Raw genomic sequence first — 53,247 nt, forward strand, 5'->3', positions numbered from 1 at the left:
AAGAGATGGTGATGCCGGGCGACAACGTCTCGATCACCGTGAAGCTGATCAACCCGATCGCCATGCAGGAAGGCCTGCGCTTCGCTATTCGCGAAGGCGGCAAGACCGTGGGCTCGGGCGTCGTGGCCAAGATCCTGGAATAAGGAAAACATCATGGCTACGCAACAGAAGATCCGCATCCGCCTGAAGGCGTTCGATTACAAGTTGATCGATCAGTCTGCCGCTGAGATTGTTGACACGGCGAAGCGCACAGGCGCAATCGTCAAGGGTCCGGTACCGCTGCCGACGCGTATGAAGCGCTTCGACATCCTGCGGTCGCCGCACGTCAATAAATCGAGCCGTGACCAGTTTGAAATCCGCACGCATCAGCGGCTGATGGACATCGTGGATCCCACGGACAAGACAGTTGACGCTCTGATGAAGCTGGATTTGCCAGCTGGCGTTGATGTCGAGATCAAGCTGCAGTAACTAAGAGTCGGGGCAATCAAATGCCCCGGTCAACAAGAAAAACAAGAAGTCAGGGTCGTCTCTAGGCGCCAAGCCCAAGAGCGGGCTATAATTTGCGGCTCTGCCGAATTTGGCAGAGTTTTATCAACCTTCTTTCGACCGCCTGCTTTCAGGAGCCGGCGTTCAACGCAGAAGCCAATTGCAGCGGCTGCGGCGAAAGTTACGGAGCAACAAATGAGTCAAAGCACCTCCCTCGGGTTGCTGGGCCGCAAGGTGGGCATGATGCGCCTGTTCACTGATGATGGGGACGCAGTCCCTGTTACGGTGGTCGACGTGTCGAACAACCGCGTCACCCAGGTCAAATCCCCGGAAACGGACGGCTACGTGGCCTTGCAGGTCACGTTTGGTAAGCGCAAGTCATCGCGCGTCACCAAGCCGCAAGCTGGTCACCTCGCTAAGGCGGGAGTTGAAGCCGGTGAAATCATTCAAGAATTCCGCGTCACTGCCGATACCGCTGCCAAGTACGCAGCCGGTGCGATGGTGCCTGCGGCCGACGTATTCGCTGTGGGCCAGAAGGTCGACGTGCAAGGAACTACGATCGGTAAGGGTTACGCCGGAACCATCAAGCGTCACCACATGAGTTCCCAGCGCGCGTCGCACGGTAACAGCCGTTCGCACAACGTGCCTGGTTCGATTGGTATGGCGCAAGACCCGGGTCGCGTTTTCCCGGGCAAGCGCATGACGGGCCACCTCGGTGACGACACGGTCACCACTCAGAATCTCGATGTCTTCCGTATCGACGAAGCCCGTGGCTTGCTCCTCATCAGGGGTGCGGTGCCTGGCTCGCGAGGCGGTTTTGTCACCGTTCGCCCTGCTATCAAGGCCAAGCCGGCTACTGCCGCTGCAGCCGCTGTCGCCGCGAAGGGAGCGAAGTAATGCAACTCGAACTCCTGAACGAACAAGGTCAGTCGTCGTCCAAGTACGAGGCGCCTGAGACTGTGTTCGGCCGTGAATACAACGAGGATCTGGTTCACCAGATCGTCGTTGCCTTCCAGGCGAATGCCCGTCAAGGCACTCGCGCCCAGAAGGACCGCCAGCAGGTCAAGCACTCGACCAAGAAGCCGTTCAAGCAAAAGGGCACGGGCCGTGCCCGCGCCGGTATGACTTCCTCGCCGCTGTGGCGCGGGGGCGGCCGGATTTTCCCGAACAGCCCTGAAGAAAACTTCACCCAGAAGATCAACAAGAAGATGTATCGCGCCGGTATGGCCGCCATCTTCTCGCAACTCGCCCGTGAAGGCCGTCTGGCCGTTGTTGACTCAATGAAGGTTGACTCGCCGAAGACGAAGGCGCTCGCCGCCAAGTTCAAGGCGATGAACCTCGAGTCCGTGCTGGTGATCGCCGACGAAGTCGACGAGAACCTTTACCTGGCCTCGCGCAATCTGGTCAACGTGCTCGTCGTCGAGCCCCGTTACGCCGATCCGCTGTCGCTGGTGCACTACAAGAAGGTGCTCGTCACCAAGGGTGCCATTGACCAGCTCAAGGAGATGTTCGCATGAGCCGCGTTAACCCAACTCCCGCGCAACGCACGTTCGACGAAGGTCGTCTGATGCAGGTCCTGGTTGCACCGATCATTTCGGAAAAGGCAACTTTCGTGGCCGACAAGACGAACGCCATCACGTTCAAGGTGCTGCAGGACGCCACCAAGCCCGAAATCAAGGCCGCCGTTGAATTGATGTTCAAGGTCGAAGTCAAGGGCGTTTCCGTCGTCAATACCAAAGGCAAGACCAAGCGCTATGGGCGCTCGGTGGGCCGCCGCGACAACGTTCGCAAGGCCTACGTCATGCTCAAGGAAGGCCAAGAGCTGAACCTGAACGGGGAGGCCGCTTAACAGCGCGATACATCATGGCAGTCATCAAGATGAAACCCACTTCACCCGGCCAGCGCGGCACGGTGAAGATCTCACGGGACCACCTTTACAAGGGTGCCCCTTACGCTCCGTTGCTCGAGCCGCAAATGCAGAATGCGGGCCGCAATAACAACGGTCACATCACGACCCGTCACAAGGGTGGCGGTCACAAGCACCACTACCGTGTCGTCGATTTCGTTCGCGCAAAGGATGGCATTCCGGCAAAGGTCGAGCGTATTGAATACGACCCGAACCGTACGGCCCACATTGCCCTGGTGGTCTACGCCGACGGCGAGCGTCGCTACATCATCGCGCCGCGTGGTCTGGAAGTAGGTGCCTCGTTGCTGTCCGGCGCTGAAGCCCCGATTCGTGCAGGCAACACGTTGCCCGTGCGCAATATCCCGGTCGGCTCGACGATCCATTGCATCGAGCTCAAGCCTGGCAAGGGTGCGCAGATTGCGCGTTCCGCAGGTACTTCTGCTACGTTGCTGGCTCGTGAAGGCACCTACGCTCAGGTTCGCATGCGCTCCGGTGAGGTTCGCAAGATCCACATCGAATGCCGTGCCACTATCGGTGAAGTCGCCAACGAAGAACACAGCCTGCGTCAACTCGGCAAGGCCGGCGTCAAGCGTCACATGGGCATTCGCCCGACAGTGCGCGGCGTTGTGATGAACCCGGTCGACCACCCGCACGGTGGCGGCGAAGGCAAGACCGGCGAAGGCCGCCATCCTGTCGATCCGTGGGGCAACCTGACCAAGGGTTACCGTACCCGCAACAACAAGCGCACGCAGGTCATGGTCGTGTCGCGTCGCAAGAAATAAGGGGCCGGCACAATGACTCGCTCTCTCAAAAAAGGTCCTTTCGTCGACCATCACCTGGTGGCGAAGGCCGACAAGGCTGTGACGACCAAGGACAAGAAGCCGATCAAGACATGGTCGCGCCGCTCGATGATCCTGCCCGAGTTCATCGGTCTGACGATCGCTGTTCACAACGGCAAGCAGCACGTACCTGTCTATATCACCGACCAGATGGTGGGGCACAAGCTCGGCGAATTCGCCCTGACGCGCACCTTCAAGGGTCACCCGGCGGACAAAAAAGTCCAGAAGAAGTAAGGAAAGACCATGTCAGAAACACGTGCAGTCCTTAGGGGCGTCCGTCTGTCGGTCGACAAAGGCCGTCTGGTCGCCGATCTGATTCGCGGCAAGAAGGTTGATCAGGCGCTCAACACGCTTGAGTTCACCCAGAAGAAGGCCGCCGGCATCATCAAGAAGGTGCTCGAGTCCGCGATTGCGAACGCCGAGCACAACGACGGCGCCGACATCGACGAACTGAAGGTCAAGACCATCTACGTCGAGCAAGGCGCTTCGCTCAAGCGTTTCACCGCGCGCGCCAAAGGTCGCGGCAACCGCATCGTCAAGCCCACGTGCCACGTGTACTTGACCGTTGGCAACTAACGGGCTTTAGGAAAACATGGGACAAAAAATCCATCCTACCGGCTTCCGCCTGTCGGTGAGCCGCAACTGGGCCAGCCGCTGGTACGCCAACAACCGTGACTTCGCCGGCATGCTGGCCGAAGACATCAAGGTGCGCGAGTACCTCAAGGGCAAGCTGAAGAACGCAGCGGTGTCGCGCGTCCTGATCGAGCGTCCCGCCAAGAACGCGCGCATCACGATTTTCTCGGCACGTCCGGGCGTCGTGATCGGCAAGAAGGGCGAAGACATCGAAGCGCTCAAGAAAGAACTGGCTACGCGTTTGGGCGTGCCGGTCGCTGTGAACATTGAAGAAGTGCGTAAGCCCGAGATCGATGCCCAGCTGATCGCCGACTCGATCACCCAGCAGCTCGAAAAGCGGATCATGTTCCGCCGCGCCATGAAGCGCGCGATGCAGAACGCGATGCGCCTGGGCGCGCAGGGTATCAAGATCATGTCCGCCGGCCGCCTGAATGGCATCGAGATCGCGCGTACCGAGTGGTATCGCGAAGGTCGCGTGCCGCTTCATACGCTGCGTGCCGACATCGACTATGGTTTCTCTGAAGCCAAGACCACCTATGGCGTCATCGGCGTCAAGGTCTGGGTCTATAAGGGTGACACGCTCGGTCGCAACGACGCGCCTTCGCTGGACTCGACGCCGCGCCCTGAAGGCGAAGAGCGCCGTGGCCCGCGTGGTCCGCGCCGTGATGCCCGTCCGGGTGACCGTCCGGCTGGTGACCGCCGCCCGGCTGCTCGCCGTCCCGCAGCAGGTGCAGGCAATGTGGCGCCCGTTGACGGCGCTGACAAGCCGGCCGAAGCAACGACAGGTGCCGATGCACCGAAATCTACCGTTAAGCGCGTGCGTAAAGCAGCCGCGCCTGCAACCGGTAGCGGCACCGCTGCCGCACCGACAGACGGTAAAGGAGAGTAACTATGCTGCAACCCGCTCGCCGCAAATATCGCAAAGAGCAAAAGGGCCGTAACACTGGCATCGCTACCCGGGGCAACTCGGTGGCGTTCGGTGATTTCGGTCTGAAGTGTACGGACCGCGGCCGTTTGACGGCGCGCCAGATCGAAGCCGCGCGTCGCGCGATTTCCCGCCACGTCAAACGTGGTGGCCGCATCTGGATTCGCGTGTTTCCCGACAAGCCAATTTCCCAGAAGCCCGCTGAAGTGCGGATGGGTAACGGCAAGGGTAACCCGGAGTACTACGTTGCTGAAATCCAGCCTGGCAAGGTCGTGTTCGAGATCGTCGGTGTTCCCGAAGAACTCGCTCGCGAAGCTTTCCGCCTCGCTGCCGCCAAGCTGCCGCTGCGGACGACATTCGTCACCCGCATGATCGGCTCGTAATTCTGGAGTGCACAACATGAGTAAATCCGCTGACCTGCGCCAGAAAGACGTTGCCGGCATCAAAGCCGAAGTGAAAGACCTGCAAAAGGCACATTTCGGCCTGCGCATGCAAAAAGCCACGCAACAATTGACCAACACCGGTACGCTGCGCGTGACGCGCCGTGACATCGCCCGCGCCAAGACCATCCTTGCCCAAAAGCAGGCTGAGTCCAAGGCTGCCAAGTAAGGAGTGCCTCATATGACTGAAGCCAGAACTTCCCTCAAGCGCACCCTCATCGGCAAAGTCGTGAGCGACAAGCGCGCCAAGACCGTTACGGTCCTCGTCGAACGCCGTGTGAAGCACGAGCTGTACGGCAAGATCGTCGCGAAGTCGAGCAAGTACCACGCCCACGACGAAAAAGGCGAGTTCCACACAGGCGACGTGATCGAGATCACCGAAAGCCGTCCGATCTCGAAGACCAAGAACTGGGTCGCTACGCGCCTGGTTGAGAAGGCTGTGGAAGTTTGATTCCGCTGCCCTGCAGATGATTTCGAATCGGCCCACAATGTGGGCCGATTCTTTTTTTGGAGAAGCAAATTGATCAAAGTCGGCGACACGATTCCTAACGTCACACTTCAAGAGTTTTCAGAGGTCGAAGGCAATGGCTGCTCTATTGGGCCCAACCCGGTCCAGACTGGCGAAGCCGCAGCCGGTAAGACCATTGCCGTGTTTGCATTGCCGGGCGCCTTCACCCCTACTTGTTCGGCCAAGCATGTACCTGGATTCGTCGAAAGAGCGGACGAACTGAAGGCAGCTGGCGTTGATGAGATCTGGTGCCTGTCGGTCAACGACGCGTTCGTCATGGGCGCATGGGCGCGCGATCAAAAGACCGCTGGGAAAGTCCGCATGCTCGGCGACGGCAGCGCAGATTTCGCCAAGGCCGCAGGGCTCACGCTCGATTTGACTTCCAGGGGCATGGGGCTTCGCAGCGCACGCTATTCCATGCTGGTCAAGGATGGCAAGGTCGCAACCCTCAACGTCGAAGGACCCGGCAAATTCGAAGTCAGCGACGCTGGCACGATGCTGGCGCAAGCCAAGGGTTGAGCCGGCGGGGCTACAGCTCCGCTTTGAGGTAGTGCGCCCCGGCGATCGGGTTGTGATAGTACGGTGGGATCTCGGTAAAGCCGAGTTCGCCGTACAGCGCTCGCGCTGCCTCCATATCGTCCAGCGTGTCGAGCAGCACGCACGAATAACCCGCATTGCGAGCGCTGTCCAGCACTGCCTCGGCCAGCTGCCTCCCAAGACCGATGCCGCGATGCTGTTTGCGGACATACAGGCGCTTCATCTCTGCCGCGTTTGGATAGTCGCTTGAGTCGAGCGCGCGCAGCGCACAGCAGCCGGCCAGTTCACCGTTCACCCGCGCCAGGAACAAAGCTCCGCGCGGCGGCGCGTACTCGCCGGGTAGCGTCGCAAGCTCCCGATCGAAATCCTGGAAGCACAGGTCGATCCCCAAGCCCTTCGCGTATTCGCTGAAGATGGTGCGAACGTCTTGAAAGTCCGCATCGCTTGCGGGTGTGGCCAGGACGACTGCTGGTAAAGGGGTGCTCAAGCGGCTGGGCCTGAAATGGTGGGCCTGCCAGTTTAGCTGCAAGAGAGGTCCTCGTCCTGCCCGCAGCCGCAATGGTGGGTGCGCCTCAGCCGCTCGTGCCAACAAGCGCAACAACAACAGCGGCAATCACCCCAAATATCGCCAGTGCGAGCAGTCGCGTCGTCACGTCGTCACGCGAGCCCGGACCGCCGCCGCCGGCCGCAACTTTGTCGCCACCGACCATGGCGGCAGTCAGGCTCAGACCTTGACGCCACTTGTAAAACGCGACGGCTGCCACATGGATTGCCACCAGAGCGACTACGAGCCACTGCCCAAAATCCTTGTGATACGTCGTCAAGACTTTGGCCGTAGCGTTGGAAACGAAGCGATTCAAAGGACCGACGAAGTCGGCTGTATCGTCGCTGTACAGGCCCGAGCCGACCTGCAGTGCCAGTACGCAAAGGATAACCACTACCGACACACTGCCCGCTGGTGAGTGCCCGTGGCCGTTGAAAGGCTCGCCGCGCAAGTAGGCAACCACCTTTGATGGCTTGACAGTGAACGTCGAGAAGCGCGACCAATGACCTCCGACAAATCCCCAGACGACGCGAAAGGCGAGCAGGCTTGCCACGAGATAGCCTAGCCGCGCATGCCAGGGCATCCACTCACCACCGAGATGGCCGGTGACCACCAGCGCGGCGACGCTGCCTGCAAGAGCCCAATGGAAGATCCGGGTTGGCAGGTCCCAAATTCTGATGGGGCGAGTGTGCTGGTCGTTCACAGCTGATATTGTGGCTGGTCTGCTCGCTCGGTGTTTACCCGCGGTCATTGAACTTTGTCGCAGTTGCCATGATCAGCCAGCAATTTTGAAAGGTCTTTTCCCATGTACGTCAGAAAGTTGCTTGTGCTGTCATTGACGGCCGTGCTTGCCCTTCCGGCGTTTGCGCAGTTCCGCAAGCCAGAGGACGCCGTCAAATATCGCCAGAGTGTGATGTACACAATGGGCACACACTTCTACAGCCGTGTCGGAGGAATGGCCAATGGGCGCGTGCCATTCGATGCAAAGGCCGCTGCAGAGAACGTCGAAATCGTCGCTACCCTCAGCCGCTTGCCTTGGGCCGCATTTCCCGCCGACAGCAATGGCGTTGGAAAGACCGATGCAAAGCCTGCCGTCTGGACAGAGCAAGCCAAGTTCAAAGACCTTGCCGACAAGATGCAGGCTGAAGTCGTCAAGCTGCAAGCGGCGGCCAAGACTGGTGACTTTGAGGCACTGAAGGTGGCGTATCGCGCCACGTCGAGCTCGTGCAAGGCTTGCCACGACGCCTTCACGAACCAGTAGGACTTGTTTGCCGCCAACCCTGCGCGCAACCTGCGCGTAGGGTCAGCTGACCTTTGCCAGCTCCATGACGAGGAACGACGGCAGCTGGCCGCGCAGCGACTCACGGCTGATGCGGCTGACGCTGTCGCCCATCCAGTTCGACATTTCGAGAACGTTGGGCGCGCGCACGACTTCCACCACCGGGAAGTTCATGTCCGTGCGGATCAGGTCCTGACGCAGTTCCTCGAATTCGTGGTCGCGCAGTCGCTCCTCGATGATGATCAGGTGCGGCTTGTCCAGTTCGCAGAATCGCACCGCGCTTGCGCTGTTGCTGCACGTGTCCATGATCAGACCCATGCTTTCGCACACGGCCCGTAGTTCACCAATGATGCCGGCGTCCATCACGACGGCCAGCACACGGTGCCCGGCCAGCGGTTTTCCCTCTGTGAGAAACGCGGTGGAATTGCCTTGGCTTGGCTCGTGCATGTCGGCCGCAGTCAATCCTTCCAGCTGGCGAACGGTGCGCGGGAATTCGATCGTGAGCATGGTGTGGTCCGCTGCAAGCGTGCGGTCCACAGTAACGCCCATCGTCGCGGCAATTTGCAGCAGCAGTTGCCAGTCGAGGTCGTCCGCGATGCGCTCTTCCGTGCTGACGCCTGCTCCGGCTACATGCGCACTTGCTTTCAGCGCCAGTTCGGCGTGCGCTGGCCAGTTCTTGATGTCCAACCGCACCTGAAGGCGCTGACCTTGCGTTGATGCCCAGTCCACGGCCGTTTGCACCAGACTGAGCAAAAGCCCGGGGTCCACGATCACGTCAACCGGCTTCAGCCGGTGGCTCACCTCGAAACCGCCCACCTTGAATTGCGTGCTCATGCCATTGAGTACGTCGTGAACGATCGTGTGCAGCGCCAGGCGCTCGTGTGATTGCCGCAGCCGCCCACCCGCCAGCCTGGAAATCTGTTGGCTGTGCATGGCGATGCGATTGGCAGCCTTCATCGCATTTTCAAGCGTCGCAACCTGGCTGCGCGTAATGCTCCGCGCACTGCGAATATCCAGCATGACCTGCTGCATGATCGCGACCTGGTCGGCCAGCTGCGCCCCAATGACGCCGGGTAACGCGATGATCGCGGCTGGCGACATGCCTTGCGGCGTCTCAGGCGCGCTTGTCGCGGCAGGCGACTTGCCCGGTGCGCGTTTTCGCTGCTCTTTGCTGCCAGTTGCGGATTTGCTCAATGCCATGTCGTCACGTCACCTTCGAGAATCGGTTGATTCCATTGTTACGCAGTACACAGAATTCCGGAGGATAAAAGTCTGCGGCTTGCCAATCAAGCGTGATTCGTGGCTGCGGCACCTCAGGCGATCAGACCGCTGCCAACTGCGCTCAGATCACGCCATCATTTCTGAGGCGCTCGACATCGCCACCGCCTAAGCCCAGTACGCCCTCGAGAACCTCGATCGTGTGTTGCCCCAGAAGTGGTGGTGGCCGCTCGCAGCGCACGGGTGTCGCGCTCATTTTGATCGGGCTGGCGACCAGGCGAAGGTCGCCGCGCAGTGGGTGCGCCCATTCGGTCACCATCGCCCGCTGGCTCACATGCGGATCGGCAAAGACCTCGGCCAGATTGTTGATGGCGCCGCAAGGCACTTTGGCGGCTTCAAGTGCGCCCAGCCAGTCCGCCTTGCGCCGGGTGCGAAAGATTGCTTCGAGCAGCGGGACAAGAACCGCGCGATGGCGCACACGCCCCTGGTTTTTCGCAAAGCGTTCGTCCTGTGCCAATTCGGGCCGGCCCGCCACATCGCAGAACTTGGCGAACTGCTTGTCATTGCCAACCGCGAGGATCATGTAGTCATGATTTCCATCGGCGGCCGGTGCAGTCTCGAACACCTGGTACGGCACGATGTTCTGGTGCGCATTGCCAGAGCGGCCCGGCGTCTTGCCGCTCACGAGATAGTTCGCGCCGAGATTGGCGAGCATGGCGACTTGCGTGTCGAGCAATGCCATGTCAACGTGCTGCCCCTCTCCTGTTTTTTCGGCGTGGCGCAGTGCCGCCAGGATCGCGACGCTTGCATACATGCCGGTGAACAGATCCGCGACGGCTACGCCGACTTTTTGCGGCCCGCCGCCCAGATCATCGCGCTCCCCTGTCACGCTCATCAATCCGCCCATGCCCTGGATCGCGTAGTCGTAGCCGGCTCGGTCGCTGTACGGACCTGTCTGGCCGAAACCTGTCACGCTGCAATAGACCAGCGACGGATTGATGGCGCGCAGAGATTCAAAGTCCAGGCCGTACCGGGCCATGTCGCCAACCTTGAAGTTCTCGACAAACACCTGGCAATGTGCGGCAAGCTCCCGGATCAGCGCCTGGCCGGCGGGCTTGGCGATGTCGCAGGTGATCGAGCGCTTGTTGCGGTTGGCCCCCAGGTAATAGGCTGATTCGGCGGTGTCGGCGCCGCTGTTGTCCTGCAGGAAGGGCGGGCCCCAGCTGCGCGTATCGTCACCCGCGCCGGGCCGCTCGACCTTGATCACGTCGGCGCCGAGGTCGGCCAGCGTCTGGGTGCACCAAGGTCCGGCAAGTACGCGGGACAAGTCAAGAACACGAATACCATCCAGCGAATTCATGCATGCATTGTGAATGGAATCCCGCTCACGCCGGCAAAACACATAATCGGGTCATGCGCCGTTTTCACCTTGTCGCCGCAGCTGTGTTCGCGGCTGTCGTTGCGAGTTTTGCCACCGCTTGCAGTCCTACCTTCAACTGGCGTGATGTCAACGTCGAGGGCACTTCACTGAAAGCGATGCTGCCCTGCAAACCCGACAAGGATTCACGAGAAGTGCCGATGGCAGGCAAGCCCGCCATGCTGGAGGTTCTGGCCTGCGACGCAGGCAGCGCCAAGTTCGCCTTGCTCCATGCAGACATCGGCGATGTGACACGGGTGGGTGATGCCTTGTGGCAATGGCGCCTGGCCACACTCGCCAACCTTCGGGGCGCGGCTGCCAGGGATGCGCCGTTCACGCCGCCCGGCGCGACGCCCGTGCCGCAGGCCGCGAAGGTCTCCGCGATCGGGCAGCGCGCCGACGGCAGCAAGGTCGAAAGCCAGGCCGCTTACTTCGCAAGCGGCTCGCACGTGTTCCAGGCGGTCATTTATGCGGACCGCATCACGCCCGAGATGACCGAATCCTTCTTCGCCGGCTTGCAGCTGCAATGACGCTGCTCGACAGGCGCAGTGCCATCGTCACCTTCCTGGCGTTCGCATTTGCGTACTTCTTCTCCGCGTTGATGCGCGCGATCACGGCCACACTGTCGCCAACGCTCACACACGACTTCTCTCTGAGCGCCCAGGAACTTGGCTTGCTGGCGGGCGGCTTTTTCATGGGATTCGCCGCCACGCAGTTGCCGTTGGGGAGCTGGCTGGATCGTCATGGGCCGAAGAAGGTCATCCTGAGCTTTCTTGCTTTTGCCGTGGCGGGCTCGATGGCGTTTTCCTGGGCCACCAGTTTTGCCGGGCTGTTTGCCGCGCGCGTGCTGTGTGGCATCGGCGTGAGTGCATGCCTGATGGCGCCGCTGACCGGCTTTCGCAGCTGGCTCGACGCGCCCGCGCAGCTGCGGGCCAACTCGTGGATGCTGATGACCGGATCGTTCGGCATGGTCGCCTCGACGCTGCCCGTGCAGTGGCTCATGCCTGCGCTTGGCTGGCGGCCGCTGTTCTGGGGGCTCGCGCTGGCATTCGTGTTGTCCATGGCGGCCATCGCGTGGATCGTCCCGTCCACCAACGCAGGCCCCGGTCCTGATGGTCAGCCCGCAACCACACACGTGCCTCCCGCCACGTACACCGAGGTGTGGCGCCATCCGTATTTCCGGCGCATGGCACCGATCGGATTCTTCAGCTATGGCGGAATGATCGCCGTGCAGACGCTCTGGGCCGGTCCGTGGATGGTGCGGGTGGGAGGTTTGCCGCCGCTTGAAGCTGCTGCGGGCCTCTTCGTCATCAACCTTTGCATGTTGTGTGCGTTCTGGTGCTGGGGCATGTTCAACCCGACATTGGCCCGGCGTGGCGTCTCGACCGATCGCCTGATTGCGTGGGGTCTGCCGCTCAGTTTCGTGGTGCTGGCGGCCATCGTGGTCGCGGGTCCGATGGCTGGCGCGTGGTCATGGGCGGCCTTTTGCGTCACCTCCACCTTCGTGTCGCTCGCGCAGCCGTCGGTCGGTATGGCGTTCGCACCTGCCCTCGCGGGCCGGGCGCTGTCGGCCTTCAACCTGGTCATCTTCGCCGGCGTGTTCGTCATGCAGTGGGGCATCGGACTGCTGATCGACGGATTCCAGGCCGCAGGCCTGGCCGAAGTGTCTGCTTTTCGCGCCGCCATCGCCGTGTTTCTCGCGTGCAGCTGCGCAGCCTACGGCTACTTCCTTCTGGCAAAGGATAATTCCGCCAGATGAACGCGATCCTCATCATTGCCCACGCACCGCTTGCGCACGCCCTGCGCAGCTGCGCGCTGCACGTCTTTCCGGACTGCGGCGCGCATGTGTCGGCTATCGACGTTCAGCCCAACTTGCCGCCCGAAGAGACGCTGTCCATGGCGCGCATTGCGATGTCGCAGCTCGCCGGCGAGAACATCACGGGCATTCTCGTGCTCGCCGATATCTTTGGCGCGACGCCCAGCAACGTGGCACAGCGCCTCGTCGATGGCGTCAAGTCGCGCCTGATCACCGGCGTCAACCTTCCCATGTTGTTGCGCGCGGTCAGCTACCGTAATGAACCGCTCGATGCGCTCGTCTCGCGTGCCGTCATCGGCGGCACGCAGGGCGTGATGCAAGTTGCCATCACCGCACCCCAGAACCAGCCGCGAAGACATGATCCAGACCACCACGACCATCAGCAATAAGCTGGGCCTGCACGCCCGCGCGTCGGCCAAACTCACGAAGCTAGCGGGCAGCTTCCCGTGCGAAGTGAACATCTCGCGCGGTGAGCGGCGCGTCAACGCCAAGAGCATCATGGGCGTGATGATGCTCGCCGCAGGCATCGGCAGCGAAGTGACGATCGAGACCAGCGGTGAGCAGGAGCAGGAAGCGATGAGCGCGATCCTGGCCCTGATCGCTGACAAGTTTGGCGAAGGCGAGTAAATGGCCCCCACGGTCGCGCACTTCGTGTCGCTCCCTGCCCCCCGAGGGGGCCGTGTTCCGCCTTCGGGCGGCCGTGCGGCGGAACGGGTGACCGCATGACGTTCTCTGTCCACGGCCTGGCAGTTGCACGCGGCGTCGCGATTGGTCGCGCCGTGCTGATGGCGTCGAGCCGTGTCGATGTTGCGCACTACTTCATCGAGCCCGCACAGATCGAGTCGGAGATCGAGCGCATCCGCGCGGGGCGCAATGCGGTGGTGGACGAGATTCATCGCCTGCAGCAAACGATCCTGCAAATGGGCCCGAAAGAAGCGCCGCATGAACTCACTGCGTTGCTCGACGTGCACCTGATGCTGCTGCAGGACGAAGACCTCATCACCGGCGTGAAGCATTGGGTGGCCGAGCGGCTGTACAACGCCGAATGGGCGCTGACGACGCAGCTCGATGTGCTGGCGCGCCAGTTCGACGAGATGGAGGACGAGTACCTGCGCGGGCGCAAGGCCGACCTCGAGCAGGTCGCTGATCGCATCCTGCGGTACATGCAGGGCGTGGCGTCGCCCGTCGCGCCGCCGGCGTCCAATCGCCGCAAGACACAGCAGGATCTGCTGCTCGACGACAGCATCGACGTGCCGCTGGTGATGATTGCGCACGACCTCTCGCCGGCGGACATGCTGCAGTTCAAGCAAAGCGTGTTCGCCGGGTTCGTCACCGATGTGGGCGGGCGCAATTCGCACACGGCGATCGTGGCCCGGTCGATGGACATACCCGCCGTGGTCGGTGCGCGCAGCGCAAGCCAGCTGGTCCGCCAGGACGACTGGGTCATCATCGACGGCGATGCGGGCGTGATGATCGTCGACCCTTCGCCGATCATCCTGGCCGAGTATGGTTTCAAGCAGCGGCAAGGCGAGCTCGAACGCGGCCGGCTCTCCCGCTTGCGGCACACGCCCGCCATCACGATGGACGGCCAGAAAATCGAGCTGCTGGCCAACATCGAACTGCCCGACGACGCGGCGGCTGCCTTGAAAGCGGGCGCGGTGGGCGTGGGGCTCTTTCGCAGCGAATTCCTCTTCATGGGCCGCCGCGGCAAGCTGCCGGATGAAGAAGAGCAATACCAGGCTTACAAGCGAGCCGTGGAAGGCATGGAAGGCTTGCCCGTCACGATCCGCACGGTCGATGTGGGCGCGGACAAACCGCTCGACGACACGAAGCGCGATGAGGCGCACCTGAATCCGGCGCTGGGCTTGCGTGCCATTCGCTGGAGCCTGGCCGACCCCGCCATGTTCCTCACGCAGCTGCGCGCGATCTTGCGTGCGGCTGCGCACGGCCAGGTCAACCTGCTGATCCCGATGCTGGCGCATGCCAGCGAGATCCGGCATACGCTGTCGCTCATTGACTTCGCGCGCGCCGAACTTGATAACCGCGGCGTCGTGTACGGGCCCGTGAAGCTCGGCGCGATGATTGAAATACCTGCGGCGGCGCTCACCCTCAAGATCTTCCTGAAGTACTTCGACTTCCTGTCGGTCGGCACCAACGACCTGATCCAGTACACCTTGGCGATCGACCGCGCTGATGAGTCAGTTGCGCACCTGTACGACCCGTTGCACCCGGCGGTCTTGCGTCTTGTGGCAGACACCATCGCGGAATGCCATGCGCAGGGCAAGTCGGTCAGCGTGTGTGGCGAAATGGCCGGCGACATCACGCTCACGCGGCTGTTGCTTGGTATGGGCCTGCGCAGTTTCTCGATGCACCCGGCGCAGATTCTTGCGGTGAAGCAGGAGGTGCTGCGCTCGGACGTGTCGCGGCTCACGCCCTGGGCGCGCAAGGTGCTCGAATCGGAAGACCCGGCGGCGACGCTGGCGGCGTAGCCTTTGCGGGTTCGCTAACGCGTGCGCGTGCCGACAATGGCCGCGCCAATGATCAGCGCAGCAGCCGCCGCGATGGACAACGTCAAAGGCCGCCCGCTTACGAGCATCAACAGCACGGTGGATGCAAGCGGCGTGATGTAGCTCAGGATGCCGATCTGGCGCGGGTCGCCGAGCTTGAGCGCGCGGTCCCACAAAAAGAACGCTGCGCCTAGCGGCCCCAACCCCATCACCGCGATGAGCAGCCAGTCATGCCCGCCCAGCGCCACGCGCGGCTCGAGCATCACATGGCAGGCGAGCGACAACACGCCCGACACGAGCCCGAACAACCCGATCGCCGCTGTGGGGAAGGGCTTCACGCGCCGCGTGAGCAGCGAGTAGCTTGCCCAGATAAAGGCGGAGCCAATGGCCGGCAGGTAGCCCCACGCCCAGCCGCCACCCGTCGAGCCGCCACCGAGAATCGCGATGGCCGCACCCGCAAAACCTGCCATTGCCGCGGCAATGTGGGCCGCTTTCACGCGCATATCCGCCAGGAAAAGCGGCGCCATCACGACGATCAGCAGCGGCCAGAGATAGTTGACGAGATTGGCCTCTACGGGCGGTGCATGGCGCAGTGCAATGAACAGCAGGAAGTGAAAGCCGAACAGGCCATAGATGCCGACGGCCAGCGTGGAGGCAGGAATCTTCCATTGCTTGACCAGTGGCCATGCGGGAATGCTGCCGATGACGAGCGCCAAGCCCGTCAGCAGGAAGGGCGGCACATGCGAGAGCGATACGCCAAGAGACGCCAGCGTTGCCCACAAGCCAATCGCGCCCAGCGCGTAGAGGTTCGCGCTCAAGTCCCCGATACGCCTGCGGCGTGGGCCTGTTCGTCAGCGTGATACGAGCTGCGCACCATGGCGCCAACAGCCGCGTGGCTGAAGCCCATCTCGTACGCCTTTGCTTCGAACATCTTGAAAGTGTCCGGGTGCACATAACGGCGCACGGGTAAGTGAGACGTGGACGGCGCGAGGTACTGGCCGATCGTGAGCATGTCGATGTTGTGTGCGCGCATGTCGCGCATCACGTCGAGGATCTCGTCGTCGGTCTCGCCCAGGCCGACCATCAGGCCGCTCTTGGTCGGCACATCGGGATGCAGCGCCTTGAACTTCTTGAGCAGGTTCAGGCTGAACGCGTAGTCCGACCCGGGGCGCGCTTCCTTGTACAGGCGCGGGATCGTCTCGAGGTTGTGGTTCATCACATCGGGCGGCGCGGCCTTGAGGATTTCAAGCGCGCGGTCGTCGCGACCGCGGAAGTCGGGCACCAGCACTTCGATGGTCGTGCCTGGCGATAGCTCGCGTGTCTTGCGGATGCATTCCACGAAGTGGCCCGCGCCGCCATCGCGCAGGTCATCGCGATCGACCGAGGTGATCACGACGTACTTCAGCTTCAGCCGGGCGATGGTTTTTGCCATGTTCTCCGGCTCATTCACATCGAGCGGATCGGGCCGGCCGTGGCCGACATCGCAGAAGGGGCACCGGCGGGTGCACTTGTCGCCCATGATCATGAACGTGGCCGTGCCCTTGCCGAAACATTCACCGATGTTGGGGCACGACGCTTCTTCGCACACGGTGTGCAGGTTGCTCTCGCGCAGGATCTGCTTGATCTCGTAGAAACGGGTCGTCGGCGAGCCGGCGCGCACGCGGATCCAGTCGGGCTTTTTCAGCAGCTCACCCTGCTCGACTTTGACGGGGATGCGCGAGAGTTTGGCGCCGGCCTTCTGCTTGGCGAGCGGGTTGTAGTTCTCGACGCTTTGCGCTTGCCGGACGGTTTCGTTGGAGCTCATGAAGGCTTTCAGATCGCAAGCAGCGCGCGCAGCTTGCTGCCGAGCACGTCCGCCGCTTCATTCCAGGAGGTGGAGACGCCAATTGTAGAAAGGTCCACCGTTGTCAGCCCCGCGTAGCCGCAGGGGTTGATTCGCGAGAAGGGTTCAAGATCCATTGCCACGTTGAGCGCGAGGCCGTGATAGGTGCAGTGACGGCTGACCTTCACGCCCAGCGCCGCGATCTTGCCGAGGCCATCGAAGCTGATTTCGCCGCCTCCGCCGCCCTGGGAGGGCAGCGGTGCGGGCAGGCGCGCGTGCGAAAACGGATCGTCCAGCCTCACGTAAATGCCCGGCGCGCCTTTGACGCGGTGCCCCGTCACGCCGAACTCGGCCAACGTGCGGACCACGGCTTCTTCCAGGCGGTAAACATATTCCTTGACGAAGTAGCCGCGCGGGCGCAAGTCGAGCAGCGGATACGCCACCACCTGGCCCGGCCCGTGATAAGTGACCTGGCCACCGCGATTGGTGGCGATGACAGGTATGTCGCCCGGCTCAATGAGATGCTCTTGCTTGCCGGCAAGACCTTGCGTGAAAACCGGCGGGTGCTCGCAAAGCCACAGCTCGTCGGGCGTGCCCTCAACTCGCGCGGCAGTCAGCGCCTGCATTGCCTCGTAGGCAGGCAGGTAGTCCACCCGGCCGCGGACCGAAGTTTGCATTGCGAAGACCAGCCCTAAAGCACGACCTTGACCATCGGGTGCGACGACAGCGTGCGGTACAGCTCGTCGAGCTGCTCGCGGCTCGTGGCCGTCACGGTGATGGTGATGCCCAGGTAGTTGCCAGCCTTGCTGTTGCGCAGCTCAACGGTGGTTGCATCGAAAGCGGGATCGAACTGCTCGGCAATCTGTGTGATCGCATGCACCAGGCCGTCCGTCTTCATGCCCATCACCTTGATGGGAAATTGCGACGGGTATTCGATCAGGGATTCCTTGCGCGGGTCGGGGGCGGACGTGGTGATGGTGGTGTCGGTCATGTTCAGCTCGATTGCTTGGCCCGCTGGTAACCAGCGTACAGCTTGTCGTAGATGGGGCCGGGCCGGCCGTTTCCAATGGGTTTGCCGTCGAGCTGCGTGACGGCAAGCAATTCCTTCGACGCGTTCGACAGCAGCACCTCATCGGCTGCGAAAACTTCGTCGCGCGAAATGCGGCGCAGCTCGAACTGCAGCCCCGCATCTGCGCACAGCTGTTCGAGCAGGCCGTAGCGGATGCCTTCGAGCACCAGGTTGTCTTTCGGCGCGCCGAGCACGACACGGTCTTTGACGATCCACACGTTGGCCGAGGCACCCTCACTCAGGAAGCCATCGCGAAACATGATCGTCTCAGCGGCGCCCGCATCCACACTCATCTGGCGCGACATGACGGCGCCGAGCAGGCTCACGGCCTTGATATGCGCCTTCTTCCAGCGGAAGTCGTCGGCGGTGATGCACTTCACGCCGGCAGCGCGGTCTGCGGCCGGGGGCGGCGTGATCTTGTTGCTGGTTGCGAATACGGTGGGCTGAAGGCCCGGCACCATCGCGTGATCGCGCATGGCCACACCGCGCGTGACCTGGATGTACACCAGCTGGTCGGTGTCGGCTGCAGGTTTGTCCAGGGTCTTTGCGTAAGCCGTCACGAGATGGTCGACGACGTCGCGCCATTGCGTGGTGGTCATGGGGTTGGGAATGCGCAATTCAGTGAGGCTGCGCGCCAGCCGTGCCATGTGCTGCGCAAAACGAAATGGCTTGCCCGCATAAACCGGAACGACTTCGTAAACACCATCACCGAAGATGAACCCCCGGTCCATCACACTGATCTTGGCCTGGTCGAGCGTCGTGAAGGTCCCGTTCAGGTAGCAGGGCAGGGCAGGCAGTCCGTATTCGTTCATCGTCTTGAGAGGTGATCTGGAGGGGAGCCCCATTGTGCGGCGGGCATGGCCAGGCCCTGGCGAAAACCCATAGCCCGCCTCCAAGGTCGGGTACGCGTCAGGTTCAAAGGGGTTTCTACTTATAATCAATGGCTTTGTAGAAATGTCAGGCAGCGAGGGTGGCAGTGCAATGAAAACAATCGCCCCGCTTACCGATGAGGATGTTGATCGGGCGCCCCCGTTCAGGAAGTTAAGCGCCCAAGAGGCGAAGCTCCTGCGCGAACGCAATCCCCAGATCAAGCTCTGGAAGGTACTGGCAGGGCAGGTGGTGGTGGGAGCCCTTGTGGCGGTTGCTGCGTGGGGCTGGACGGGAAAACTGGAAGCGGGCGTTTCAGCTGCTTATGGCGCATTGGCCGTGGTCATTCCCGCGGCCATTTTTGCGCGGGGGCTGACTGGCCGGTTTGCTTCCTTGAATGCTGGAAGTGCGGCGGTCGCGTTCATGGTCTGGGAGATGGTCAAGTTGCTCTTGACTGTCGCAATGCTGGTCATGGCGCCGAAAGTGGTCGTAGGGTTGAGTTGGCCAGCTTTGCTTGCCGGCTTGATCCTCACAGTGAAAATTTATTGGGTGGTGATGCTGGCTCCGGCCAAGCGTGCCGCCCCGTCTGAAACAAGAGTCTCTTGAATAACGATGGCTGCTGAAGAACACGGACAAACCGCTGGTGAATACATCATTCACCACCTGACGCACTACCAGAACCACAAGCCAGCTTCGGTCGTGGATTTCTCGGTCTTCAATTACGACTCCATCTTCTGGTCGATCTCCCTGGGCGTTTTCGGCTGCTGGCTTCTGTGGCTGGCTGCGCGCAAGGCATCGTCCGGCGTGCCGGGGCGTTTCCAGGCCGCAGTCGAAATGCTGGTCGAAATGGTCGACTCGCAAGCCAAGGGCATCGTGCATAACGCTCAGAGCCGCAAATTCGTGGCTCCTCTTGCTCTGACCGTTTTCGTCTGGATCTTCCTGCTTAACGCAATGGATCTGTTGCCTGTCGATCTGATTCCTTCGATCTGGGCGCTGATCCACGGTGACCCGCACCATGCTTACCAGCGCAGCGTTCCGACGGCCGACTTGTCGGTGACGATGGGCCTGTCGCTGTCCGTGCTGGTGATCTGCCTGTTCTACAACATCAAGATCAAGGGTTTCGGCGGCTGGGTGCATGAACTCTTCACCGCGCCGTTTGGTGCCCATCCGCTGCTGTGGCCGTTCAACTTCGGCATGCAGATCATTGAATTCATCGCCAAGACCGTGTCGCATGGCATGCGACTGTTCGGCAACATGTACGCTGGCGAACTCATCTTCCTGCTCATCGCACTGATGGGTGGCGCAATCACTTCTGTTGGCCTGGGCACCGGCATTGCGCTGGGCATCGGCCACATCATCGCCGGCACGGCCTGGGCCATCTTCCACATCCTGATCATCACGCTGCAGGCGTTCGTGTTCATGATGCTGGCGCTGGTTTACCTCGGCCAGGCCCACGACGCGCACTGAGTTCTCCGTTTACTTTTTTTCTTCAACGCAATCCAATCCACTAGGAGCAATCATGGAAGTTATCAGCTTTGTCGCACTGGCCTCCGGCCTCATCATCGGCCTGGGCGCTATCGGCGCTTGCCTGGGCATCGGCATCATGGGTGCGAAGTACCTCGAGTCGGCTGCTCGCCAGCCTGAACTGATGGGCGAACTGCAGACCAAGATGTTCCTGCTGGCTGGCCTGATCGACGCCGCTTTCATTATCGGCACCGGTATTGCTCTCTGGTTCGCAACGGCGAACCCGTTCCTGGCGCAAATCGCCAACCTTCCGAAGTAATTGGCGCGGCCTGACCGTCCCCTCTTCGTTTTTCCCCGTGAGCCATCGCCCCCGGGGGCAAGGATGAAAAAGTGAGTATTACCGGTACCCTGATCGTCCAGATGATCGTGTTCATGATTCTGGTCGGATTCACGATGAAGTATGTCTGGCCGCCGATCGCCGCAGCGCTGGATGAGCGCGCGAAAAAGATCGCAGAAGGTCTTGCTGCCGCCGACAAGGCCAAGGCTGATCTTGCCGCAGCTGACAAGCGTGTCGAAGCAGAGCTTGCCAAGTCGCGCAACCAGGTGACGACACTGCTGGCGGATGCCGAGCGTCGCGCACAGACCATCATCGAAGAAGCCAAGGCGCGCGCAACCGAAGAAGGCAGCAAGATCGTCGCTGCCGCAAGAGTCGAGGCCGAGCAGCAGACCGTCAAGGCGCGTGAAGCGCTTCGCGAACAGGTCGCCGCACTCGCCGTAAAGGGCGCCGAGCAGATCCTGCGCAAGGAAGTGAATGCGGGCGTGCACGCCGATCTTCTGAACCGCCTGAAGACAGAGCTTTGAAGGACAACAGGTATGGCTGAACTTGCCACCATCGCTCGTCCTTATGCCGAGGCACTGTTCAAGTCGGTGCCGGATGCAGGTGCGGCCACCCAGTGGCTGGACGCGCTTGCTGCCGTTGCTGCGGACGCCCAGTTGCTTGCATTCGCTGCCAACCCGAAGGCGCAGGACCAGCAGGTGTTCGATGTCATGTCGGGCGCCATTGGAACGACGCTGCCGCCGGCGGGGCAGAACTTTCTGCGCGCCCTGATCGAGAATGGCCGCCTGCCCGCCTTGCCCGAAATCGCAGCCCAGTTCCGCGTGTTGAACAACTCGCGCAGCGGCACGTCGGATGCAGTGGTCTACAGCGCCTTCCCGATCGATGCGCAAGCGTTGAGCAGCGTGTCGGCTGCGCTCGAAAAGCGTTTTGGCCGCAAGCTGAACCTGACCGTGGAGCAGCAGCCTGAATTGATCGGCGGCGTTCGCGTCGTGGTCGGCGATGAGGTCCTGGACACGTCCGTCAAGGCCCGCCTGGAACAAATGAAAGTCGCGCTGACGGCCTGATGGCCGCACAGCCCTAACCCAAGAAAGAAGGAAAGAGTCATGCAACTCAATCCCGCAGAGATTTCCGAGCTGATCAAGAGCCGCATCGAGGGCTTGAGCGCCAGTGCCGATATTCGCAACCAGGGCACCGTGGTGTCCGTGGCGGACGGCATCTGCCGCGTTCACGGCCTGTCCGACGTGATGGCCGGTGAAATGCTGGAGTTCCCGCCCAATGCAAAGGGCGAAGCCACGTACGGCCTCGCGCTGAACCTCGAGCGCGACTCGGTCGGCTCGGTGATTCTGGGCGAATACGAACACATCTCCGAAGGCGATACCGTCAAGTGCACGGGCCGCATTCTGGAAGTGCCGGTCGGCCCCGAGCTGATTGGCCGCGTGGTCAACGCACTGGGCGCGCCGATCGACGGCAAGGGCCCGATCAACGCCAAGATGACCGACGTGATTGAAAAGGTTGCTCCTGGCGTGATTGCCCGCCAGTCGGTGTCGCAGCCGATGCAGACCGGCCTGAAGGCCATCGACTCGATGGTGCCGATCGGCCGTGGCCAGCGCGAACTGATCATCGGTGACCGCCAGACCGGCAAGACGGCCGTGGCCGTCGACGCGATCATCAACCAGAAGGGTCAGAACATGACCTGCGTGTACGTCGCCATCGGGCAGAAGGCGTCCACGATCAAGAACATCGTGCGTTCGCTCGAACAGGCCGGCGCGATGGAATTCACCATCGTTGTCGCAGCATCTGCTTCCGAGTCGGCGGCAATGCAGTATGTCAGCGCCTACTCCGGTTGCACGATGGCGGAATACTTCCGTGACCGCGGCCAGGACGCCCTGATTGTTTATGACGACCTGTCCAAGCAAGCCGTTGCGTACCGCCAGGTCTCGCTGCTGCTGCGCCGCCCGCCAGGCCGCGAAGCTTATCCCGGCGACGTGTTCTATCTCCACAGCCGCCTGCTCGAGCGCGCTGCTCGCGTGAACCCCGACTACGTCGAAGCCTTCACCAAGGGTGAAGTCAAGGGCAAGACGGGCTCGCTCACCGCGCTGCCAATCATCGAAACGCAAGCTGGCGACGTGTCCGCCTTCGTTCCGACCAACGTGATCTCGATCACCGACGGCCAGATCTTCCTGGAAACGTCGCTGTTCAATGCTGGTATTCGCCCCGCCATTAACGCCGGTATCTCGGTGTCGCGCGTCGGTAGCGCAGCGCAGACCAAGCTGATCAAGAACCTCTCCGGTGGTATCCGCACCGACTTGGCGCAGTACCGTGAACTCGCCGCTTTCGCGCAGTTCGCCTCTGACCTTGATGAAGCCACCCGCAAGCAGCTCGACCGCGGCGGCCGCGTGACGGAACTGCTCAAGCAGCCGCAATACAGCCCGCTGCCCATCTCGCTGATGGCCGCTTCGCTGTTCGCGGTGAACAAAGGTTACTTCGACGACATCGAAATCAAGCGCGTGCTCGCTTTCGAAACCGGCATGCACGCTTACCTGAAGGACAAGAAGGCCGCGTTGCTTGCCAAGCTCGAAGCCGACAAGGCCATCGACAAGGACGGCGAAGCCGAACTGGCCGCAGCGATCGGCGACTTCAAGAAGTCGTTCGCCTAAGCCCAACCGAAGGAACAGTCGTGGCTGCAGGAAAAGAGATTCGGGGCAAGATCAAATCGGTGGAAAACACCAAGAAGATCACCAAGGCCATGGAAATGGTGGCCGCCTCCAAGATGCGCAAGGCGCAGGAGCGCATGCGCCACGCCCGCCCGTACAGCGACAAGATCCGCAACATCGCGGCCAATCTTGGCAAGGCGAATCCGGAGTACGTGCACCCGTTCATGAAAGTGAACGACGCCAAAGCCACCGGTTTCATCGTCGTCACGACGGACAAGGGTCTGTGTGGCGGCATGAACACCAACGTGTTGCGCGCCGTGACCACCAAGCTGAAAGAGGCGCAAGCTGCCGGCATGACGGCGCAAGCCGTCGCCATCGGCAACAAGGGCCTTGGCTTTCTCAACCGCATCGGTGCGCAAGTCGTGTCGCATGCCACCCAGCTGGGTGACACGCCTCACCTCGACAAGCTCATTGGCCCGGTCAAGGTGTTGCTCGACGCGTACGCTGAAGGCAAGGTCAACGCGGTTTACCTGTCGTACACCCGCTTCATCAACACGATGAAGCAGGAGCCCGTGATCGAGCAGTTGCTGCCGCTCAAGCAGGAAAACATCAAGGCTGACGAAGGCGCGCGTTCGTGGGACTACATCTATGAGCCCGACGCACAAGTCGTGATCGACGATGTCCTGCTGCGCTACGTCGAAGCACTGATCTACCAGGCCGTGGCCGAGAACATGGCGTCCGAGCAGTCGGCGCGCATGGTGGCGATGAAGTCTGCCACCGACAACGCGGGCAACGTCATCGCCGAGCTGAAGCTGGTCTACAACAAGACCCGCCAGGCCGCCATCACCAAAGAGCTTTCCGAAATCGTGGCCGGGGCTGCAGCAGTCTGACCCACGAGTTCAACAGTTAAATTATTGGAGCACCAGAAAATGGCTCAAGCACAAGCAAGTTCCGCAAGCGTCCAGGGCAAGATCGTCCAATGTATCGGCGCCGTCGTTGACGTCGAATTCCCGCGCGACAAGATGCCCAAGGTCTACGACGCGCTGAAGATGGAAGGCACGGCCCTCACGCTGGAAGTGCAGCAGCAGCTCGGCGACGGCATCGTGCGCACCATTGCGCTGGGCTCGTCCGACGGCCTGCGCCGCGGCAACATGGTCTACAACACCAACGCGCCGATCACGGTGCCGGTGGGCAAGGGCACGCTCGGCCGCATCATGGACGTGCTGGGCAACCCGATCGACGAACGCGGCCCGGTTGACTCGACGCTGATGGCATCGATCCACCGCAAGGCTCCTGCCTACGACGAACTCTCGCCCTCGCAGGAACTGCTCGAAACCGGCATCAAGGTGATTGACCTGGTCTGCCCGTTCGCCAAGGGCGGCAAGGTGGGCCTGTTCGGTGGCGCCGGCGTGGGCAAGACCGTGAACATGATGGAGCTGATCAATAACATCGCCAAGGCCCACTCGGGTCTGTCGGTGTTCGCAGGCGTGGGTGAGCGCACTCGCGAAGGCAACGACTTCTATCACGAGATGGCCGATTCGGGCGTCGTGAAGCTCGACAACCTGGCTGAGTCCAAAGTGTCGATGGTGTACGGCCAGATGAACGAGCCCCCGGGCAACCGTCTGCGCGTGGCGTTGACCGGCCTGACGATTGCCGAGTCGTTCCGCGACGAAGGCCGTGACGTGCTGTTCTTCGTGGACAACATCTATCGCTTCACGCTGGCGGGTACCGAAGTGTCCGCCCTGCTGGGTCGTATGCCTTCCGCCGTGGGCTACCAGCCGACGCTGGCCGAAGAAATGGGCCGCCTGCAAGAGCGCATCACGTCGACCAAGGTTGGCTCGATCACGTCGATCCAGGCCGTGTACGTGCCTGCCGATGACTTGACCGACCCGTCGCCCGCAACGACCTTCGCCCACCTTGACTCCACCGTCGTGTTGTCGCGTGACATCGCCGCACTGGGCATCTACCCGGCTGTGGACCCGCTCGACTCGACGAGCCGCCAGCTCGACCCGCTGGTCGTCGGTGAAGACCACTACAACACCGCGCGCGCCGTTCAGAACACGCTGCAGCGCTACAAGGAACTGCGCGACATCATCGCGATTCTGGGCATGGACGAACTCGCGCCGGAAGACAAGCTGGCCGTGGCCCGTGCCCGCAAGATCCAGCGCTTTCTGTCGCAGCCGTTCCACGTTGCCGAAGTGTTCACTGGCTCGCCCGGCAAGTACGTGTCGCTGTCGGAAACGATTCGCGGCTTCAAGATGATCACCGCTGGCGAATGCGACCACCTGCCCGAGCAGGCGTTCTACATGGTCGGCACCATCGACGAAGCGTTCGAAAAGGCCAAGAAGGTTTGAAGAGGTTTTGCGTTGGGCGTGAAGCGTTCAGCGTGAACACCCGCTCAACGCCCAACGCTTAACGAAGACACCGAGGAAATCCATGGTTGATTCCACCCACACCATCCACGTTGACGTGGTCAGCGCCGAGGAGTCGATCTTCTCCGGCGAGGCTCGCTTCGTGGCGTTGCCCGGCGAGACCGGCGAGCTGGGTATTTATCCCCGCCACACGCCGCTGATCACGCGCATCAGGCCCGGCTCGGTGCGCATTGAAAAGGCTGATGGCACCGAAGAGTTCGTTTTCGTCGCTGGCGGCATTCTTGAAGTGCAGCCGACGAGCGTCACCGTACTCTCCGACACCGCCATTCGCGGCAAGGACCTCGACGAAGAAAAGGCCAACAGCGCCAAGGCTGCCGCCGAAGAGGCGCTGCGCAACGCCAAGGGCGAGCTCGATATTGCCAAGGCGCAATCTGAACTCGCCGTCATGGCTGCACAGATCGCAGCACTGCGCAAATACCGCCAGAAGCGATAACGCATAACGATGGGGCGCTGTACCGGCCCCTCACCTGTGGCTGCGTGCCTCGGCCCCGTCCCATGACGGGGCTTTTTCATTTCAGGCGGCCGGTTCCCAGTACGCGTAGGACCAGGCCACCGTGAACCCGCAACGCGCGTACAACTTCTGCGCTGTCTCGTTGTTGCGCTCGACCTGCAGCATCATTCGCTCATAGCCACGCTCCAGTGCGATACCCGCAAGCGTTGCAATGATTCGCGATGCGAGGCCGCGCCCCCGGTACGACTTGGCCGTGCGCATGCCGTGAATGCTCGCCCAGCCGTTCGACAGCGAAAGCACACCGCCCGCCACCACGCGGTTCGCGCCACCAGGCTCATCGTCCCGGACACTGGCGTAGAGCGAATCTTTCGCCCGCCGCAACACCTGTACGCGGCTCGCACCATCGACCGGATCGAAGCCTTCGCCGAGGAAGACGCCGGCCCACTCGTCGTCCGCCGTCGTGCTCACCAGCGCATCACGGCGGCCGGAAATTCGCAGCACATCACGCGTCGCCGCCACCTGCATTTGCGTCGGTTTGCACTCGCGCAAACCGCGCGAATCGAGCACGCGTCGGGCGCTGTCGAATGAATCAATCGACGGGATGCGAAAAATCGCAGGCATGCTGCGCGCAACGTAGCGAGCCGCAATTGCATCGATCGCGACTTCATCTGGAGCATCGTGGGAAATGGGCACAGCGCTCTTGGCTCGACCCACCGTGCTGCTGTCAAATCCGATCAACCAGCCGGGCATCTCTTCGATCTCGGGCGGCGCAACAGCTGCAAGCACAGCGCGTTCGAGCGACTCGATCTCGGTCTGCGTCATCATTGGCTCAGCCCAGGATGGGCTCGTCGGGCAATTCGTTCGGGTTCACATCACGGGACGCCGCCGGGAAGTGCTGCACGAGCAGCGCACTCACTTCCTCCAGCGCCTGCGTCAGCCCGTCTTCATAGCGCGCCTGGCGAAAGGCAGCCGGCATGCGACCAATGATCGCTTCCCACTGCGCATGCGGCACGCGCTCACTCAAGCCGCGGTCGGCCACGATTTCGATCGCGCGCTCGACCAGCAGCAGGTAAATCAATACGCCGTTGTTCTGCGCTGTGTCCCAGACGCGCAGCTTGCCGAACATCATCACGGCGCGCTCGCGCGGCGTCGCATCGCGCAATACATAGCTCGTGGGCAAGCTGCTTTCGACGTAGATGCGAATCTCGCCCGTGTGCCGCCTTTCGCTTGCAGCCACACGCTGGCCGAGCCGCTGCACCAGGTCAGCCGGAATGGCGCTGCGCGTGTTCGACTCATCGCGAAGCCGATGCCGCAACAAGCGCGCGATGCGGGAAGTGAACGTTGCCATCACCAGTCCCCGGAGGCGCCGCCGCCCCCAAAATTGCCGCCGCCGCCCGAGCCGCCCCAACTGCTGCCGCCACCACCGCCGAAGCCGCCACCGCCGCTGCCACCACCGAAGACGATCGGCACACCGCCCAGCCTGCTGCGGCCACGGCCGCCACCCGAGAAGATCGAGATCAGCAGCGCGATGAACGCCACACCGCACGCAATCAAGAGACTCGACGTTACGAACAGCGCAATGGCACCAATGCCAGTTCCGGTCGCAAGCGAGCCGAGCGTGCGGCCGAAAATGCTCTTGAGCACCCCCGCGACCACTGGCACGAGCACAAAACCGAAGATCGCCAGCTCCATCCAGTCGAAGCCACCGCCACCACCGGAAGTACGCGCGCTGGACGACTGCTTGGGTTCAGGCAATTTCTCGCCGTCGATGCGTGCGATCAGCTGGTCCACCCCATCGCGCAGGCCCGCCGCGTAGTCGTCCTTCTTGAAGCTGGGCGTGATCGCCTCGTCGATGATGTTCTTCGCGGCGAGGTCGGGCACGGCGCCCTCCAGCGACTTGGCCACCTCGATGCGAATCTTGCGGTCGTTCTTTGCGACCACGATGAGCACGCCGTCACCAATCGCCTTGCGCCCGATCTTCCATGTGTTCGCAACACGATTCGAATAACTGGTGATGTCTTCCGGCTGCGTGGTCGCAACCATCAACACGGCGATCTGTGTGCCCTTGCGCTTTTCGTAGTCGAGCAGCTTGTCGTCCAGGCCCTTGAGCGCGATGGGGTCGAGCGTGCCCGATGAATCGATGACATGCGATGTCAGCTCAGGAACGGGTTGCACGCCCTGCGCGCCGGCAAAGCCGGCCACCACCAGCAGCGCGATGAAAATCCATCGCGCCACCCGATTGCGGGTCAATCCCGCAAGCAAGGTCATTTACTTCTTCGTGCCGAAGTCCACCGTGGGCGGCGTGGAAATCTGCGCCTCGTTCTGCACGGTGAACGTGGGCTTTGGCTGGTAGCCGAACACCATGCCCGTGAGGTTGCTCGGGAAGCTGCGAGCAAGCACGTTGTACGCCTGCACGGCTTCGATGTAGCGGTTGCGTGCAACGGTGATGCGGTTCTCGGTGCCTTCAAGTTGCACGCGCAAATCGCTGAAGCCCTTGTTTGCCTTCAGGTCGGGGTACTTTTCAACAGTGACCATCAGGCGGCTGAGTGCGCCCGACAGCTCGCCCTGCGCCTGCTGGAACTTCTGGAAAGCTTCCGGGTTGTTCAGCGTCTCCGGCGTGACCTGCATCGACGTTGCCTTCGCGCGTGCCTCGACCACCTTGGTCAGCGTTTCCTGCTCGAAGTTCGCCTCGCCCTTGACGGTGGCGACGATGTTCGGAATCAGGTCAGCGCGGCGCTGGTACTGGTTGAGCACTTCACTCCACGCGGACTTGCTCGCCTCATCGAGGCGCTGGAAGTCGTTGTAGCCGCAGCCAGAAAGCGACACGGCGGCCGCAAGAATCAAGAACCAGCGAATCGGAGACCAGCGCTTCATGTGTCGTTCCTCCTGAGAGGCGAAAAGTGTGAAGGTAGCATAGATGGATGCCAGTCGAGCCCTTTCAAGTCCTCGGTGCCGCGCAACGTGAAGCGCCGCGTTTATCCCAACCCCGCCTGCTGATCGCAGGTGCCACTGGCATCCTCGGTACCGAAGTGCTTCGCCGCGTGTCGGGCCTGCATCGCTTTTCCAGCACACAGGTGCTCGCGCGCGAACCGATGCGTGCCGGCATCCGGGGCACCGATGCGTTGCTGGTCGATGACAAGCAGCCGCTGCCCGAATGGCCCGCACCCGCTGCAGACACAGGCCTCGTCATGTTCGACCCGCCGCGCCTCTTCAATGACCGCGAGCGCGCGCTATGGACGCCTCGCCCCGAGCAGTTCGTCGACGTCGCAACATGGATGCGCCGCGGTGGTGTGACGACGCTGGTGGTCGTGCTGCCGCATGACATCGGCCGGCTGCCCGCAGCACTCAAGCGCGGCCTGGCCACTTTGGATGAGCAATCGGTCTGCGCGCTCGGCTTCTCGCGGCTGGTCATCGTGCGCTCAGCGCGCCAGCCTTTGCGGGCAGCATCGCGCGGCTGGCTGCATGACGTCGCGGCCTGGATGCTGTCGGTCACCAAGTACATGGTGCCCAGCAGCCAGCAACCCGTACGTGCGGCGAAAGTCGCTGAGTTCGTTGCGGCTGTGATGGAGTTCGCGCCGCCCGGCATCCATGTCGCTTCGTCCGAGACGGTATGGCAGGCCGCGCAAACCGATGTACGCGGGGTGGTCCAGCGCTGGCTCGCGCCCTAGAATCACCGCACACACACCCATGCGCAAGAAAAGCAAGCTCCAGGCGGCTAACCTCGAAGGCCATCCCGACGATGTCGAGGCGGCGTTCTACGCGGCGCTGCAAAACGCCGACATCGACAAGCTGATGGCGTGCTGGGCCGACGAAGACGAAATCGTCTGCATTCATCCCGGCGGCCCGCGTGTGGTCGGCGCGATGGCGATTCGCGCAACCTTCGAGGCCATGTTCAGCAACGGCAGCATTCGCGCCTGGCCCGAGAACGCGCGCAAGACACAGGCGCTCGCCAGCGCCGTGCACAACGTGCTCGAACGCGTTGAAGTGCTCGGCCCCGATGGTCCGACGCAAGCGTGGGTCATCGCCACCAACGTGTACCACCGCACGGCGCAGGGTTGGCGCATGGTGGCGCATCACGCCAGCCCCGGCACCACCAGCGAGATCCAGGAAGTGTCCGGCGGCCCGCAAGTGCTGCACTGATGCAGTCGAGGGAGCGAATGCAGTACAGCGCGCCATGGTGGCTACCGGGCGGCAACCTGCAAACCATCTGGCCCGCGCTGTATTCGAAGCGCGTGTTCGGCGAGCCCCCCACCTACCGCCGCGAGCGATGGGTCGCGCCTGACAACGACTTCGTCGATCTCGACTGGCTCGCTCAGCCGCAAGCCGATGCCCATCGCCCGCTGCTCGTACTCTTTCATGGCCTTGAAGGCTCCTCGCGCAGTCACTACGCCGAAGCCTTCGCCGATTTCGCTGCCGAACATGGCATGGACTATGTCGTGCCGCACTTTCGCGGATGCAGCGGCGAGCTCAACGCCGGCCCGCGCGCCTATCACTCGGGCGATCATGAAGAGATCGCGTGGATCCTCGAGCGCTTGCGGCGCGGGCGCACGGGGGCCATGCTGGTGGTGGGCGTCTCACTGGGCGGCAACGCGCTCATGCGCTGGGCCGGCGAAGTCGGCACGCAGGCATCAGCAGTGGCAGACGCCGTGGCCAGCGTCAGCTCGCCACTTGATCTTGCTGCCGGCGGCCAGGCCATCGGCCGCGGATTCAACCGGCTCGTGTACACCACGATGTTCCTGCGCTCGATGAAGCCCAAGGCGCTCGAGAAACTCGCGCAGCACCCAGGCCTGTTCGACGCCGCAAAGCTGCGCGCTGCACGCGACCTGTACGAATTCGACGACGTCTTCACCGCGCCGCTGCACGGCTTTCGAAATGCAGACGACTACTACGCGCGCGCGTCAGCCAAGCCGGTGCTGCGCGACATCCGCATTCCCGCGCTGGTCGTCAACGCGCTGAACGATCCATTCGTGCCCGCTGCAAGCCTGCCGCGCGAGAGTGAAGTTGGCCCACACGTCACGCTGTGGCAGCCGGCCGAGGGCGGTCATGTCGGGTTCCCCGAGGGGCGCTTTCCGGGCCACGTGCGCACGATGCCGACCCTGGTCGGCCGCTGGTTACTGCAGGCGCTGCCGGGCCGGCAAGGCTGACATCGTCGCGCTGGCCGCCGAAGACGCAGGCGCTGCAGCCACTGGTGCAACTGGCGCGACAGGCGCCGAGCCGGGAACGACCCACGGCACTTCCGTAACGGGCCTTTGCTTGCCGACAGGCGTAGTGGCCTTGCCTTGCCGCACAAGCGCCATGTCTTCCTCGCTCGGGTACATGCCGGTCAAGTAGTAGTCCATCGCGCGGCGTGCGATGGGCGCTGCGTTTTGCGCACCGAAGCCCGCGTTCTCGACAATCATCGCGATGGCAATGGTGGGCTTGTCGGCAGGCGCGTAAGCCGTGAACAGCGCGTGATCGCGGTGGCGCTCGTCCACCGTCGCCGCGTTGTACTTCTTGTCCTGCGCGATTCCCACCACCTGTGCGGTGCCCGTCTTGCCGCCGCTGGTGTAGGCTGCGCCGCGATAGGCCGATGCAGACGTGCCTTCGATGTTCACGCCGACCATCGCATTGCGGATCACCGCAATGTTCTCGGGCTTGGCAACGCGTTCGCCCACGGTCTGGCGCACCGCGTTAGTCGGCGCGCGCGTAACGATATCCACGACCTGTTTGACCAGGTGCGGCTTCATCTTGACGCCGTCGTTTGCCAGCGTGGCCGTGGCGGCCGCGAGCTGCAGGATGGTGAAGTTGTTGTAGCCCTGGCCGATGCCCAGCGAGATCGTCTCGCCCGCGTACCACTTCTGCTGCTCGGCCTTGCGATAAGCGTTGCGCTTCCATTTGGTCGAAGGCAGCAGGCCGCGCGCTTCGCCGGAGATGTCGATGCCCGTGATTTCGCCGAAACCGAACTTCATCAATTCATCGTGCATCAGGTCCACGCCCATGTCGTTGGCCAGGATGTAGTAGTACGTGTCGCATGACTGCACGATCGAGCGGTACATGTCGACCGAGCCGTGCCCGCCTTCCTTGTCGTCGCGAAAGCGGTGGCCGCCGAACATGAAAAAGCCCGGATCGGCAATCGACTGCTGCGGCGTGCGCTTGCCCGTCTCGAGCGCGGCCAGCGCCATGAACGGCTTGTAGGTGGAGCCCGGCGGGTACGTGCCACGCAGTGCGCGATTGAGCAGCGGCTTGTCGAGCGACTCGTTCAGCGCCGTCCAGTTCTCGGTGTCGATGCCATCGACGAACAGGTTCGGGTCGAACGTCGGCTTGCTCACGAAGGCCAGGATCTCGCCGTTGCTGGGGTCGATCGCCACCAGCGCGCCGCGCCTGTCGCCGAACATGTCCTCAACCAGCTTTTGCAGCTTGATGTCGATCGACATCATCACCGTATTGCCGGGTGTGGCCGGATGGCTCGCGAGCTTGCGCATCGCGCGCCCGCCAGCGGACGTTTCCACATGCTCGACGCCGGTGACGCCGTGCAGCTGCTCCTCATAGCTCTGCTCGATGCCGAGCTTGCCGATGTATTCGGTGCCGCGGTAGTTGGCCTGCACGTCATCGGGCAGGTCCTCCATCGCTTTTTTCTCGGTCTGGTTCACGCGGCCGATGTAGCCAATGACGTGGCTCGCGAGCTCGCCATACGGGTAGCTGCGAAACAGGCGTGCCTTGATGTCCACGCCGGGAAAGCGCCAGCTCTGCGCTGCGAACCGCGCGACTTCCTCGTCGGTCAGGCGCGTGCGGATGGGCAGCGACTCGAAGTTCTTCGACTCGTCCAGCAGCTTGCGAAAGCGCCGCTTGTCGCGTGCCTGGATCTCGACGACGCCAGACAGCTCCTCGATCGTCTGGTCGAGTGTCGACTTGATGCGCGACGGCATGATCTCGAGCGTGTAGGCGGAGTAGTTGGTCGCCAGCACGATGCCGTTGCGGTCGAGGATGAGGCCGCGGTTGGGCACGACCGGAACAATGGCCGTGCGATTGTTTTCAGCCTGCTCCTGCAAGTCGGCGTGGCGATAGACCTGCAGGTAAACCAGCCGGCTGGCCAGCAGGATGAAGCAGATCGCCACGACGAGCGTCGCCGCCAGCACGCGCAGGCGAAAGCGCGAGAGGTCAGCTTCGACGTTGCGTAGTTCAGTCATGGGCAGGGGTTGGGCGTTGAGCGTTCGGCGTTGAGCGTGAAGAGACCGGCAGAAGGTAGTTTCGATTTTCGCTCAGCGCCCAACGCTTAACGCTCAACCTCTCAAAGTGGCCGGTTCTCGTCAGGGTCGGGCGCGCGGCGCTGGGGCGCCAGCAGCAAGATGCTCACCACGGGCCAGAGCAATGATTCCGCCACGGGCGCGATGAGCAACGCCCAGCCGGGAAAGATGCCGCCCGTGATCATGCGGATCGCCAGCTCGATCGCGTGGGCGGCGATGAACAGCGGAAACACCTGCACGGCTTGCGACGGCACCGTGAACCACAGCAGCCGGCGGTGTATCGTGATCGCGAAGAAACTCAGCGCCGTGTACGACAGCGCGTGCTGGCCGAGCAGGGCCGTCTGGTGCACGTCCATCGCCAGGCCGAAGATGAACGCCGCGCCAATGCCCACGCGCAGCGGCTGGTGCACGCTCCAGAACACGAGCACCACAGCGACCAGGTCGGGCATCCACGGCGCGCGGCCCAGCGGCAGCATGTTGAAGATCAAGGCCAGCAGCATGCTGCCCCAGATGAAAACGGGGTTGGCCGGCAACAGCAGTTGCTGGCCTGGACGCATGATCATTTGCGCACCCCCTTGCGCGGCGGCGCCGGGTCTTCCGGCGCGGGCCGCGGTGGCAGCTGCTCGGTGATCGGCGCGAGCACCATCACATGGCGCGCGCCAGACACCAGCGCCTGCGGCACGCAACGGATATGGGCGAAGCCCGAATCTGCACGGCGTTCGATCTTGTCGACCTTGGCGACGGGCAGGCCCGGCGGGTAGACGCCATCGACGCCACTGGTGGTGAGCAAGTCGCCCGGCTGTACGTCGGCGTTGCCCGCCATGAAGCGCAGTTCGAGCTGGCCGCCGTGCTGCGTCGGGTCGCCGTAGGCCACGCTGCGCGCGCCGGTGCGTGCGTTCAACACGGGGATGGCGTGCTCGCGGTCGATGATGAGCGTCACTTCGCTGGACAGTGGATGGACCCGCGTGATCTGGCCGAGCACGCCTGACTCGTCGATGACCGGAGAGCCCGCCTGAATGCCCTGAGTCAGCCCCTTGTCGATGACGACCTTGCGGGTGTAGGGGTCGGCCGCGTCATACAGCACTTCGGCGGCGACGCCTTTGATGGCCACACGTTCACGCAGGTCGAGCAGTTTTCGCAGGCGCGAGTTTTCGAGTTGCAGCTGCTCGACCAGGTTGGAGCGTTGCGCCTGCAGGGCGAGCTTGACGCGAGCGGCCTCTTCGCTGCGCTGGGCGCTGGTGAGCGAGCTGAAATAGTCAGAAGCCCCGCTCACCGCCTGCATAGGCCGCAGTGCCACCCACTGCACGGGGTACAACGCCACCGCGATACCTGCGCGAAGCGGCTGCGCGATCTTGAAGCGCGAATCAGCGACCATCAGGAACAGGGCGAACGCACTGAAAACCATCAGCTTCGACAGCGCTGATGGACCCTGCTTGAAGAAGGGCGGGGGATTCCGGTCGAGGGTGCCTAATGGCATGGCTTATTTTGCGCCCTCCCCCCGCGTGGCAGGGGATGGAAACGTCACTCGCTCGTGAAGATCGAGCCCAGGCGCTCCATGCGCTCCAGCGCAATGCCGCAGCCTCGCACCACGCACGTGAGCGGGTCTTCGGCGACCAGCACGGGCAGGCCGGTTTCCTCGGCAAGCAGACGGTCGAGGTCACGCAGCAACGCGCCGCCGCCAGTGAGCATCATCCCGCGCTCGGCAATGTCGGCGCCCAGTTCAGGCGGCGTTTGCTCCAGCGCATTCTTCACGGCAGACACGATATTGTTCAACGGGTCGGTGAGTGCTTCGAGGATTTCGTTGGAAGAAATCGTGAACGAGCGCGGCACACCTTCTGACAGGTTGCGGCCCTTGACTTCCATTTCCTTGACTTCGCTGCCCGGGAAGGCCGAGCCGATGTTCTTCTTGATCGCTTCAGCCGTCGGCTCCCCGATCAGCATGCCGTAGTTGCGGCGGATGTAGCTGATGATCGCTTCGTCGAATTTGTCGCCGCCAACGCGCACGCTGCCTTTGTAGACCATGCCGCCGAGCGAGATGACGCCGACTTCCGTCGTGCCGCCGCCGATATCGACGACCATCGAGCCCGAGGCTTCCGACACTGGCAGGCCCGCGCCGATCGCTGCGGCCATCGGCTCTTCAATCAGGTAAACCTCGCTGGCGCCGGCGCCCAGGGCCGACTCGCGAATCGCGCGCCGCTCGACCTGGGTGGAGCCGCAGGGCACGCAGATGATGATCCGCGGCGACGGCTTCAAGATGCCGCGCGGATGAACCATCTTGATGAACTGCTTGAGCATCTGCTCGGTGACGGTGAAGTCGGCGATCACGCCGTCCTTCATCGGGCGGATCGCCTCGATGTTGCCCGGCACCTTGCCGAGCATGGCCTTGGCCTCGCGGCCGACGGCCTGGATCGTTTTCTTGCCCTGGGGGCCGCCTTCATGGCGGATCGCAACGACCGACGGCTCGTCAAGGACGATGCCCTTGTCGCGCACGAAAATCAGGGTGTTGGCGGTGCCCAGGTCGATTGCCAGGTCGGTTGAAAAGTACCGACGGAAAGCTCCGAACATCAGGAAATCCTCTCGCGCGGCGCGGGGCAGGCTGCGAGTGCGGCTGCCGGGGCCGAATGAATCATGTTGTGGTTGGGGAAACTGGTGAAAAACGGATGAAAGTGCCGTGATTTTCCTGCAAATACCGTCGCTTTCGCGGGCGTTGCACTAAAGGCGGGATAATACCCGATTGCCCTCGCTGAACCGGCCCGCCGCGGGTCAAAAATAAGCGTTTACATCTGTTTTCCGAGCGCACTTTCACTCCATGTCCCTTTCTTCAGCAGATATTGCGCGCATCGCCCGTCTTGCCCGGCTGGAACTGCAGCCCGCCGAGAGCGAGCGCCTTGCAGCGCAGCTCAACGGTTTTTTCGACATCGTCGAGCAGATGAAGGCCGTTGATACCACCGGTATCCAGCCCCTGGCCCATCCCGCCGCCGCCGTGCAAGACGTCGTTCTGCGGCTGCGCGACGACATCGCCAATCCGCACATCGACCGCGAAGCCAACCAGCGCAGCGCACCGGCCGTCGAGCGCGGCCTTTTCCTCGTGCCGAAAGTGATCGAGTGATGAGCCCCTTGCACGACATGACTGTGGCGGCGCTGGCTGCTTCACTGCGCGCCAAAGAGGTGTCGGCTGTTGAAGTGGCACGGCACTTCATGACCCGCGCGAGCGACCAGGCGAGCCTGGGTGCCTACCTCGACACGAACGAAGCCGTGACGCTTGCGCAAGCCCAAGCCGCTGATGAGCGCATTGCTGCTGGCGACACCGCGCCACTGCTGGGCGTGCCGATTGCGCACAAGGACATCTTCGTCACGAAAGATTTCGCGAGCACCGCCGGCTCGAAGATGCTCGACAACTACCGTTCGCCCTTCGATGCCACCGTGGTTGAAAGACTTGCACAAGCAGGCTGCGTGACATTGGGCAAACTCAACTGCGATGAATTCGCGATGGGCTCGGCCAACGAGAACTCGGCGTTCAAGCCCGTGCGCAATCCGTGGGACACATCGCGCATTCCCGGCGGCTCGTCAGGTGGCAGCGCTGCTGCGGTTGCGGCGCGCAGTGCGCCCGCCGCCACAGGCACAGACACAGGCGGCTCGATCCGCCAGCCCGCCTCGTTTTGCGGCATCACCGGCATCAAGCCGACCTATGGCCGTGCGTCGCGCTACGGAATGATCGCGTTTGCGTCGAGCCTCGACCAGGCAGGCGTCATGGCGCGCACGTCTGAAGACTGCGCCATGTTGCTGTCGGCCATGTGCGGCCCCGACCCTGATCGCGATTCGACGTCGCTCGACGTGCCCGCACAAGACTTCACCAAAAGTTTGAACGAGTCGATAGAAGGCCTGCGCATCGGCGTGCCGAAAGAATTTTTCGGCGAAGGGCTATCTGCCGATGTTCGCGCAGCGATCGAAGCGGCGTTGAAGCAGTACGAACAACTTGGCGCCAAGCTGGTGGACATCACGCTGCCGCGCACGCAGCTGTCGATTCCGGTTTACTACATCATTGCGCCGGCAGAAGCCTCATCGAATCTTTCGCGGTTCGACGGTGTGAAGTTCGGCCACCGCGCCAAGAACTACAGCGACCTGACGGACATGTACGAGAAGACGCGCGCCGAAGGTTTTGGCGACGAAGTCAAGCGCCGCATCATGATTGGCGCGTACGTGCTGTCGCATGGCTATTACGACGCGTACTACCTGCAAGCGCAAAAAATCCGCCGCATGATCGCCGACGATTTCCAGAATGCGTTCAAGCAATGCGATGTGATTGCCGGCCCCGTCGCGCCGACAGTCGCCTGGAAGCTCGGTGAACACGGCAGCGATCCGCTGGCCGACTACCTGGCTGACATCTTCACGCTGCCAGGCTCGCTCGCGGGCCTGCCCGGCATGAGCATTCCGTGTGGCTTCGGCGAAGCGCAAATGCCGGTGGGCATGCAGCTGCTGGGCAACTACTGCGCGGAAGCAAAGCTGCTGAACACGGCGCACAAGTTCCAGCAAGCCACGGACTTCCACCTTCGCAAGCCGGAGGGCGTGTGACCATGGCAGCCAAATTGATACAGGGCTACGAAGTTGTCATCGGCTTCGAGACGCACGCGCAACTCTCGACCCAGTCAAAAATCTTCAGCCGCGCGCCCACTGCATTCGGCGCTGAGCCGAACACGCAGGCATCGCCTGTCGATCTGGCATTGCCGGGCACGTTGCCGGTGATGAACAAGGGCGCGGTCGAGCGCGCCATCGAGTTTGGCCTGGCCGTGAACTCGCACATTGCCGAGCGCAGCGTGTTCGCGCGCAAGAACTACTTCTATCCGGACTTGCCCAAGGGCTACCAGATCAGCCAGTTCGAGATTCCGGTGGTGCAGGGCGGTGTTGTTGAGTTCTACCTGGGCGAAGAGAAGAAGTCCGTGCGACTCGTTCGTGCGCACCTGGAAGAAGACGCAGGCAAGTCGCTGCATGAAGACTTCGTCGGCCAGTCGGGCATCGACCTGAACCGCGCGGGCACGCCGCTGCTGGAAATCGTCACTGAGCCAGACATGCGCTCGTCCGACGAAGCTGTGGCTTACGCGAAAGAGCTGCACAAGATCGTGACGTGGATCGGCATTTGCGACGGCAACATGCAGGAAGGCAGCTTCCGCTGCGACGCGAACGTCTCCGTGCGCAAGCCGGGCGAGCCACTGGGCACGCGCCGCGAAATCAAGAACCTGAACAGCTTCAAGTTCATGCAGCAGGCGATCGACTTCGAGATCCGCTGGCAGATTGAGCAGATCGAAGACGGCTTCGCGATCCAGCAGGCCACCGTGCTGTTCGACCCCGACACCGGTGAGACGCGTGCCATGCGCACGAAAGAAGACGCCGCCGACTACCGCTACTTCCCCGACCCGGACCTCCCGCCGCTGGCAATAGGTCGTGACTGGGTCGAGCGCGTGCGCGCCGACATGGCCGAGCTGCCACGCGTGATGGCGGCGCGTTTCGTCAAGGACTACGGCCTGCCCGAATACGACGCGACCACGTTGACGCAGAGCAAGGCGATGGCGGCGTACTTCGAAGCCGCGGCCACCGCCTCGGGCCAGCCCAAGCTGGCCAGCAACTGGGTGATGGGCGAGATTTCGCGCCGCCTGAATGCAGGCGACGTGACGATTGACCAGTTGCCCATCAACGCGACAACACTCGCCGCTTTGATCAAGCGGATCGCAGACGGCACCATCTCCAACAATGCAGCGCGGCAGGTTTTCGACGCGCTGTGGAGCGGCGAAGGACCGGACGTTGACGCGCTGATCGAGGCCAAGGGCCTCAAGCAGATGAACGACACCGGCGCGCTGGAGCAGATCATCGATGACGCGATTGCAGCGAACGCCGACAACGTCGCGCAGTTCCGCGCGGGCAAAGAGAAGGCGTTCAACGCCCTCGTCGGCCAGGTGATGAAGGCGAGCAAAGGCAAGGCGAACCCGGCGCAGGTGAACGACCTGCTGCGCAAGAAGTTGTCGTGACCGCAGCCTCAGGCACAAGCCTGTAGGCGAAGCGCCTAGCGCCTTTGCGTCACCGGCCCGGAGGCGGCAGCCGTGGTGGCAGTCGCAGCCGACGCTGCACCACCAGACGTGGGCGCTGCCAGCTGCGACCACAGCGCCTTGAGCTTGACCAGCTCATCGTCGAAGCGCGCATTCACCCGTTTCTTCTCGGCTTCCTGGTTGGCAACGAACCGGCGCTGGCCTTCGGCCTGCTGGGTGTTTTCCTCGATCTGGCGCTTGAGCTTGGGCGGAATCCTCGATGGATCGCCTTTGTAGAACTCCAGCTCCTGGTCGATGGCCTTGCGCTGCGTTGCGAGATCGCTGTTGTGGCGGTTGGCGGCATTGATCACGTCATCGAGCTGCGCCAATGCCTGTGCGCGCTCCTTGTCATGCGAGGCCTTGTCGGGGTAGCGGGCCAGCAGCACGCGTTCACGCCTGCGCTCCTCGGCTTGGCGGTTGCGCTCTTCCTGCGCCTTGGCCGCTTTCGCTTCTTCCTGTGCGCGCTCCTGTGCGGTGAGCGACGGGCCAATCTTGCGCACGACGAGGCCGCCCGAGCTCATCTCGGCCTGCTCGCGGTCAATGCATTCGGGAATGGGGCGGTCGGCAGTGATGCGGCGGCCCTTGCCGTCCACACAGGTGTAGATGCCCTGCTGCGCCCAAGCTGGCGCTGCCATGCCAAGGCACAGCGTCATACCAACTACACGCAGGCACGCCAGATACTGCAAGTTATCTTCCTCAATCGACGCCGTAACGCCGCCGGTACGCCAGCACCTCCTCATGCCGGCCCTGCACCGCTGTATCGCCGTGTTGCTCAAGATACTGGAGCAAATCCGCGAGACGCGCAATCGCGCAAACCTGCAAGCCGAGCTGGTCGCGCACCTGCTGCACAGCGCTGTAAGCAACATCCACGCCGTTCTCGGTTGCCTTCTCCTGGCGGTCCAGCGCAATCGCGATGGCATGGGGTGTGGCGCCTGCGGCCTTGATGATGCCAATGGATTCGCGCACGGCTGTGCCAGCAGAAATCACGTCATCAACGATCAGCACGCGACCCTTGACGGGCGCGCCCACCAGCGTGCCGCCCTCGCCGTGGTCTTTGGCTTCCTTGCGGTTGTAGGCAAACGGCACGTTGCGCCCGAGCCGCGCGAGCTCGATGGCGACGGCAGCACCCAGCGGAATGCCCTTGTAGGCCGGCCCAAACAGCATGTCGAACTCGATGCCCGAATCCATGATGCGGCGTGCATAGAATTGCGCGAGCCGCCCGAGCTTGATGCCGTCGTCGAACAGGCCAGCATTGAAGAAGTAAGGTGAGAGGCGGCCGGCCTTCGTTTTGAACTCGCCGAAGCGCAGCACGCCTGCGCCGATGGCGAACTCCACGAATTCCTGCGCGAGCGCATCGTCGGCGGCCGTGTCGATGATCGTCATGCGGATCCCTTATGTGTAGGGAGATTGTATTGGCGGGCAATGAGGCGTTAAGCCTGGTGGCGCAAGCCCGGGAACTGCGGCGCGCGGGCCGCGCAGCCGAGGCGATCGAGCGCTTTGACCGCGCCATCGCGCTCGATCCCGCGCTGGTGCCCGCACACATCAACCGGGCCAATGCCCTGCGTGAGCTGGGCCAGCCTGAAGCTGCCATTGCAGGTTACGACGCGGCGCTGTCGCTGGCACCTGACTCCGCCATCACCTGGCAAAACCGTGGTGTTGTGCTGGACCAGCTGGGCCGGCACGAAGAGGCCGTTGAATCGCTGGAGCGCGCCTTGCAGGCCGACAAAGCGCTGGTAGACGCGCACTGGAACCTCGCCCTGGCGCTGCTGCGCCTGGGCGACTTCGAGCGCGGCTGGCGCGAATTTGAGTGGCGCTGGCACAAGCCGGACATCGCGATGGCGGCACGCCACTTCAGCCAGCCACGATGGACGGCGGACCAGCCGCTTGCCGGTCGGACGATCCTCGTTTGCGCCGAGCAGGGTCTGGGCGACACACTGCAGTTCTGCCGCTATTTGCCATGGCTCGCCGCACAAGGCGCGCGCACCAAGCTGCTGGTGCAGCCCGAGCTGGTTGCGTTGCTCAGCGGGCAATTGGGGCTGGATGAAGTCGCGACAACAGGCTCGCACATGCCCAAGTTCGATACACAGTGCTCGCTCATGAGCCTGCCGTACTTGGCCGGCACCCGGCTGGACACGATTCCCACGCCGGGCCGCTACCTCCACGCGCCCGCTGCCCAGGTAACTGCATGGCGTGAGCGGTTAGGCGAGCGGCCGGGCGAGCAGCGACGCCCGCGCATCGGCCTCGTCTGGAGCGGCAGACCCGACCATGGCAACGATTCCAACCGCAGCCTCGCCCTGCAGCAGCTTCTTGATGCATTGCCAGCAGGCCCGCAGTACGTGAGCCTGCAGAACGCAGTGCGGCCCGCAGATGCGCAGGCCTTGCGCGCGCGCAGCGATGTGACTGACTTTGCACCGCTGCTGACCAACATGGCCGAAACGGCTGCGCTGTGCGAATGCATGGACCTTGTGATCAGCGTCGACACCAGCGTTGCCCATCTGGCGGGCGCGCTCGGCAAGCCCGTGTGGCTGCTGCTGCCCTTCAGTGCCGACTGGCGCTGGCTGCACCAGCGCGACACCTCGCCGTGGTACGAACACATGACGCTGTTGCGCCAACCCGTTGCCCGCGACTGGGCTGCTGTGCTTGGTAAGCTCGCGCAACGACTTTCAACCAGCTATCCATGTTCAAACTTACCAGCCTCAACCTGAACGGCATTCGCTCCGCTGCGAGCAAAGGCGTCGAAGCATGGATCGCCAAGACCAAGCCCGATTGCATCTGCATGCAGGAAGTCAAGGCGCAAGCCGAAGACGTGGAGGGCCGCTTCGAGGAAATGGCGGGCTTGAAAGGGCACTTTCACTTCGCGCAGAAAAAGGGCTATTCCGGCGTGGCCGTGTATACCAAGCACGAGCCCACCGATGTGGTCGTGGGCTACGGCTCGGAAGAATTCGATGCTGAAGGCCGCTACGTCGAGTTGCGCTTTGATACGCCCAAACGCAAATTTTCAGTGATCAGTTGTTACTTTCCGAGCGGCTCATCGGGCGAAGAGCGGCAGCAGGCCAAGTTCCGCTTCCTCGACGAGTTCGACCCGCATCTTGTGAAGCTCAAGAAAAAGCGCGACTTCATCCTGTGCGGCGACGTGAACATTGCGCACCAGGAAGCTGACCTGAAGAACTTCCGCAGCAACAAGAAAAACAGCGGCTTCTTGCCGGAAGAGCGCGCGTGGATGACGAAGCTGCTGACTGAGACCGGTCTGGTCGATGTTTACCGGCGCCTGAAGCCCGAGGCGACCGAGGAGTGCTACACATGGTGGAGCAACCGCGGCCAGGCATACCTGAACAACGTGGGCTGGCGGCTCGACTACCACCTGGCGACACCCGCCATGGCGCAGCTCGCGCGCAAGGAAGCGATCTACAAGAAAGAGAAGTTCTCGGACCACGCGCCGATCACGGTGGACTACGAGTTCAAGCTGTGATCCGTCTGTGTTGCGGCCTTCATGCCGGTGCCGCAGGCCCATCGAGAGTCTTGAGGACATTGGCCCGGCTCTTGTAGGCCTCAGCGAGGAACGGATCACTGACGCCATAGATTCCATGGCCGTCGCGAGCCAGGATGTTTGAATCCAGCAGCAGCGTGGCGACCTTTTGAATTTCTTCTGCGCCAACGGTGCGGCCGATCTCGACGCCATATTCATCGAGTGTTGCAGCGGAGAACAGCTTCTTGACGCCCTGGCCACCTTGCTTGCACACATAGCCAAAGACGGCCTGGGCCAACGGACCGAGTTCATCCAATCGAGCCAGGTCAACGGCTGCCGCTGATTGCCGCACGCCCTCGGTGATGGCGCGCAAGTCCTGGTCCGCGTCGGCGAAGCTCGGCGACTGCGCCAGCGCGAAGAGCGCCTTCATGAGTTCTTCGGGCCTGCGGCCCAGCCGCACGAAACACTCGAATGCGACTTCCCGTGTGGGCATCCTCGCTCCGAGCTCGGCTTGCTTCAGCAGCCAATCAACAAAGTCGATCTCCAGTACCGGGAAGTCCTCAGACATCGCCCCGTTGAAAGCCTGCGTGCCTTTGATGGTCAGTTCGCGGACCCGGGCCCGGTGCGAGCCTGTGCCAAGGAACAGAAAGTGCCCGGGCGTGCCGGGGGTCAGGTTGATTTCATCGCGGGCCGCTTTGAGGGCCAGCAGCATGTTGTCGCCGTCCTCGGAGCCCATGGCGTGTTGCACTTCGTCGATGATGACCACCACGTCGGTCTTGGTCAGACGGACCAGTTCGCCGAAGGCGCCTGCGAGCGTGCTGCCTTCGTTCTTGCCGAGCTCGACCAGGCTGAAGCCGAACTTGAAGCCGGCCGCGCCCAGGTCCAGGCCCTTCAGACGCTTCAAAATACCGACCGCCTTGGAGTCCGCACGCTCCAGGTCCGCCAGCGTCCTGCGCACCGCCGCCAGCAGCAGGTCGCTCGGCTTGGCGGCCGTGTTGCTCCAGAGATCGACATACACGACGATGGCCCCCTCTGCCTCCAGCGCAGGGATCAGGTCGCCGCGAAGAAATGTCGTCTTGCCGATCCGGCGCAGACCGCCCAGGAAGAGGCCGGAGCGGACCTTGGTCATCAGGCCCTTGGGCCGCAGCAGCTGCTCGGCCATGTCCGAGGCGAGTTTTGGTCGGTGAAAGGTCATTTTTACATTTTTATTGAATTCAGATAATTATCTCAATTTCATAATTTTCTGTAAATCGCTGCGTACGACAACTAAAGGTGACGCACGGACGGGCCGGCCGGGTCTGCACATGAGCGGCCGTAGCGTGGGCACTGTCAGAATCACCCACATGTCCCGGCGCCTCCTGATCTCCATTTCGGTCCTTGCTGCCGTGCTCGTGGCCGCGTTCGCTGTCTGGTGGATGACGCGCGCACCTTCCGCGCCAGCAGTCGCAGCGCGTATGGCGCCGCTGGTTCGCACACTGCAGTTTTCTGCCCGCGTGGCGACTGCATCGCGTGTGGACGTGGGCAGCACACTCACCGGCCGCGTGGTGCAAGTGCCGGTGGCCGAAGGCGCACAAGTCAAGGCGGGTGATGTGCTCGTGCGGCTGGAGAACGCCGAGTTGCGCGCTGCCGTCGCGCAAACCCAGGCCACGGAGCAGCAGGCGCTCGCCCGCCTCGCAGGCTTGCGCAGTACAGGCCGCGGCGCTGCGCAGGCCGGTGTGTCGCAGGCTGAATCAGTGCTGGTGGCCGCGCAGGCAGACCTTAAACGCACGCTCGATCTGGTGGCGCAGGGTTTTGTGAGCCAGGCACGTGTGGACGAGGCGCGCCGCGTGGTTGAGGTCGCGCAAGCCCAACGCGATGCCGCGCGCGCGCAAAACGCGGCGCTTGCTGAGCCGGGCAGCGAAGTTGCGCAGGCACAGGCGCAGGTAGCGCTGGCAGTTGCCGCACGCGCAGCCGCACAGGCCCGCCTGGGCGAGGCCGTGCTCACAGCCCCGGCGGATGCGCGCGTCCTCGCACGCTTGGTCGAGCCCGGCCAGATCGTGCAGCCCGGACGTGCGCTGCTCACCCTGGCGCTGGCCGGCCCGCTGCAACTCGTCGCGCAAGTGGATGAGCGCTACCTGGGACAGCTGCAGCCCGGCCAGCTCGCGGGCGTGCTGGCTGATGCGTATCCCACACAGCGCTTCACGGCCCGTGTGCTGACCATCGCGCCGCTCGTCGATGCGCAGCGCGGCTCGATCGAAGTCAAGTTCGCCCTGCCACAGCCCGTGCCCGCCTTCCTGCGCGAGGACATGACGCTGTCGGTGGAAGTGGAGACGGCGCGCCGCGACCAGGCACTGGTGTTGCCTGCCAGTGCGCTGCGTAGCGAAGATTCGACAGGCGCCGTCGTCTGGCTCGCACTCGAAGGCCGCGTCGAGGCGCGCAAGGTGCGCGTGGGCCTGCGCACACTCGACGCCGTCGAGATTCTTGAGGGCCTGAGTGCAGGCGATCTCGTGCTCGTTGGTGCGGCGCCATCGCCCGGCGCCCGCGTGCGTGCCGATAGCTCAGCCACGCCGTCAACAGGCACAGCCAAGGGCACGAAAGACGATGCCGGCGCTGCGATGACCAACGCGATGGGCCGCTGAGGCAGCCGCATGCTCGGCTTCGAGACCCGTGTTGCGACGCGCTTCCTGCGCGAAGGCCGCATGCAAACGGTGCTGATCATCGTCGGCGTCGCAGCGGGCGTGGCCGTGGTCACCTACATCTCGGCGTTGATCGCCGGCCTGCAGCGCAACACCATCGAGAAGACGCTGGGCTCGCAGGCGCACGTCACGATCAGCTCGCGTGACGAACTGGTGCTGCCGGCACGCGAGGCGGCGAGCGCCGGCGCAAGCGAGCTGGTGCAGACGCAACCACGCGCGCAGCGCCTGCGCTCCATCGGCAACTGGCAGCCGCTCGTCCCGTTGCTCGAAGCGATGCCGCAGGTCACCGCAGTCTCGCCAATGGTGTCGGCGGCGGGCCTCGCAGAACGCGGCCAGGCGATCAAGGCCGTTGCGCTCGTGGGCGTGGAGCTTGAGCGATACGACCGCATCGTGGGGCTGCGCGACAAGATCGTCGATGGCACTGCGCGGCTCGGGCCGGGCGAGGCCATCATCGGCCGCGAGCTGGCGCAAGACCTGGGCGTGCGCATCGGCGACCGCATCGGCGTGGTGACGGGCGGCGTCTCCGATTCGCTACGCGTCACGGCGCTGGTGGACCTCGGCGTGCGCGAGTTGAACCGGCGCACCGTGCTAGTTCCGCTACGCACGGCGCAAAGCCTGGCGGGGCTGCCCGGCGGAGTGACGAGCCTTGACATCACGCTGGCCGACATCTGGCAGGCGCAAGTGGTGGCCGACGAACTGTCCGCACGCTGGCCCTACAAGGCCGAGAGCTGGCAGCAAGCCAACGCGCAACTCGTGTCGGCATTGAATGCGCAGTCCGTGAGCACGGCGGTGATTCGCGGCGTGGTCATGATCGTCGTGGTGCTGGGCGTCGCGAGTGTGCTGGTCGTGTCGGTCGTGCAAAAGCAGCGCGAGATCGGCATCCTGCGGGCCATGGGCGCGACGCGGGGCCAGGTGCTGCGCATCTTCCTGCTGCAAGGCGGCATCGTCGGTGCGCTGGGCTCAGTGCTGGGGGTGCTGCTGGCAGTGCTGCTCATCCGCGCGTTCACCACATTCGTGCTCGGCTCCGACGGCAAGCCGCTTTTCAACATCACGCTCGCGCCCGTGCTGGCGCTGCAAGTTGCCGTGATCGCAACGGTATGCGGCGTGCTCGCAGCGGTGGCGCCTGCGCGCCGCGCCGCAAGGCTCGACCCTGCGCAGGCCATCCGCCTATGAGCACGACTGACGTGAAAGCCCCAGCCAGCGAACTGCTTGTGCTCGACGGCATTCGCAAGAGCTACAACATCGGCTTGCCCAATGAGGCCGAGGTGCTGCATGGCTTGTCGCTGCGCGTGGATCGCGGTGAGTTCGTGGCGCTGATCGGGCCATCAGGCTCGGGCAAGAGCACGCTGCTGAACATCGTGGGCCTGCTCGAGCGAATGACGGCGGGCAGCTATCGCATCGAAGGCGAAGAGATGCAGGGCCTGGACGACGCGGCGCTCACGCGGCGCAGGCGCACCTCGATCGGCTTTGTCTTCCAGTTTCACCATTTGCTGCCGGCCTTCAGCGCACTCGAAAACGTGACGCTGCCAGCCCTCATGCGCGAAGGCCGCGTGACGCCAGCGCAGCTGGAACGGGCAAAGGCCGTACTCGCGGCCGTCGGCCTGGGCAACGCGATGGGCAAGCGCCCCGGCGAGTTGTCGGGCGGCATGCAGCAACGCGTTGCCATTGCGCGCGCACTCGTGCTGGAGCCGCCACTCGTGCTCGCCGATGAACCCACGGGCAATCTCGACACGGCCGCTGCCAACGAAGTGTTCGCGCTGATGCGGCGCATGCATGCCGAGCTCGGCATTTCGTTTTTGGTGGTCACACACGACCCACGCCTGGCCGCGCGCTGCGACCGTGTGCTCGAACTCGTTGACGGAAAGCTCGTGCGCGATGGCCCACCGAAACCCTGACCTGTGCCTCCCTCCCCCTTTCGGGGGAGGGCCGGGGTGGGGGCACGCGGCGGTAGCGCCACAGCCTGCACCGTTCCTGCCCACTGCTGCAACGCTTGCACCCCACAGGCGCATCGCTCGCGCCCTAGCGCCGCCACGCTCACCCTCTACTGCTTGCGCAAGACAAACTCGTATTCGCGCGCCTGCCCCTCACGCCGCCACGTGCCGCGAATCTCGCGACCGCACGAGCCTTCGACCACATCGCCCAGCCACGTCGCGCTGATGTTGACGCCGTTCACGGATTCTTCCAGCGTGAATTCGCCTTCATCGACATCGCCTGCGAGGTCGGCGCGCTCGCCATTGCGATTGATCTGCCCACGCACGCTCGCGGCCAGTTCAGGGTGTTGCCACAGCAGCAGCGTGGCGGCGGGCAAGTCCGTGAATTCAGCGCGCCACAAGCCGATGAGATGTTCCTGTGTCGCTTCATGTGCCTTGGGGCAGACGCGCGCGAGGCTCTGCGCATGCGCGGCGAAGCTGGCAACCCCCAAGAAAAAAGCGAGCGCCGCGCGCTGCGCAAAGAACCGCATCTCAATGAACCGCACCGTCATGATCCACCCGCCGCAGTAGCAGCCGCCGCTGCCGCGGCCGTATCACTCGCCTTGCGCGCAAATTCGGCGCGCAGGGCCTTGAGTTTTTCGCGCGGGTCTTCCTTGGTCGTCGATTTCTCCAGCGCCATCTCGGCGATGAAGCGGCTGGGCATGCCCGCGACCATCTCGCGGCCCTTCTTGCGCTTTTTGGTCCAGCTCACCGCGAGCGAGCGCTGCGCGCGCGTGATGCCCACGTACATCAGCCGGCGCTCTTCCTGCAGCCGCTGCACGATGCTCTCGCTCATGGGGCCTGTGGCCTCGCTCATGGCCTTGTCGTCATCGCCCGGCTTGAAGGGCAGCAGGCCTTCGTTCACGCCAGCCAGCATCACGTGCGGCCACTCCAGGCCCTTGGCTGCATGCAGCGTCGAGAGTGTGACGACGTTCTGGTCCTTCTCGCGTTCGCTGATGGTGGACAGCAGCGACACGGTCTGCGCGACTTCAAGCAGCGTTTTCTTCTCGCTCTCAATCGTGACACCAGCCGTGTCGTCGATCGTGCCGCCGCAGCGCTGCGACATCCAGTCGCAAAAATCCAGCACGTTGGTCCAGCGCGAAGCGGCGAGCTTCTCGCTCTCCTCGCCGTCGTAAAGGTGCTTTTCGTAGTCGATGTCCTTGAGCCAGTCGAGCAGGAACGCGCGCGCGTCTTCAGCGCCCGTGGTGTGGCGCGCACGGAACTCCATGTCGTTCACGTAGCGGCCAAACTCGTGCAGCCCGCCGATGGCGCGGGACGACACCGCCGACGGCAGCGAGCCTGAGAACAGCGCCGCGAACAGACTCAGCTTGTATTGGCTCGCGAATGTGCCCAGCGCCTGCAGCGTCGTGTGGCCGATGCCGCGCTTGGGCGTGGTCACTGCGCGCAGGAACGCCGGGTCGTCATCGTTGTTGACCAGGAGGCGCAGCCAGCCGCACAAGTCCTTGATTTCGGCGCGATCGAAAAAGCTCTGGCCGCCCGACACCTTGTACGGAATCTGCGCCTTGCGCAGTGCCTGCTCGAACACGCGCGCCTGGTGGTTGGCGCGGTACAGCACAGCGAAGTCTTTCCAGTCTTTCGACAAGCCGTTGGCGCGCGTCGATTGAATGCGTGCCACGGCGCGCTCGGCCTCGTGCTCTTCACTGTCGGCATCGACGATGCGCACCGGCTCGCCTTCACCGAGTTCGGAGAACAGCGTCTTTGGAAAGAGCTTGGGGTTCGGCCCGATCACATTGTTGGCCGCGCGCAGGATCGCGCTGGTCGAGCGGTAGTTCTGCTCGAGCTTGACGACTTTCAGTTCCGGAAAATCCTGCGGCAGCCGCTTGAGGTTGTCGAGCGTCGCGCCGCGCCAGCCGTAGATCGACTGGTCGTCATCGCCCACGCATGTGAAGCGCCCGCGCTCGCCCACGAGCAGCTTCAGCACTTCGTACTGCGTGGCGTTGGTGTCCTGGTATTCATCGACGAGCACGTGGCCCATCTGCTGCTGCCACTTCGCGCGAACATCGTCGTGGTCTTTGAGCAGCTTGAGCGGCAGGCCGATGAGGTCGTCAAAGTCCACGCTCTGGTAGGCCGTGAGCCGCTCTTCATAGCGGGCCATGATGCGCGCGGTGATTCTTTCGTTGTCGTCTTTGGCTTGCGCTTCAGCTTGCGCCGCGTTCAGGCCCATGTTCTTCCACAGCGAAATCGCCCATTGCCACTGACGCGCCGTCTTTGCGTCGGTGGTGCCGCCTGCGTCTTTCAGCAGGCTCGTCACGTCGTCGCTGTCGAGAATCGAGAACTGCGGCTTCAAGCCCAGCGCGGCGCCGTCCTGGCGCAGCATGCGCACGCCCAGTGCGTGAAAAGTACACACCAGCACCTGCTTGGCCTCACGCCCGATCAGCGTCTTCGCGCGCTCGCGCATTTCGGCGGCGGCCTTGTTCGTGAAGGTGATGGCTGCGATGCGGCCGGGCTCCAGGCCCGCCGTGATCAGCCGCGCGATCTTGTGCGTGATGACGCGCGTCTTGCCCGAGCCGGCGCCCGCCAGGACGAGGCACGGCCCATGCATGTAGTTGACTGCTTCCTGCTGGGCGAGATTGAGGCCGGACATCGGGGCGGGGGGCGAGGCGGGGAGGCTGGGGTACTGCTCGAAACGAGCCACGGATCATAACGGCGGAGTTTGAAGGTGCCGCCCGCGTTGCACCGACAATACTGACGTGCTCGACATCCTGTTCATCACATTTCCGTTTTTTGCGCTGGTGTTGTGCGGCTACCTCGCTGCGCGGCGGCGCATGCTGCCGCTGGATGCCATTCCGGGCCTGAACACCTTCGTGCTCTATTTCGCGCTGCCGTGCATGCTGTTCCGCTTCGGCTCGACCACGCCCATTGCGCAGTTGCTCGACGGTGCAGCCATCATCGTGTACCTGGTGTGCGCGCTGATCTGCGTCGGCTTTGTCGTGTGGGTCAGCATGAACAGGCGCATCGGCTGGAACGACGCGTCGTTCGGCGCGCTAGTGGCTGCGTTCCCCAACACGGGTTTCATGGGCGTGCCGCTGCTCGTGGCGTTGCTGGGCGCAAAGGCCGCAGGCCCGGCGATCCTCACGATCCTGGTGGACCTGTTGATCACGTCGTCGTTGTGCATTGCGCTGTCGCGGCTCGATGGCGCTGACGAGCAAGGTGCGTCGCGCGCTGCGAAGAATGCGCTGCGCGGCGTCGCGCTCAACCCGATGCCCTGGGCCATCGTCGCCGGTGGCGTTGCGTCGGCATTGCAGTTACAGCTGTACAAGCCGGTGGCGCAGACGCTTGGCTTGCTCGCGGACGCAGCCTCGCCCGTTGCGTTGTTCACCATCGGTGCGATCTTGTGGCGCTCGCAGTTCCATGCCGCGCAGCGCGAACATGCGCCGATGCCGTGGCGCGACTATGTGCCGGTCGCCGTTTTCAAGCTTGTTGTGCACCCGTTGCTTGTGCTGGTCGTGGGTGTTGGCGCTATTGCAGCCGGGCTGCCGCTCAACAAATTTGCAGCGTCGGTGATGGTGCTGGTGGCCGCGTTGCCGAGCGCGAGCAATGTGTCGATGCTGGCTGAGCGGTTCAGCGCGGATACGGGCCGCATCGCGCGGATCATTTTGCTGACGACTGCTGCGTCGTTCTTGACGTTCTCGGGTGCTGTGGCTCTGGTGATCTAGTGTCCTGTCCCATTGAAACCTGGCATTAATCATGCATGCCGATGCGGTATCTTTCGATGGAGATATCGCGATGAGGACAGGCAGACCCAAGGACCAGCTGGAACTGAGTGCGGCGGAGCGCGCGCAGTTGGAGTCGTTCGTGCGCAGCCGCTCGTTACCGGCGGCACTTTCGGTGCGGGCGCGCATTATCCTGCGCAGTGCTGAGGGCGAGGACAACAAGACAATTGCCGCGCGGTTGAAGCTGCACAAGGCCACGGTGGGCAAGTGGCGTCGCAGTTTTGTGGAACGGCGAATCGCGGGGCTGTACGACGGCGTACGCCCCGGCGCGGCACGCACGATCGACGATGAGAAGGTTGCCCGTTTGATCAAGACGACGCTGCACACGAAGCCGAAAGACGGCTCTACGCACTGGAGCGTGCGTGCAGTCGCCGCAGAGACGAGCATTTCGAAGAGCAGCGTGCAGCGTTACTTCCAGATATTTGGGCTGCAGCCACATCGCACCGAGGGCTTCAAGCTCTCCACCGATCCATTCTTCATCGAGAAGCTGCGCGACGTCGTGGGCCTATACATGAGCCCACCGGACAATGCGTTGGTGATCTGTGTGGACGAGAAGAGCCAATGCCAGGCGTTGGAGCGCACGCAGCCGATGCTGCCCATGGGGTTCGGCTACGTGGAAGGAGTCACGCACGACTACAAGCGCCACGGAACCACAACGCTGTTTGCCGCACTGAACGTGCTCAACGGGGCCGTGCTTGCCAGTTGCAAGCCGCGTCATCGGCATCAGGAATTCCTATCGTTTCTGCGCGAGATCGACAAGGCCGTGCCGCCCGAGCTGGACATCCACTGCATCGTCGATAACTACGCCACGCACAACCACCCGAAGGTCAAGGCGTGGCTGACTGCGCGGCCGCGCTGGCACATGCATTTCATCCCGACCTACAGCTCCTGGCTCAATCAGGTCGAGCGATTCTTCGCGCTGATCACTGACAAGGCAATCCGCCGCGGCTCGTTCACCAGTGTCAATCAACTGGTGCAGCGCATCGATCACTTCGTGACCCACCACAACGAGAACTGCCAGCCATTCCGCTGGACCGCCACGGCCGAATCGATCCTGGAAAAACTTAGCCGACTTTGCTCACGTATCAGCGGGACAGGACACTAGCTACCAGGTATCGACAGACCCAGCTGTCAACTCGCGAACGCGGGAAGAAGCCAACCCCGTCGCTAACCAGTCCCTCGTCAACGCCGGATCAACCACCGCATCAATCTCCAGCGTCGCGGCCATGTTGAGCGCTTGCCCCGATTCGTACTGCTGTGCAACCAGCTTCTGGTACAGCGCGTCCCGCTGCTCGCCTTCGGGTACTGCCTCCAGCTCCTTGCGATAGCCCAGCTTCACCGCACCTTCGAGCCCCATTGCGCCGAACTCGCCGGTGGGCCACGCGATCGTGGCGTCGGGTGAATGAAAACCACCCGCGCACATCGCCATCGCGCCGAGCCCATAGCCCTTGCGAAGCACCACACTGAAGAACGGCACACGCAAGTGCGCTGCAGCGACAAACATCCGGCTCACGTGCCGCACCTGAGCCTGCTCCTCGATGTCAGGCCCGACCATGAAGCCGGGTGTGTCGACCAGGCTCACCAACGGCAAGCCATGCACGTTGCACAACTGCATGAAGCGCGCCGCCTTGTCGGCTGCATCAGCGTCAATCGCGCCGCCCAGGTGATGCGGGTTGTTCGCGATGATGCCCACGGGCCGGCCCTCGATACGAGCCAGCGCCGTATGAATGCCTTTGCCAAACCCGGTGCGAAGTTCGAGCACCGTTCCCGCGTCGGCGATACCCGTGATGGCCGCACGCGTGTCGTACACGCGCAGCCGGTTCTCGGGTACCACATCGCGCAGGGCATTCGCGTCGGGTGTTTCAAATGTCGCCACGCGGCCCTGGAAGAACGACAGATAGTGCTTCGCGGCCCGCACCGCTTTCGCTTCGTCGTCAACCAGCACGTCGAT

General features: G+C 63.0%; 63 protein-coding genes and 1 pseudogene (1 of these 64 only partly in view). 41 read left to right on the plus strand and 23 right to left on the minus strand.

The window, feature by feature from the left end; genetic code table 11:
• From GHT07_RS17240 to GHT07_RS17300, 13 genes are all read left to right on the plus strand, one after another.
• A partial coding sequence (locus GHT07_RS17240; RefSeq protein WP_456151240.1) for an EF-Tu C-terminal domain-related protein occupies window positions 1–143 on the plus strand: 143 nt, incomplete at its 5' end.
• A gap of 10 nt (window positions 144–153) precedes the next feature.
• On the plus strand, window positions 154–468 hold the full coding sequence (gene rpsJ, locus GHT07_RS17245; RefSeq protein ID WP_027102403.1) for a 30S ribosomal protein S10: 315 nt from the start codon (window positions 154–156) through the stop codon (window positions 466–468).
• Between the two features lie 213 nt (window positions 469–681).
• On the plus strand, window positions 682–1,383 hold the full coding sequence (rplC, locus tag GHT07_RS17250; protein WP_153586345.1) for a 50S ribosomal protein L3: 702 nt from the start codon (window positions 682–684) through the stop codon (window positions 1,381–1,383).
• The gene (rplD, locus tag GHT07_RS17255; RefSeq protein ID WP_153586346.1) at window positions 1,383–2,003 is read left to right on the plus strand and encodes a 50S ribosomal protein L4; all 621 of its coding nucleotides are present in this window, start codon (window positions 1,383–1,385) and stop codon (window positions 2,001–2,003) included. Before rplC ends, rplD begins: the two co-directional genes overlap by 1 nt.
• Window positions 2,000–2,335 carry a 50S ribosomal protein L23 gene (rplW, locus tag GHT07_RS17260; RefSeq protein WP_153586347.1) on the plus strand — a complete coding sequence of 112 codons (336 nt, stop codon included), beginning with the start codon at window positions 2,000–2,002 and terminating at the stop codon, window positions 2,333–2,335. Before rplD ends, rplW begins: the two co-directional genes overlap by 4 nt.
• A gap of 14 nt (window positions 2,336–2,349) precedes the next feature.
• A complete protein-coding gene (gene rplB / locus GHT07_RS17265; RefSeq protein WP_153586348.1) occupies window positions 2,350–3,174 on the plus strand; it encodes a 50S ribosomal protein L2 in 825 nt (274 codons plus the stop codon).
• Between the two features lie 12 nt (window positions 3,175–3,186).
• Window positions 3,187–3,465, plus strand: coding sequence for a 30S ribosomal protein S19 (gene rpsS, locus GHT07_RS17270; RefSeq protein WP_013899633.1), 279 nt, complete (start codon window positions 3,187–3,189; stop codon window positions 3,463–3,465).
• Window positions 3,466–3,474: 9 nt separating this feature from the next.
• Complete coding sequence (rplV, locus tag GHT07_RS17275; protein ID WP_153586349.1) at window positions 3,475–3,807, plus strand: 50S ribosomal protein L22; 333 nt, start codon at window positions 3,475–3,477, stop codon at window positions 3,805–3,807.
• A 16-nt stretch (window positions 3,808–3,823) separates the two neighbouring features.
• Window positions 3,824–4,753: a 30S ribosomal protein S3 gene (rpsC, locus tag GHT07_RS17280; RefSeq protein WP_153586350.1), complete on the plus strand. Its 930-nt coding sequence runs from the start codon at window positions 3,824–3,826 to the stop codon at window positions 4,751–4,753.
• A 2-nt stretch (window positions 4,754–4,755) separates the two neighbouring features.
• On the plus strand, window positions 4,756–5,172 hold the full coding sequence (gene rplP, locus GHT07_RS17285) for a 50S ribosomal protein L16 (protein WP_153586351.1): 417 nt from the start codon (window positions 4,756–4,758) through the stop codon (window positions 5,170–5,172).
• Between the two features lie 16 nt (window positions 5,173–5,188).
• Entirely contained in the window at window positions 5,189–5,398 is a 210-nt protein-coding gene (rpmC, locus tag GHT07_RS17290) for a 50S ribosomal protein L29 (RefSeq protein ID WP_153586352.1), read from the plus strand.
• 12 nt (window positions 5,399–5,410) lie between these two features.
• A complete protein-coding gene (gene rpsQ, locus GHT07_RS17295) occupies window positions 5,411–5,680 on the plus strand; it encodes a 30S ribosomal protein S17 (protein WP_153586353.1) in 270 nt (89 codons plus the stop codon).
• A gap of 69 nt (window positions 5,681–5,749) precedes the next feature.
• Window positions 5,750–6,256: a peroxiredoxin gene (locus GHT07_RS17300; protein ID WP_153586354.1), complete on the plus strand. Its 507-nt coding sequence runs from the start codon at window positions 5,750–5,752 to the stop codon at window positions 6,254–6,256.
• A 10-nt stretch (window positions 6,257–6,266) separates the two neighbouring features.
• Here GHT07_RS17300 and GHT07_RS17305 read toward each other — a convergent pair whose 3' ends face one another.
• Both GHT07_RS17305 and GHT07_RS17310 read right to left on the minus strand, forming a co-directional pair.
• Window positions 6,267–6,734, minus strand: coding sequence for a GNAT family N-acetyltransferase (locus GHT07_RS17305; protein ID WP_228488411.1), 468 nt, complete (start codon window positions 6,732–6,734; stop codon window positions 6,267–6,269).
• A 112-nt stretch (window positions 6,735–6,846) separates the two neighbouring features.
• Window positions 6,847–7,521, minus strand: coding sequence for a cytochrome b/b6 domain-containing protein (locus tag GHT07_RS17310; protein WP_323740982.1), 675 nt, complete (start codon window positions 7,519–7,521; stop codon window positions 6,847–6,849).
• Window positions 7,522–7,623: 102 nt separating this feature from the next.
• On the opposite strand from GHT07_RS17310, the gene GHT07_RS17315 reads away from it, so the two are divergent.
• Window positions 7,624–8,079: a c-type cytochrome gene (locus tag GHT07_RS17315; RefSeq protein WP_153586357.1), complete on the plus strand. Its 456-nt coding sequence runs from the start codon at window positions 7,624–7,626 to the stop codon at window positions 8,077–8,079.
• A gap of 42 nt (window positions 8,080–8,121) precedes the next feature.
• Here GHT07_RS17315 and GHT07_RS17320 read toward each other — a convergent pair whose 3' ends face one another.
• On the minus strand, window positions 8,122–9,297 hold the full coding sequence (locus GHT07_RS17320; protein WP_153586358.1) for a hypothetical protein: 1,176 nt from the start codon (window positions 9,295–9,297) through the stop codon (window positions 8,122–8,124).
• A 142-nt stretch (window positions 9,298–9,439) separates the two neighbouring features.
• Window positions 9,440–10,675: a CaiB/BaiF CoA transferase family protein gene (locus tag GHT07_RS17325; protein ID WP_153586359.1), complete on the minus strand. Its 1,236-nt coding sequence runs from the start codon at window positions 10,673–10,675 to the stop codon at window positions 9,440–9,442.
• A gap of 53 nt (window positions 10,676–10,728) precedes the next feature.
• Between GHT07_RS17325 and GHT07_RS17330 the strand changes: the two genes are divergently transcribed.
• The 5 genes from GHT07_RS17330 (at window position 10,729) to ptsP (ending at window position 15,037) form a co-directional block, all read left to right on the plus strand.
• The gene (locus GHT07_RS17330; protein ID WP_153586360.1) at window positions 10,729–11,262 is read left to right on the plus strand and encodes a hypothetical protein; all 534 of its coding nucleotides are present in this window, start codon (window positions 10,729–10,731) and stop codon (window positions 11,260–11,262) included.
• Window positions 11,259–12,491, plus strand: a complete 1,233-nt coding sequence (locus GHT07_RS17335) for an MFS transporter (protein WP_153586361.1) — start codon at window positions 11,259–11,261, stop codon at window positions 12,489–12,491. The genes GHT07_RS17330 and GHT07_RS17335 overlap by 4 nt, the downstream gene beginning before the upstream one ends.
• Window positions 12,488–12,937 (plus strand): PTS sugar transporter subunit IIA, encoded by a 450-nt coding sequence (locus tag GHT07_RS17340; protein WP_153586362.1) that lies wholly within the window; start codon window positions 12,488–12,490, stop codon window positions 12,935–12,937. Before GHT07_RS17335 ends, GHT07_RS17340 begins: the two co-directional genes overlap by 4 nt.
• A complete protein-coding gene (locus GHT07_RS17345; RefSeq protein WP_153586363.1) occupies window positions 12,906–13,175 on the plus strand; it encodes an HPr family phosphocarrier protein in 270 nt (89 codons plus the stop codon). The genes GHT07_RS17340 and GHT07_RS17345 overlap by 32 nt, the downstream gene beginning before the upstream one ends.
• A gap of 95 nt (window positions 13,176–13,270) precedes the next feature.
• The gene (ptsP, locus tag GHT07_RS17350; protein ID WP_153586364.1) at window positions 13,271–15,037 is read left to right on the plus strand and encodes a phosphoenolpyruvate--protein phosphotransferase; all 1,767 of its coding nucleotides are present in this window, start codon (window positions 13,271–13,273) and stop codon (window positions 15,035–15,037) included.
• A 14-nt stretch (window positions 15,038–15,051) separates the two neighbouring features.
• Here ptsP and GHT07_RS17355 read toward each other — a convergent pair whose 3' ends face one another.
• The 5 genes from GHT07_RS17355 to GHT07_RS17375 are packed head-to-tail and all read right to left on the minus strand — an operon-like array spanning window position 15,052 to window position 18,758.
• The gene (locus tag GHT07_RS17355; RefSeq protein ID WP_153586365.1) at window positions 15,052–15,873 is read right to left on the minus strand and encodes a DMT family transporter; all 822 of its coding nucleotides are present in this window, start codon (window positions 15,871–15,873) and stop codon (window positions 15,052–15,054) included.
• A complete protein-coding gene (gene lipA / locus GHT07_RS17360) occupies window positions 15,870–16,859 on the minus strand; it encodes a lipoyl synthase (protein WP_153586366.1) in 990 nt (329 codons plus the stop codon). Before lipA ends, GHT07_RS17355 begins: the two co-directional genes overlap by 4 nt.
• A gap of 8 nt (window positions 16,860–16,867) precedes the next feature.
• The gene (lipB, locus tag GHT07_RS17365) at window positions 16,868–17,554 is read right to left on the minus strand and encodes a lipoyl(octanoyl) transferase LipB (protein WP_153586367.1); all 687 of its coding nucleotides are present in this window, start codon (window positions 17,552–17,554) and stop codon (window positions 16,868–16,870) included.
• 14 nt (window positions 17,555–17,568) lie between these two features.
• On the minus strand, window positions 17,569–17,868 hold the full coding sequence (locus tag GHT07_RS17370; protein WP_153586368.1) for a YbeD family protein: 300 nt from the start codon (window positions 17,866–17,868) through the stop codon (window positions 17,569–17,571).
• A gap of 2 nt (window positions 17,869–17,870) precedes the next feature.
• Window positions 17,871–18,758, minus strand: coding sequence for a D-amino acid aminotransferase (locus GHT07_RS17375; protein ID WP_228488408.1), 888 nt, complete (start codon window positions 18,756–18,758; stop codon window positions 17,871–17,873).
• 169 nt (window positions 18,759–18,927) lie between these two features.
• Here GHT07_RS17375 and GHT07_RS17380 point away from each other — a divergent pair, with 169 nt between their 5' ends.
• The 9 genes from GHT07_RS17380 (at window position 18,928) to GHT07_RS17420 (ending at window position 26,133) form a co-directional block, all read left to right on the plus strand.
• Window positions 18,928–19,419, plus strand: coding sequence for an ATP synthase subunit I (locus GHT07_RS17380; RefSeq protein ID WP_153586369.1), 492 nt, complete (start codon window positions 18,928–18,930; stop codon window positions 19,417–19,419).
• Window positions 19,420–19,425: 6 nt separating this feature from the next.
• Window positions 19,426–20,280, plus strand: coding sequence for a F0F1 ATP synthase subunit A (gene atpB / locus GHT07_RS17385; protein ID WP_153586370.1), 855 nt, complete (start codon window positions 19,426–19,428; stop codon window positions 20,278–20,280).
• A 52-nt stretch (window positions 20,281–20,332) separates the two neighbouring features.
• On the plus strand, window positions 20,333–20,596 hold the full coding sequence (gene atpE / locus GHT07_RS17390) for a F0F1 ATP synthase subunit C (RefSeq protein WP_153586371.1): 264 nt from the start codon (window positions 20,333–20,335) through the stop codon (window positions 20,594–20,596).
• A gap of 71 nt (window positions 20,597–20,667) precedes the next feature.
• The gene (locus GHT07_RS17395) at window positions 20,668–21,138 is read left to right on the plus strand and encodes a F0F1 ATP synthase subunit B (RefSeq protein WP_323740984.1); all 471 of its coding nucleotides are present in this window, start codon (window positions 20,668–20,670) and stop codon (window positions 21,136–21,138) included.
• Window positions 21,139–21,150: 12 nt separating this feature from the next.
• Entirely contained in the window at window positions 21,151–21,678 is a 528-nt protein-coding gene (locus GHT07_RS17400) for a F0F1 ATP synthase subunit delta (RefSeq protein ID WP_153586372.1), read from the plus strand.
• 39 nt (window positions 21,679–21,717) lie between these two features.
• Window positions 21,718–23,271, plus strand: coding sequence for a F0F1 ATP synthase subunit alpha (gene atpA / locus GHT07_RS17405; protein WP_153586373.1), 1,554 nt, complete (start codon window positions 21,718–21,720; stop codon window positions 23,269–23,271).
• A gap of 20 nt (window positions 23,272–23,291) precedes the next feature.
• The gene (atpG, locus tag GHT07_RS17410; RefSeq protein ID WP_323740985.1) at window positions 23,292–24,158 is read left to right on the plus strand and encodes a F0F1 ATP synthase subunit gamma; all 867 of its coding nucleotides are present in this window, start codon (window positions 23,292–23,294) and stop codon (window positions 24,156–24,158) included.
• 39 nt (window positions 24,159–24,197) lie between these two features.
• Window positions 24,198–25,622 carry a F0F1 ATP synthase subunit beta gene (gene atpD, locus GHT07_RS17415; RefSeq protein WP_153586374.1) on the plus strand — a complete coding sequence of 475 codons (1,425 nt, stop codon included), beginning with the start codon at window positions 24,198–24,200 and terminating at the stop codon, window positions 25,620–25,622.
• An 82-nt stretch (window positions 25,623–25,704) separates the two neighbouring features.
• Window positions 25,705–26,133, plus strand: coding sequence for a F0F1 ATP synthase subunit epsilon (locus GHT07_RS17420; RefSeq protein WP_153586375.1), 429 nt, complete (start codon window positions 25,705–25,707; stop codon window positions 26,131–26,133).
• 81 nt (window positions 26,134–26,214) lie between these two features.
• On the opposite strand, the gene GHT07_RS17425 is transcribed toward GHT07_RS17420, so the two are convergent.
• From GHT07_RS17425 to GHT07_RS17440, 4 genes are read right to left on the minus strand one after another with little or no spacing between them, the layout of a single operon-like run.
• The gene (locus tag GHT07_RS17425) at window positions 26,215–26,976 is read right to left on the minus strand and encodes a GNAT family N-acetyltransferase (protein ID WP_228488409.1); all 762 of its coding nucleotides are present in this window, start codon (window positions 26,974–26,976) and stop codon (window positions 26,215–26,217) included.
• 4 nt (window positions 26,977–26,980) lie between these two features.
• Entirely contained in the window at window positions 26,981–27,499 is a 519-nt protein-coding gene (locus GHT07_RS17430; RefSeq protein WP_153586376.1) for a TPM domain-containing protein, read from the minus strand.
• Window positions 27,499–28,419, minus strand: coding sequence for a TPM domain-containing protein (locus tag GHT07_RS17435; RefSeq protein ID WP_153586377.1), 921 nt, complete (start codon window positions 28,417–28,419; stop codon window positions 27,499–27,501). The genes GHT07_RS17430 and GHT07_RS17435 overlap by 1 nt, the downstream gene beginning before the upstream one ends.
• Complete coding sequence (locus GHT07_RS17440) at window positions 28,420–29,025, minus strand: LemA family protein (RefSeq protein WP_153586378.1); 606 nt, start codon at window positions 29,023–29,025, stop codon at window positions 28,420–28,422.
• Window positions 29,026–29,072: 47 nt separating this feature from the next.
• Here GHT07_RS17440 and GHT07_RS17445 point away from each other — a divergent pair, with 47 nt between their 5' ends.
• From GHT07_RS17445 to GHT07_RS17455, 3 genes are read left to right on the plus strand one after another with little or no spacing between them, the layout of a single operon-like run.
• Complete coding sequence (locus tag GHT07_RS17445; protein WP_153586379.1) at window positions 29,073–29,819, plus strand: hypothetical protein; 747 nt, start codon at window positions 29,073–29,075, stop codon at window positions 29,817–29,819.
• 19 nt (window positions 29,820–29,838) lie between these two features.
• Complete coding sequence (locus GHT07_RS17450; RefSeq protein WP_153586380.1) at window positions 29,839–30,291, plus strand: YybH family protein; 453 nt, start codon at window positions 29,839–29,841, stop codon at window positions 30,289–30,291.
• Between the two features lie 17 nt (window positions 30,292–30,308).
• Entirely contained in the window at window positions 30,309–31,295 is a 987-nt protein-coding gene (locus GHT07_RS17455) for a YheT family hydrolase (protein WP_153586381.1), read from the plus strand.
• Here the strand turns inward: GHT07_RS17455 and mrdA are convergent.
• The 4 genes from mrdA to GHT07_RS17475 all read right to left on the minus strand — a co-directional run bounded on the left by mrdA (window position 31,263) and on the right by GHT07_RS17475 (window position 35,939).
• Window positions 31,263–33,317, minus strand: a complete 2,055-nt coding sequence (gene mrdA / locus GHT07_RS17460) for a penicillin-binding protein 2 (protein WP_153586382.1) — start codon at window positions 33,315–33,317, stop codon at window positions 31,263–31,265. The genes GHT07_RS17455 and mrdA overlap by 33 nt on opposite strands.
• A gap of 101 nt (window positions 33,318–33,418) precedes the next feature.
• On the minus strand, window positions 33,419–33,937 hold the full coding sequence (gene mreD, locus GHT07_RS17465; RefSeq protein ID WP_153586383.1) for a rod shape-determining protein MreD: 519 nt from the start codon (window positions 33,935–33,937) through the stop codon (window positions 33,419–33,421).
• Window positions 33,934–34,851, minus strand: a complete 918-nt coding sequence (mreC, locus tag GHT07_RS17470; protein WP_153586384.1) for a rod shape-determining protein MreC — start codon at window positions 34,849–34,851, stop codon at window positions 33,934–33,936. Before mreC ends, mreD begins: the two co-directional genes overlap by 4 nt.
• Before the next feature lie 44 nt (window positions 34,852–34,895).
• Window positions 34,896–35,939: a rod shape-determining protein gene (locus GHT07_RS17475; RefSeq protein WP_048440943.1), complete on the minus strand. Its 1,044-nt coding sequence runs from the start codon at window positions 35,937–35,939 to the stop codon at window positions 34,896–34,898.
• Window positions 35,940–36,183: 244 nt separating this feature from the next.
• Between GHT07_RS17475 and gatC the strand changes: the two genes are divergently transcribed.
• Genes gatC through gatB form a run of 3 tightly spaced genes read left to right on the plus strand, consistent with a single transcriptional unit; the run spans window position 36,184 to window position 39,394 of the window.
• Window positions 36,184–36,483, plus strand: a complete 300-nt coding sequence (gene gatC / locus GHT07_RS17480) for an Asp-tRNA(Asn)/Glu-tRNA(Gln) amidotransferase subunit GatC (protein WP_153586385.1) — start codon at window positions 36,184–36,186, stop codon at window positions 36,481–36,483.
• A complete protein-coding gene (gatA, locus tag GHT07_RS17485; RefSeq protein ID WP_153586386.1) occupies window positions 36,483–37,946 on the plus strand; it encodes an Asp-tRNA(Asn)/Glu-tRNA(Gln) amidotransferase subunit GatA in 1,464 nt (487 codons plus the stop codon). Before gatC ends, gatA begins: the two co-directional genes overlap by 1 nt.
• 2 nt (window positions 37,947–37,948) lie before the next feature.
• A complete protein-coding gene (gene gatB / locus GHT07_RS17490) occupies window positions 37,949–39,394 on the plus strand; it encodes an Asp-tRNA(Asn)/Glu-tRNA(Gln) amidotransferase subunit GatB (RefSeq protein WP_153586387.1) in 1,446 nt (481 codons plus the stop codon).
• A 35-nt stretch (window positions 39,395–39,429) separates the two neighbouring features.
• Here the strand turns inward: gatB and GHT07_RS17495 are convergent, their stop codons facing one another.
• Window positions 39,430–40,086 carry a DUF4124 domain-containing protein gene (locus tag GHT07_RS17495; RefSeq protein ID WP_153586388.1) on the minus strand — a complete coding sequence of 219 codons (657 nt, stop codon included), beginning with the start codon at window positions 40,084–40,086 and terminating at the stop codon, window positions 39,430–39,432.
• Window positions 40,087–40,147: 61 nt separating this feature from the next.
• On the minus strand, window positions 40,148–40,834 hold the full coding sequence (pyrE, locus tag GHT07_RS17500; RefSeq protein ID WP_153586389.1) for an orotate phosphoribosyltransferase: 687 nt from the start codon (window positions 40,832–40,834) through the stop codon (window positions 40,148–40,150).
• 56 nt (window positions 40,835–40,890) lie between these two features.
• On the opposite strand from pyrE, the gene GHT07_RS17505 reads away from it, so the two are divergent.
• A complete protein-coding gene (locus tag GHT07_RS17505) occupies window positions 40,891–42,156 on the plus strand; it encodes a tetratricopeptide repeat protein (protein ID WP_194792981.1) in 1,266 nt (421 codons plus the stop codon).
• Window positions 42,129–42,920, plus strand: a complete 792-nt coding sequence (locus tag GHT07_RS17510; RefSeq protein WP_153586391.1) for an exodeoxyribonuclease III — start codon at window positions 42,129–42,131, stop codon at window positions 42,918–42,920. The genes GHT07_RS17505 and GHT07_RS17510 overlap by 28 nt, the downstream gene beginning before the upstream one ends.
• 19 nt (window positions 42,921–42,939) lie before the next feature.
• On the opposite strand, the gene GHT07_RS17515 is transcribed toward GHT07_RS17510, so the two are convergent.
• Window positions 42,940–44,112: an ATP-binding protein gene (locus GHT07_RS17515; protein WP_228488410.1), complete on the minus strand. Its 1,173-nt coding sequence runs from the start codon at window positions 44,110–44,112 to the stop codon at window positions 42,940–42,942.
• A 148-nt stretch (window positions 44,113–44,260) separates the two neighbouring features.
• Between GHT07_RS17515 and GHT07_RS17520 the strand changes: the two genes are divergently transcribed.
• Genes GHT07_RS17520 through GHT07_RS17530 form a run of 3 tightly spaced genes read left to right on the plus strand, consistent with a single transcriptional unit; the run spans window position 44,261 to window position 47,487 of the window.
• A complete protein-coding gene (locus GHT07_RS17520; RefSeq protein ID WP_153586392.1) occupies window positions 44,261–45,535 on the plus strand; it encodes an efflux RND transporter periplasmic adaptor subunit in 1,275 nt (424 codons plus the stop codon).
• Window positions 45,536–45,544: 9 nt separating this feature from the next.
• Entirely contained in the window at window positions 45,545–46,765 is a 1,221-nt protein-coding gene (locus GHT07_RS17525; protein ID WP_153586393.1) for an ABC transporter permease, read from the plus strand.
• Window positions 46,762–47,487, plus strand: a complete 726-nt coding sequence (locus GHT07_RS17530; protein WP_153586394.1) for an ABC transporter ATP-binding protein — start codon at window positions 46,762–46,764, stop codon at window positions 47,485–47,487. Before GHT07_RS17525 ends, GHT07_RS17530 begins: the two co-directional genes overlap by 4 nt.
• Window positions 47,488–47,633: 146 nt before the next feature.
• Here GHT07_RS17530 and GHT07_RS21335 read toward each other — a convergent pair whose 3' ends face one another.
• Complete coding sequence (locus GHT07_RS21335) at window positions 47,634–48,074, minus strand: hypothetical protein (protein ID WP_194792982.1); 441 nt, start codon at window positions 48,072–48,074, stop codon at window positions 47,634–47,636.
• A complete protein-coding gene (locus GHT07_RS17540) occupies window positions 48,071–50,167 on the minus strand; it encodes an ATP-dependent helicase (RefSeq protein ID WP_153586395.1) in 2,097 nt (698 codons plus the stop codon). Before GHT07_RS17540 ends, GHT07_RS21335 begins: the two co-directional genes overlap by 4 nt.
• A 106-nt stretch (window positions 50,168–50,273) precedes the next feature.
• On the opposite strand from GHT07_RS17540, the gene GHT07_RS17545 reads away from it, so the two are divergent.
• Window positions 50,274–51,239, plus strand: a complete 966-nt coding sequence (locus GHT07_RS17545) for an AEC family transporter (RefSeq protein WP_323740986.1) — start codon at window positions 50,274–50,276, stop codon at window positions 51,237–51,239.
• A 70-nt stretch (window positions 51,240–51,309) separates the two neighbouring features.
• Window positions 51,310–52,401, plus strand: coding sequence for an IS630 family transposase (locus tag GHT07_RS17550; RefSeq protein ID WP_153586435.1), 1,092 nt, complete (start codon window positions 51,310–51,312; stop codon window positions 52,399–52,401).
• On the opposite strand, the pseudogene GHT07_RS17555 reads toward GHT07_RS17550, so the two are convergent.
• Window positions 52,402–53,247, minus strand: a pseudogene (locus GHT07_RS17555) (carboxyl transferase domain-containing protein); its annotated part runs 978 nt beyond the window's last position; the annotation flags it as partial.

This window comes from Caenimonas koreensis DSM 17982 (genome assembly GCF_009646335.1).
In the GTDB taxonomy this organism is placed as follows: Bacteria; Pseudomonadota; Gammaproteobacteria; order Burkholderiales; family Burkholderiaceae_C; genus Ramlibacter; species Ramlibacter koreensis.

What these genes read in the sequence shown, in the direction of transcription:
- rpsJ (WP_027102403.1), top strand. Translation starts at nt 154, where the DNA reads ATGGCTACGCAACAGAAGATCCGCATCCGCCTGAAGGCGTTCGATTAC.
- rplC (WP_153586345.1), top strand. Translation starts at nt 682, where the DNA reads ATGAGTCAAAGCACCTCCCTCGGGTTGCTGGGCCGCAAGGTGGGCATG.
- rplD (WP_153586346.1), top strand. Translation starts at nt 1,383, where the DNA reads ATGCAACTCGAACTCCTGAACGAACAAGGTCAGTCGTCGTCCAAGTAC.
- rplW (WP_153586347.1), top strand. Translation starts at nt 2,000, where the DNA reads ATGAGCCGCGTTAACCCAACTCCCGCGCAACGCACGTTCGACGAAGGT.
- rplB (WP_153586348.1), top strand. Translation starts at nt 2,350, where the DNA reads ATGGCAGTCATCAAGATGAAACCCACTTCACCCGGCCAGCGCGGCACG.
- rpsS (WP_013899633.1), top strand. Translation starts at nt 3,187, where the DNA reads ATGACTCGCTCTCTCAAAAAAGGTCCTTTCGTCGACCATCACCTGGTG.
- rplV (WP_153586349.1), top strand. Translation starts at nt 3,475, where the DNA reads ATGTCAGAAACACGTGCAGTCCTTAGGGGCGTCCGTCTGTCGGTCGAC.
- rpsC (WP_153586350.1), top strand. Translation starts at nt 3,824, where the DNA reads ATGGGACAAAAAATCCATCCTACCGGCTTCCGCCTGTCGGTGAGCCGC.
- rplP (WP_153586351.1), top strand. Translation starts at nt 4,756, where the DNA reads ATGCTGCAACCCGCTCGCCGCAAATATCGCAAAGAGCAAAAGGGCCGT.
- rpmC (WP_153586352.1), top strand. Translation starts at nt 5,189, where the DNA reads ATGAGTAAATCCGCTGACCTGCGCCAGAAAGACGTTGCCGGCATCAAA.
- rpsQ (WP_153586353.1), top strand. Translation starts at nt 5,411, where the DNA reads ATGACTGAAGCCAGAACTTCCCTCAAGCGCACCCTCATCGGCAAAGTC.
- GHT07_RS17315 (WP_153586357.1), top strand. Translation starts at nt 7,624, where the DNA reads ATGTACGTCAGAAAGTTGCTTGTGCTGTCATTGACGGCCGTGCTTGCC.
- GHT07_RS17320 (WP_153586358.1), bottom strand. Translation starts at nt 9,297, where the DNA reads ATGGCATTGAGCAAATCCGCAACTGGCAGCAAAGAGCAGCGAAAACGC.
- GHT07_RS17325 (WP_153586359.1), bottom strand. Translation starts at nt 10,675, where the DNA reads ATGAATTCGCTGGATGGTATTCGTGTTCTTGACTTGTCCCGCGTACTT.
- GHT07_RS17330 (WP_153586360.1), top strand. Translation starts at nt 10,729, where the DNA reads ATGCGCCGTTTTCACCTTGTCGCCGCAGCTGTGTTCGCGGCTGTCGTT.
- GHT07_RS17335 (WP_153586361.1), top strand. Translation starts at nt 11,259, where the DNA reads ATGACGCTGCTCGACAGGCGCAGTGCCATCGTCACCTTCCTGGCGTTC.
- GHT07_RS17340 (WP_153586362.1), top strand. Translation starts at nt 12,488, where the DNA reads ATGAACGCGATCCTCATCATTGCCCACGCACCGCTTGCGCACGCCCTG.
- GHT07_RS17345 (WP_153586363.1), top strand. Translation starts at nt 12,906, where the DNA reads ATGATCCAGACCACCACGACCATCAGCAATAAGCTGGGCCTGCACGCC.
- ptsP (WP_153586364.1), top strand. Translation starts at nt 13,271, where the DNA reads ATGACGTTCTCTGTCCACGGCCTGGCAGTTGCACGCGGCGTCGCGATT.
- lipA (WP_153586366.1), bottom strand. Translation starts at nt 16,859, where the DNA reads ATGAGCTCCAACGAAACCGTCCGGCAAGCGCAAAGCGTCGAGAACTAC.
- lipB (WP_153586367.1), bottom strand. Translation starts at nt 17,554, where the DNA reads ATGCAAACTTCGGTCCGCGGCCGGGTGGACTACCTGCCTGCCTACGAG.
- GHT07_RS17370 (WP_153586368.1), bottom strand. Translation starts at nt 17,868, where the DNA reads ATGACCGACACCACCATCACCACGTCCGCCCCCGACCCGCGCAAGGAA.
- GHT07_RS17375 (WP_228488408.1), bottom strand. Translation starts at nt 18,758, where the DNA reads ATGAACGAATACGGACTGCCTGCCCTGCCCTGCTACCTGAACGGGACC.
- GHT07_RS17380 (WP_153586369.1), top strand. Translation starts at nt 18,928, where the DNA reads ATGAAAACAATCGCCCCGCTTACCGATGAGGATGTTGATCGGGCGCCC.
- atpB (WP_153586370.1), top strand. Translation starts at nt 19,426, where the DNA reads ATGGCTGCTGAAGAACACGGACAAACCGCTGGTGAATACATCATTCAC.
- atpE (WP_153586371.1), top strand. Translation starts at nt 20,333, where the DNA reads ATGGAAGTTATCAGCTTTGTCGCACTGGCCTCCGGCCTCATCATCGGC.
- GHT07_RS17400 (WP_153586372.1), top strand. Translation starts at nt 21,151, where the DNA reads ATGGCTGAACTTGCCACCATCGCTCGTCCTTATGCCGAGGCACTGTTC.
- atpA (WP_153586373.1), top strand. Translation starts at nt 21,718, where the DNA reads ATGCAACTCAATCCCGCAGAGATTTCCGAGCTGATCAAGAGCCGCATC.
- atpD (WP_153586374.1), top strand. Translation starts at nt 24,198, where the DNA reads ATGGCTCAAGCACAAGCAAGTTCCGCAAGCGTCCAGGGCAAGATCGTC.
- GHT07_RS17420 (WP_153586375.1), top strand. Translation starts at nt 25,705, where the DNA reads ATGGTTGATTCCACCCACACCATCCACGTTGACGTGGTCAGCGCCGAG.
- GHT07_RS17425 (WP_228488409.1), bottom strand. Translation starts at nt 26,976, where the DNA reads ATGATGACGCAGACCGAGATCGAGTCGCTCGAACGCGCTGTGCTTGCA.
- GHT07_RS17430 (WP_153586376.1), bottom strand. Translation starts at nt 27,499, where the DNA reads ATGGCAACGTTCACTTCCCGCATCGCGCGCTTGTTGCGGCATCGGCTT.
- GHT07_RS17435 (WP_153586377.1), bottom strand. Translation starts at nt 28,419, where the DNA reads ATGACCTTGCTTGCGGGATTGACCCGCAATCGGGTGGCGCGATGGATT.
- GHT07_RS17440 (WP_153586378.1), bottom strand. Translation starts at nt 29,025, where the DNA reads ATGAAGCGCTGGTCTCCGATTCGCTGGTTCTTGATTCTTGCGGCCGCC.
- GHT07_RS17445 (WP_153586379.1), top strand. Translation starts at nt 29,073, where the DNA reads ATGCCAGTCGAGCCCTTTCAAGTCCTCGGTGCCGCGCAACGTGAAGCG.
- GHT07_RS17450 (WP_153586380.1), top strand. Translation starts at nt 29,839, where the DNA reads ATGCGCAAGAAAAGCAAGCTCCAGGCGGCTAACCTCGAAGGCCATCCC.
- GHT07_RS17455 (WP_153586381.1), top strand. Translation starts at nt 30,309, where the DNA reads ATGCAGTACAGCGCGCCATGGTGGCTACCGGGCGGCAACCTGCAAACC.
- mrdA (WP_153586382.1), bottom strand. Translation starts at nt 33,317, where the DNA reads ATGACTGAACTACGCAACGTCGAAGCTGACCTCTCGCGCTTTCGCCTG.
- mreD (WP_153586383.1), bottom strand. Translation starts at nt 33,937, where the DNA reads ATGATCATGCGTCCAGGCCAGCAACTGCTGTTGCCGGCCAACCCCGTT.
- mreC (WP_153586384.1), bottom strand. Translation starts at nt 34,851, where the DNA reads ATGCCATTAGGCACCCTCGACCGGAATCCCCCGCCCTTCTTCAAGCAG.
- GHT07_RS17475 (WP_048440943.1), bottom strand. Translation starts at nt 35,939, where the DNA reads ATGTTCGGAGCTTTCCGTCGGTACTTTTCAACCGACCTGGCAATCGAC.
- gatC (WP_153586385.1), top strand. Translation starts at nt 36,184, where the DNA reads ATGTCCCTTTCTTCAGCAGATATTGCGCGCATCGCCCGTCTTGCCCGG.
- gatA (WP_153586386.1), top strand. Translation starts at nt 36,483, where the DNA reads ATGAGCCCCTTGCACGACATGACTGTGGCGGCGCTGGCTGCTTCACTG.
- gatB (WP_153586387.1), top strand. Translation starts at nt 37,949, where the DNA reads ATGGCAGCCAAATTGATACAGGGCTACGAAGTTGTCATCGGCTTCGAG.
- GHT07_RS17495 (WP_153586388.1), bottom strand. Translation starts at nt 40,086, where the DNA reads ATGGCAGCGCCAGCTTGGGCGCAGCAGGGCATCTACACCTGTGTGGAC.
- pyrE (WP_153586389.1), bottom strand. Translation starts at nt 40,834, where the DNA reads ATGACGATCATCGACACGGCCGCCGACGATGCGCTCGCGCAGGAATTC.
- GHT07_RS17510 (WP_153586391.1), top strand. Translation starts at nt 42,129, where the DNA reads ATGTTCAAACTTACCAGCCTCAACCTGAACGGCATTCGCTCCGCTGCG.
- GHT07_RS17515 (WP_228488410.1), bottom strand. Translation starts at nt 44,112, where the DNA reads ATGACCTTTCACCGACCAAAACTCGCCTCGGACATGGCCGAGCAGCTG.
- GHT07_RS17520 (WP_153586392.1), top strand. Translation starts at nt 44,261, where the DNA reads ATGTCCCGGCGCCTCCTGATCTCCATTTCGGTCCTTGCTGCCGTGCTC.
- GHT07_RS17525 (WP_153586393.1), top strand. Translation starts at nt 45,545, where the DNA reads ATGCTCGGCTTCGAGACCCGTGTTGCGACGCGCTTCCTGCGCGAAGGC.
- GHT07_RS17530 (WP_153586394.1), top strand. Translation starts at nt 46,762, where the DNA reads ATGAGCACGACTGACGTGAAAGCCCCAGCCAGCGAACTGCTTGTGCTC.
- GHT07_RS21335 (WP_194792982.1), bottom strand. Translation starts at nt 48,074, where the DNA reads ATGACGGTGCGGTTCATTGAGATGCGGTTCTTTGCGCAGCGCGCGGCG.
- GHT07_RS17540 (WP_153586395.1), bottom strand. Translation starts at nt 50,167, where the DNA reads ATGTCCGGCCTCAATCTCGCCCAGCAGGAAGCAGTCAACTACATGCAT.
- GHT07_RS17550 (WP_153586435.1), top strand. Translation starts at nt 51,310, where the DNA reads ATGAGGACAGGCAGACCCAAGGACCAGCTGGAACTGAGTGCGGCGGAG.